At 39.0% G+C, this 57,671-nt stretch carries 58 protein-coding genes, 1 tRNA gene, 1 riboswitch and 4 other annotated features (2 of these 64 running past the window's edge); of the genes, 6 read left to right on the plus strand and 53 right to left on the minus strand.

Annotation, left to right across the window (positions count from 1 at the left end; all coding sequences use genetic code 11):
* From ilvC to ACRPLY_RS18435, 14 genes are all read right to left on the minus strand, one after another.
* Positions 1–571: the 5' portion of a ketol-acid reductoisomerase gene (ilvC, locus tag ACRPLY_RS18370; protein ID WP_028411737.1), read on the minus strand. The gene continues 455 nt to the left of window position 1, outside the view; 571 of the gene's 1,026 nt are visible here — the first part of the coding sequence; it begins with the start codon at positions 569–571; the stop codon falls past the left edge of the window.
* Positions 572–635: 64 nt separating this feature from the next.
* Complete coding sequence (ilvN, locus tag ACRPLY_RS18375) at positions 636–1,148, minus strand: acetolactate synthase small subunit (protein ID WP_013059375.1); 513 nt, start codon at positions 1,146–1,148, stop codon at positions 636–638.
* Positions 1,145–2,872, minus strand: a complete 1,728-nt coding sequence (gene ilvB, locus ACRPLY_RS18380) for an acetolactate synthase large subunit (RefSeq protein WP_205689536.1) — start codon at positions 2,870–2,872, stop codon at positions 1,145–1,147. Before ilvB ends, ilvN begins: the two co-directional genes overlap by 4 nt.
* Before the next feature lie 68 nt (positions 2,873–2,940).
* Positions 2,941–3,194, minus strand: a binding site (T-box leader).
* Between the two features lie 329 nt (positions 3,195–3,523).
* Positions 3,524–3,597, minus strand: a tRNA-Arg gene (locus tag ACRPLY_RS18385).
* Between the two features lie 124 nt (positions 3,598–3,721).
* Positions 3,722–4,234, minus strand: a complete 513-nt coding sequence (locus ACRPLY_RS18390) for a metallophosphoesterase (protein ID WP_028411739.1) — start codon at positions 4,232–4,234, stop codon at positions 3,722–3,724.
* A gap of 15 nt (positions 4,235–4,249) precedes the next feature.
* Positions 4,250–4,843: an XTP/dITP diphosphatase gene (locus tag ACRPLY_RS18395; RefSeq protein ID WP_028411740.1), complete on the minus strand. Its 594-nt coding sequence runs from the start codon at positions 4,841–4,843 to the stop codon at positions 4,250–4,252.
* A gap of 9 nt (positions 4,844–4,852) precedes the next feature.
* Entirely contained in the window at positions 4,853–5,599 is a 747-nt protein-coding gene (rph, locus tag ACRPLY_RS18400; protein WP_033579641.1) for a ribonuclease PH, read from the minus strand.
* 134 nt (positions 5,600–5,733) lie between these two features.
* Positions 5,734–6,819, minus strand: coding sequence for a GerMN domain-containing protein (locus ACRPLY_RS18405; RefSeq protein WP_033579640.1), 1,086 nt, complete (start codon positions 6,817–6,819; stop codon positions 5,734–5,736).
* Positions 6,820–6,932: 113 nt separating this feature from the next.
* Complete coding sequence (gene racE / locus ACRPLY_RS18410) at positions 6,933–7,727, minus strand: glutamate racemase (RefSeq protein WP_028411743.1); 795 nt, start codon at positions 7,725–7,727, stop codon at positions 6,933–6,935.
* Positions 7,728–7,737: 10 nt separating this feature from the next.
* Positions 7,738–8,181 (minus strand): MarR family winged helix-turn-helix transcriptional regulator, encoded by a 444-nt coding sequence (locus ACRPLY_RS18415; RefSeq protein WP_013059382.1) that lies wholly within the window; start codon positions 8,179–8,181, stop codon positions 7,738–7,740.
* 186 nt (positions 8,182–8,367) lie between these two features.
* Positions 8,368–8,982 carry a PH domain-containing protein gene (locus ACRPLY_RS18420; RefSeq protein WP_013085147.1) on the minus strand — a complete coding sequence of 205 codons (615 nt, stop codon included), beginning with the start codon at positions 8,980–8,982 and terminating at the stop codon, positions 8,368–8,370.
* 113 nt (positions 8,983–9,095) lie between these two features.
* Positions 9,096–10,094, minus strand: a complete 999-nt coding sequence (locus tag ACRPLY_RS18425; protein WP_013059384.1) for an inorganic phosphate transporter — start codon at positions 10,092–10,094, stop codon at positions 9,096–9,098.
* 15 nt (positions 10,095–10,109) lie between these two features.
* Complete coding sequence (locus ACRPLY_RS18430; protein ID WP_029711160.1) at positions 10,110–10,742, minus strand: DUF47 domain-containing protein; 633 nt, start codon at positions 10,740–10,742, stop codon at positions 10,110–10,112.
* Between the two features lie 442 nt (positions 10,743–11,184).
* On the minus strand, positions 11,185–13,203 hold the full coding sequence (locus ACRPLY_RS18435) for a penicillin-binding transpeptidase domain-containing protein (protein WP_367076842.1): 2,019 nt from the start codon (positions 13,201–13,203) through the stop codon (positions 11,185–11,187).
* A gap of 238 nt (positions 13,204–13,441) precedes the next feature.
* Here ACRPLY_RS18435 and ACRPLY_RS18440 point away from each other — a divergent pair, with 238 nt between their 5' ends.
* Positions 13,442–13,648, plus strand: a complete 207-nt coding sequence (locus ACRPLY_RS18440) for a hypothetical protein (RefSeq protein WP_013059387.1) — start codon at positions 13,442–13,444, stop codon at positions 13,646–13,648.
* 66 nt (positions 13,649–13,714) lie between these two features.
* On the opposite strand, the gene ssuD is transcribed toward ACRPLY_RS18440, so the two are convergent.
* From ssuD to ACRPLY_RS18505, 13 genes are all read right to left on the minus strand, one after another.
* Entirely contained in the window at positions 13,715–14,839 is a 1,125-nt protein-coding gene (gene ssuD, locus ACRPLY_RS18445; protein ID WP_033579638.1) for an FMNH2-dependent alkanesulfonate monooxygenase, read from the minus strand.
* Complete coding sequence (gene ssuE / locus ACRPLY_RS18450; RefSeq protein ID WP_028411747.1) at positions 14,836–15,390, minus strand: NADPH-dependent FMN reductase; 555 nt, start codon at positions 15,388–15,390, stop codon at positions 14,836–14,838. Before ssuE ends, ssuD begins: the two co-directional genes overlap by 4 nt.
* A gap of 69 nt (positions 15,391–15,459) precedes the next feature.
* Positions 15,460–16,320 (minus strand): ABC transporter permease, encoded by an 861-nt coding sequence (locus ACRPLY_RS18455; RefSeq protein ID WP_432232081.1) that lies wholly within the window; start codon positions 16,318–16,320, stop codon positions 15,460–15,462.
* Positions 16,321–16,330: 10 nt separating this feature from the next.
* On the minus strand, positions 16,331–17,317 hold the full coding sequence (locus ACRPLY_RS18460) for an aliphatic sulfonate ABC transporter substrate-binding protein (protein ID WP_432232082.1): 987 nt from the start codon (positions 17,315–17,317) through the stop codon (positions 16,331–16,333).
* 33 nt (positions 17,318–17,350) lie between these two features.
* Positions 17,351–18,148 (minus strand): ABC transporter ATP-binding protein, encoded by a 798-nt coding sequence (locus tag ACRPLY_RS18465; protein WP_080754460.1) that lies wholly within the window; start codon positions 18,146–18,148, stop codon positions 17,351–17,353.
* A 133-nt stretch (positions 18,149–18,281) separates the two neighbouring features.
* On the minus strand, positions 18,282–19,496 hold the full coding sequence (locus tag ACRPLY_RS18470) for a cation:proton antiporter (protein ID WP_028411751.1): 1,215 nt from the start codon (positions 19,494–19,496) through the stop codon (positions 18,282–18,284).
* Positions 19,497–19,997, minus strand: a complete 501-nt coding sequence (locus ACRPLY_RS18475; RefSeq protein WP_432232083.1) for a cation:proton antiporter regulatory subunit — start codon at positions 19,995–19,997, stop codon at positions 19,497–19,499.
* Between the two features lie 148 nt (positions 19,998–20,145).
* Positions 20,146–20,472 (minus strand): hypothetical protein, encoded by a 327-nt coding sequence (locus tag ACRPLY_RS18480; RefSeq protein ID WP_430046823.1) that lies wholly within the window; start codon positions 20,470–20,472, stop codon positions 20,146–20,148.
* Positions 20,473–20,675: 203 nt separating this feature from the next.
* The gene (gene gerE / locus ACRPLY_RS18485) at positions 20,676–20,900 is read right to left on the minus strand and encodes a spore germination transcription factor GerE (RefSeq protein ID WP_013059396.1); all 225 of its coding nucleotides are present in this window, start codon (positions 20,898–20,900) and stop codon (positions 20,676–20,678) included.
* Positions 20,901–21,074: 174 nt separating this feature from the next.
* Complete coding sequence (locus tag ACRPLY_RS18490) at positions 21,075–21,524, minus strand: acyl-CoA thioesterase (RefSeq protein ID WP_432232084.1); 450 nt, start codon at positions 21,522–21,524, stop codon at positions 21,075–21,077.
* A gap of 63 nt (positions 21,525–21,587) precedes the next feature.
* On the minus strand, positions 21,588–22,361 hold the full coding sequence (gene sdhB / locus ACRPLY_RS18495) for a succinate dehydrogenase iron-sulfur subunit (RefSeq protein WP_013059398.1): 774 nt from the start codon (positions 22,359–22,361) through the stop codon (positions 21,588–21,590).
* Positions 22,362–22,364: 3 nt separating this feature from the next.
* On the minus strand, positions 22,365–24,152 hold the full coding sequence (sdhA, locus tag ACRPLY_RS18500) for a succinate dehydrogenase flavoprotein subunit (protein WP_013059399.1): 1,788 nt from the start codon (positions 24,150–24,152) through the stop codon (positions 22,365–22,367).
* A 29-nt stretch (positions 24,153–24,181) separates the two neighbouring features.
* Entirely contained in the window at positions 24,182–24,790 is a 609-nt protein-coding gene (locus ACRPLY_RS18505) for a succinate dehydrogenase cytochrome b558 subunit (RefSeq protein ID WP_028411754.1), read from the minus strand.
* A 489-nt stretch (positions 24,791–25,279) separates the two neighbouring features.
* Between ACRPLY_RS18505 and ACRPLY_RS18510 the strand changes: the two genes are divergently transcribed.
* On the plus strand, positions 25,280–25,807 hold the full coding sequence (locus ACRPLY_RS18510; RefSeq protein WP_432232085.1) for a YslB family protein: 528 nt from the start codon (positions 25,280–25,282) through the stop codon (positions 25,805–25,807).
* A gap of 51 nt (positions 25,808–25,858) precedes the next feature.
* On the opposite strand, the gene ACRPLY_RS18515 is transcribed toward ACRPLY_RS18510, so the two are convergent.
* The 8 genes from ACRPLY_RS18515 to ACRPLY_RS18550 all read right to left on the minus strand — a co-directional run bounded on the left by ACRPLY_RS18515 (position 25,859) and on the right by ACRPLY_RS18550 (position 35,236).
* Positions 25,859–27,091 carry an aspartate kinase gene (locus ACRPLY_RS18515; protein ID WP_033579633.1) on the minus strand — a complete coding sequence of 411 codons (1,233 nt, stop codon included), beginning with the start codon at positions 27,089–27,091 and terminating at the stop codon, positions 25,859–25,861.
* Between the two features lie 141 nt (positions 27,092–27,232).
* Positions 27,233–27,410: riboswitch (Lysine riboswitch) on the minus strand.
* A gap of 65 nt (positions 27,411–27,475) precedes the next feature.
* On the minus strand, positions 27,476–29,242 hold the full coding sequence (uvrC, locus tag ACRPLY_RS18520; protein WP_014458075.1) for an excinuclease ABC subunit UvrC: 1,767 nt from the start codon (positions 29,240–29,242) through the stop codon (positions 27,476–27,478).
* 223 nt (positions 29,243–29,465) lie between these two features.
* Entirely contained in the window at positions 29,466–29,780 is a 315-nt protein-coding gene (trxA, locus tag ACRPLY_RS18525; RefSeq protein WP_013059404.1) for a thioredoxin, read from the minus strand.
* Positions 29,781–30,188: 408 nt separating this feature from the next.
* Positions 30,189–31,169 (minus strand): electron transfer flavoprotein subunit alpha/FixB family protein, encoded by a 981-nt coding sequence (locus tag ACRPLY_RS18530; RefSeq protein ID WP_033579632.1) that lies wholly within the window; start codon positions 31,167–31,169, stop codon positions 30,189–30,191.
* 33 nt (positions 31,170–31,202) lie between these two features.
* Positions 31,203–31,976, minus strand: coding sequence for an electron transfer flavoprotein subunit beta/FixA family protein (locus ACRPLY_RS18535; RefSeq protein ID WP_016765685.1), 774 nt, complete (start codon positions 31,974–31,976; stop codon positions 31,203–31,205).
* 18 nt (positions 31,977–31,994) lie between these two features.
* Positions 31,995–32,768 carry an enoyl-CoA hydratase gene (locus ACRPLY_RS18540; protein WP_028411759.1) on the minus strand — a complete coding sequence of 258 codons (774 nt, stop codon included), beginning with the start codon at positions 32,766–32,768 and terminating at the stop codon, positions 31,995–31,997.
* A gap of 79 nt (positions 32,769–32,847) precedes the next feature.
* Positions 32,848–33,432, minus strand: coding sequence for a TetR/AcrR family transcriptional regulator (locus ACRPLY_RS18545; RefSeq protein WP_013059408.1), 585 nt, complete (start codon positions 33,430–33,432; stop codon positions 32,848–32,850).
* 112 nt (positions 33,433–33,544) lie between these two features.
* On the minus strand, positions 33,545–35,236 hold the full coding sequence (locus tag ACRPLY_RS18550) for an AMP-binding protein (RefSeq protein WP_165635119.1): 1,692 nt from the start codon (positions 35,234–35,236) through the stop codon (positions 33,545–33,547).
* A 218-nt stretch (positions 35,237–35,454) separates the two neighbouring features.
* Between ACRPLY_RS18550 and ACRPLY_RS18555 the strand changes: the two genes are divergently transcribed.
* Complete coding sequence (locus ACRPLY_RS18555) at positions 35,455–36,561, plus strand: 5-methyltetrahydropteroyltriglutamate--homocysteine S-methyltransferase (protein WP_165635118.1); 1,107 nt, start codon at positions 35,455–35,457, stop codon at positions 36,559–36,561.
* 151 nt (positions 36,562–36,712) lie between these two features.
* Here the strand turns inward: ACRPLY_RS18555 and ACRPLY_RS18560 are convergent, their stop codons facing one another.
* The 5 genes from ACRPLY_RS18560 to zapA all read right to left on the minus strand — a co-directional run bounded on the left by ACRPLY_RS18560 (position 36,713) and on the right by zapA (position 42,409).
* Positions 36,713–37,120, minus strand: a complete 408-nt coding sequence (locus ACRPLY_RS18560) for a DUF350 domain-containing protein (RefSeq protein ID WP_013059411.1) — start codon at positions 37,118–37,120, stop codon at positions 36,713–36,715.
* Between the two features lie 181 nt (positions 37,121–37,301).
* Complete coding sequence (locus tag ACRPLY_RS18565; protein ID WP_028411762.1) at positions 37,302–39,665, minus strand: endonuclease MutS2; 2,364 nt, start codon at positions 39,663–39,665, stop codon at positions 37,302–37,304.
* A gap of 19 nt (positions 39,666–39,684) precedes the next feature.
* On the minus strand, positions 39,685–41,397 hold the full coding sequence (polX, locus tag ACRPLY_RS18570; RefSeq protein ID WP_367076840.1) for a DNA polymerase/3'-5' exonuclease PolX: 1,713 nt from the start codon (positions 41,395–41,397) through the stop codon (positions 39,685–39,687).
* Between the two features lie 197 nt (positions 41,398–41,594).
* Positions 41,595–42,152 carry a CvpA family protein gene (locus ACRPLY_RS18575; protein ID WP_014458067.1) on the minus strand — a complete coding sequence of 186 codons (558 nt, stop codon included), beginning with the start codon at positions 42,150–42,152 and terminating at the stop codon, positions 41,595–41,597.
* Positions 42,149–42,409: a cell division protein ZapA gene (zapA, locus tag ACRPLY_RS18580; protein WP_013059415.1), complete on the minus strand. Its 261-nt coding sequence runs from the start codon at positions 42,407–42,409 to the stop codon at positions 42,149–42,151. Before zapA ends, ACRPLY_RS18575 begins: the two co-directional genes overlap by 4 nt.
* Positions 42,410–42,552: 143 nt before the next feature.
* Here zapA and rnhC point away from each other — a divergent pair, with 143 nt between their 5' ends.
* Positions 42,553–43,467 carry a ribonuclease HIII gene (gene rnhC, locus ACRPLY_RS18585; protein WP_099331321.1) on the plus strand — a complete coding sequence of 305 codons (915 nt, stop codon included), beginning with the start codon at positions 42,553–42,555 and terminating at the stop codon, positions 43,465–43,467.
* 33 nt (positions 43,468–43,500) lie between these two features.
* Here rnhC and pheT read toward each other — a convergent pair whose 3' ends face one another.
* The 3 genes from pheT to ACRPLY_RS18600 all read right to left on the minus strand — a co-directional run bounded on the left by pheT (position 43,501) and on the right by ACRPLY_RS18600 (position 48,066).
* The gene (gene pheT / locus ACRPLY_RS18590; RefSeq protein ID WP_028411765.1) at positions 43,501–45,915 is read right to left on the minus strand and encodes a phenylalanine--tRNA ligase subunit beta; all 2,415 of its coding nucleotides are present in this window, start codon (positions 45,913–45,915) and stop codon (positions 43,501–43,503) included.
* 13 nt (positions 45,916–45,928) lie between these two features.
* The gene (gene pheS, locus ACRPLY_RS18595; protein WP_014458064.1) at positions 45,929–46,963 is read right to left on the minus strand and encodes a phenylalanine--tRNA ligase subunit alpha; all 1,035 of its coding nucleotides are present in this window, start codon (positions 46,961–46,963) and stop codon (positions 45,929–45,931) included.
* A gap of 54 nt (positions 46,964–47,017) precedes the next feature.
* Positions 47,018–47,253: a binding site (T-box leader), on the minus strand.
* Positions 47,254–47,301: 48 nt separating this feature from the next.
* The gene (locus tag ACRPLY_RS18600) at positions 47,302–48,066 is read right to left on the minus strand and encodes a TrmH family RNA methyltransferase (RefSeq protein ID WP_176343388.1); all 765 of its coding nucleotides are present in this window, start codon (positions 48,064–48,066) and stop codon (positions 47,302–47,304) included.
* Positions 48,067–48,206: 140 nt separating this feature from the next.
* Between ACRPLY_RS18600 and sspI the strand changes: the two genes are divergently transcribed.
* On the plus strand, positions 48,207–48,413 hold the full coding sequence (sspI, locus tag ACRPLY_RS18605; protein ID WP_013059420.1) for a small acid-soluble spore protein SspI: 207 nt from the start codon (positions 48,207–48,209) through the stop codon (positions 48,411–48,413).
* 56 nt (positions 48,414–48,469) lie between these two features.
* Here the strand turns inward: sspI and ACRPLY_RS18610 are convergent, their stop codons facing one another.
* Both ACRPLY_RS18610 and ACRPLY_RS18615 read right to left on the minus strand, forming a co-directional pair.
* A complete protein-coding gene (locus ACRPLY_RS18610; protein ID WP_028411767.1) occupies positions 48,470–49,555 on the minus strand; it encodes a M42 family metallopeptidase in 1,086 nt (361 codons plus the stop codon).
* A 77-nt stretch (positions 49,556–49,632) separates the two neighbouring features.
* Positions 49,633–50,121: a dUTP diphosphatase gene (locus tag ACRPLY_RS18615; protein WP_047749785.1), complete on the minus strand. Its 489-nt coding sequence runs from the start codon at positions 50,119–50,121 to the stop codon at positions 49,633–49,635.
* A gap of 132 nt (positions 50,122–50,253) precedes the next feature.
* Between ACRPLY_RS18615 and ACRPLY_RS18620 the strand changes: the two genes are divergently transcribed.
* Entirely contained in the window at positions 50,254–50,631 is a 378-nt protein-coding gene (locus ACRPLY_RS18620; RefSeq protein WP_028411769.1) for a hypothetical protein, read from the plus strand.
* An 18-nt stretch (positions 50,632–50,649) separates the two neighbouring features.
* Here ACRPLY_RS18620 and ACRPLY_RS18625 read toward each other — a convergent pair whose 3' ends face one another.
* From ACRPLY_RS18625 to ACRPLY_RS18660, 8 genes are all read right to left on the minus strand, one after another.
* Positions 50,650–50,910: a DUF1294 domain-containing protein gene (locus ACRPLY_RS18625; protein ID WP_432232086.1), complete on the minus strand. Its 261-nt coding sequence runs from the start codon at positions 50,908–50,910 to the stop codon at positions 50,650–50,652.
* 60 nt (positions 50,911–50,970) lie between these two features.
* Positions 50,971–51,330: a 50S ribosomal protein L20 gene (gene rplT, locus ACRPLY_RS18630; protein ID WP_013059425.1), complete on the minus strand. Its 360-nt coding sequence runs from the start codon at positions 51,328–51,330 to the stop codon at positions 50,971–50,973.
* Between the two features lie 39 nt (positions 51,331–51,369).
* Complete coding sequence (gene rpmI, locus ACRPLY_RS18635) at positions 51,370–51,570, minus strand: 50S ribosomal protein L35 (RefSeq protein ID WP_013059426.1); 201 nt, start codon at positions 51,568–51,570, stop codon at positions 51,370–51,372.
* A gap of 21 nt (positions 51,571–51,591) precedes the next feature.
* Positions 51,592–52,095 carry a translation initiation factor IF-3 gene (gene infC, locus ACRPLY_RS18640; protein ID WP_013059427.1) on the minus strand — a complete coding sequence of 168 codons (504 nt, stop codon included), beginning with the start codon at positions 52,093–52,095 and terminating at the stop codon, positions 51,592–51,594.
* Positions 52,096–52,164: 69 nt separating this feature from the next.
* Positions 52,165–52,287, minus strand: a sequence feature (ribosomal protein L20 leader region).
* A 171-nt stretch (positions 52,288–52,458) separates the two neighbouring features.
* Positions 52,459–54,417, minus strand: coding sequence for a threonine--tRNA ligase (thrS, locus tag ACRPLY_RS18645; RefSeq protein ID WP_217915987.1), 1,959 nt, complete (start codon positions 54,415–54,417; stop codon positions 52,459–52,461).
* Positions 54,418–54,460: 43 nt separating this feature from the next.
* Positions 54,461–54,709, minus strand: a binding site (T-box leader).
* Between the two features lie 60 nt (positions 54,710–54,769).
* Positions 54,770–55,630, minus strand: coding sequence for a sporulation protein YtxC (gene ytxC / locus ACRPLY_RS18650; RefSeq protein WP_048019697.1), 861 nt, complete (start codon positions 55,628–55,630; stop codon positions 54,770–54,772).
* 96 nt (positions 55,631–55,726) lie between these two features.
* On the minus strand, positions 55,727–56,659 hold the full coding sequence (gene dnaI / locus ACRPLY_RS18655; RefSeq protein ID WP_013059430.1) for a primosomal protein DnaI: 933 nt from the start codon (positions 56,657–56,659) through the stop codon (positions 55,727–55,729).
* 32 nt (positions 56,660–56,691) lie between these two features.
* A protein-coding gene (locus tag ACRPLY_RS18660; protein WP_048019696.1) for a replication initiation and membrane attachment family protein crosses the window boundary here: on the minus strand, positions 56,692–57,671 show its 3' portion. Its footprint extends 448 nt past the window's final position; the window shows 980 of its 1,428 coding nt (coding positions 449–1,428); its start codon lies off the right edge, out of view; the stop codon is at positions 56,692–56,694.

Raw genomic sequence — 57,671 nt, forward strand, 5'->3', positions numbered from 1 at the left:
GATCTGTTTCTGTTTCTTCTTTAAACGTTGTTTCTAATACACCCGCACGAGCTGAGCCAATTGCTTTAGCATAAGCTAATGCTACGTCTTTTGCTTCGCCAGTTACGTCTTGGAATACTGCGAATAACGCCGGTACGCCAGCTCCTTCTTCATACGTTCTTCTTACAAGGTGACCAGGACCTTTTGGAGCTACTAAGAATACGTCAACGAATTCAGGTGCTACGATTTGATTAAAGTGAATGTTAAAACCGTGAGCAAATACTAAAGATTTTCCTGGTTTTAATCCTGGAAGAATTTCTTCGTTATAAACTTTTGGCTGATGCTCATCTGGAAGTAATACCATTACTACTTCTGCTTGTTGAACTGCTTCTTTTACAGATAATACAGTGAAGCCGTCTTGTTCTGCTTGATCCCATGATTTACCTTTACGTAATCCTACTACCACGTTTACTCCGCTGTCGCGTAAGTTTTGTGCGTGAGCGTGACCTTGTGAACCATAACCTACGATTGCTACTGTTTTACCTTGTAATAATTGATCCTTTGCATCTCCGTTGTAATATACCTTTGTCATAATAAATCTCTCCTCTTAGTTTATATAGTTTTATATAGTTTACTTTTTTAGTAACTAGCTAGAATTAAATGATTGATGAAAGTTTGGCTGCTGCTTTTTGCGTACCGCGCGGAACAGCTACTGTCCCTGTGCGCGTTACTTCTTTTAATCCATAAGGCTGAAGTAAATCAATCATCGCTTCAATCTTGCTGGATTCACCTGTTACTTGAATAATTAAGCTGTCGCGGCTTACATCAATGATGGTTGCACGGAAAGGCTCAATTACTGCATAAAGTTCGTTACGGCTCGCAGGTGTAGATGCTACTTTCATTAAAGCAAGCTCTCTTGACACCACGGCTTGATCCGTAATATCTTGAACTTTCAACACGTCAATCTGCTTGTTTAACTGCTTAATCACTTGTTCAGCAGCATTGTCATGCTCTACGTTTACGACAAACGTCATGCGTGATACATCTTCAGATTCAGTGTGTCCTACCGAAATACTCTCAATATTGAAATTTCTTTTTGTAAATAACCCCGTTACGCGATTTAAAACGCCCGCACGGTTTAATACAGTTGCTGTAATGATTCGCTTCATGGTTTCACCCCTACCATTTCATGTAATCCTTTTCCAGGTGCAACCATTGGATATACGTTTTCTTTAGGTGCGACAAAGAAGTTTAGTAAAACAGGTCCATCTGTTTCCATTGCTTCTTTCAGAGCCGCATGCGCTTCTTCTTCAGTAGAAGCTTGTAAACCTTTGATATCATAGGCTTCTGCAAGCTTCATTAAATTAGGCTGATTCGGAATTAAAGAGTGCGAGTAGCGTTCTTCATAGAAGATTTCCTGCCACTGACGAACCATTCCAAGCGACTGATTGTTAAGCACAACCACTTTAACAGGTAAGTTTAATTCTCTAATAACCCCTAATTCTTGAAGCGTCATTTGAAATCCACCGTCACCAACGACTGCTACAACTGTTTTATCTTTATTTGCCAGCTGAGCGCCGATTGCAGAAGGTAATCCAAAGCCCATGGTGCCAAGGCCACCTGAAGTTACCCATCGATCTGGATTATTAAATGTGTAGTATTGAGCTACCCACATCTGATGTTGCCCAACGTCCGTTGTAACAACGGCATCTCCATTTGTATATTTGTGAAGCAACTCAACTACTTTTTGTGGTTTCAACACGTCCGCTGAGTTCTGATACCATAATGGATATTCTTGTTTCCACGCCGCTAATTTCTCATGCCATTTCGTATAATCTCCAACTTCTCCTTCTTGCAGAAGCAATTGCTTTAATACTTCTTTTGCATCTCCAACAATTGGAATCTTGGTTGGAACATTCTTTCCAATTTCCGCTGGGTCGATGTCAATGTGAGCAATTTTTGCATTTGGTGCAAAATGCTTTAAGTTACCTGTTACTCGGTCATCAAAGCGCGCCCCGATACTAATGAGAAGATCACTCTCATAAATTGCCATGTTTGCTGTGTACGTTCCGTGCATGCCAGCCATTCCTAAATGAAGCGGATGATCTGCAGGAAAACAACCTAACCCTAAAAGCGTATTAATAACCGGAATATTTTGACGCTCAGCATAATTTTTTAATTCTTCTGAACCTTTACTCAATAATACTCCCGCACCTGCTAGAATAACAGGTTTCTTTGCAGCTGCTACTGCGTCTGTTAACTTTTTAACCTGCAGCTGATTTGGAAAATAAGTTGGCTGATAGCCAGGTAAATCAATTTCTCCTTCGTAATTAAATGTTCCATCACCCTGTGCCATATCTTTTGGAATGTCGATTAAGACTGGACCAGGTCTTCCTGTTGTCGCAATATGAAATGCCTCTTTGATGATTCTCGGCATGTCGCTGATATTGCGTACTTGATAGCTATGTTTTGTAATTGGCATTGTGATTCCTAATACATCTGCTTCTTGGAACGCGTCAGAACCAATTACACTTGAAGCTACTTGACCAGTAAAAACAACTAAAGGAAGTGAGTCAATCATCGCATCTGCCAAACCTGTTACGATATTTGTTGCACCAGGACCACTTGTTGCGATAACTACACCGGGTTTACCTGAAATTCTTGCGTACCCTTCTGCTGCGTGAATTCCACCTTGTTCGTGACGAGCAAGTACGTGAAACATTCCTGAACCGTATAGCTTATCGTAAATCGGTAAAACGGCTCCCCCTGGGTAACCGAAGATGACGTCAACGTTTTCTCTTCTTAGAGATTCAATCAACATGTCAGCTCCATTCATTTGTGCCCCAGCGCTTACAGGTTCTTTCGTTTGCATATTGGCTCCCACTTTTCTCATCCTTTCGTTTTCTAGATAAAAGAAAAAAGACTTCTCACCCCTAAATAGACCCTATCAAATGATATAGGTCAAGGGGCGAAAAGTCTTTTGTACTTTACGCGGTACCACCCTCGTTTGTAATCGTAATGATTACCTTATGAATGTATACTGTACATTCTTTTTGATAACGAGTGCTTTGGAAGTACACTCGGTCGCCCTTACTGAATTTCAGGGTGACACTCTGAGGTGAGTTCATTTTGACTTGGTAACGCCGGCTTCCAGCAACCCGACTCTCTGTTGATACCTAAACATCAAAACTACTTATCCTCTTCAACGTTTTAAAACGCTATATGCTTTTTGAACAATGCTTTACACATCATATTTTAAATTAATTACAATTAATTAAAATTTTTAGAAAACTTATATTTGAGGACTATCTTACGCCCATTTCTATGCATAGTCAACCACTTTTCAAGATTTTTTTAGACAATTTAGACTAAACAGAATATTTGAATGCGTTTTCATTATTGATGCAATAAGGGTTTATAGCCACTCAAAAAGTTTTTCTGAAACGTTCATTTGTACACACTGAATGAACAAACATTCACTTTTAAGATAAATAAAAAAATCCCGTCTTTTACTAAAAAGTAAAAGCAGGGATTTTTTTCTAGACGTCCCAGGAGAGATTCGAACTCCCGACCGACGGCTTAGAAGGCCGTTGCTCTATCCTGCTGAGCTACTGGGACATAATGATAACTGTATCAAAGACAATACTTATTATATTCAAATATAATTTAAAAGTCAACGTTTTTTTGAAATTTTATGAGAAGAGAGGTAAAAAACCTTCTCTTCTCCCTATATTTGGCTATATTATGCTGAAAGTGTACAGGTTAACTGCATGCTAGGAATATGTTTACCGCTTATATCGTAAAACTGCACGGTAGCTTCTGTACCATCCATTACTAGTATAGCATACGTACGTTCTTTTCTCATACGAGGAAGTAACATACTTCCTGGATTGATAAATAAAACTCCGTCCATGAGCTCAGCTCCCGCTATGTGAGAATGCCCAAAACAAACAACGTTTGCCCCCACTTCTCTCGCTTTGTAATGCAGATTCATCATAGACATTTTAACATTATATAAGTGACCGTGTGTAACCAGACACGTGGCTTCTCCAAGTGACTCTACTCGATCATTGACGTAAGATGCATCATAATCACAATTTCCTCGAACGCCTAAAAACGAAGACATTTCTTTGCTGTCTTGTGGCAGCTCAGAGTCACCACAATGAATCATCTTATCTACATCAGCATGTCTTTCTCTGATAGTGAGCAGTTCTTCTTGTAACCCGTGGCTATCGCTTACAATTAATAGTTTCACACGTCATCACTCCTTCTAAAATTGCGCATCAATTAGCGGTGCTAGTTTTTCTAACGCATTTGCTCGGTGACTAATTTGATTTTTTTGTTCTTTAGACAATTCTGCCATGGAGCAGTTCCATTTTTCTACAAAGAAAATAGGATCGTATCCAAAGCCGTTCTCGCCTCTTTTTTCTTCCAAGATGCGCCCTTCACACGTGCCTTCTACAAGCTCTGTTCTCTTTCCAGGCACTGCAATAGCAAGCGTACAATGAAAACGTGCCGTGCGCTTTTCAAACGGCACGTCATGTAATTTTTGAAGTACCTTCTCTATATTAGCATTATCATCTTTATTTTCACCAGCATAACGCGCGGAATAAACGCCTGGCTCTCCGTTTAAGGCATCAATAGCAAGCCCAGAATCATCGGCAATAACCGGCTTATTTAATGCTGATGAAATGGTTTCTGCCTTTAGCGTGGCGTTCTCTGCAAATGTAACGCCCGTTTCTTCCACGTCCTCAATTTCAGGAAAATCAAGAAGCGATGTTACTTTAAATCCCTTCGGTGAGAATAGTGTTTCAAAATCCTTTACTTTGCCTGCATTTTTAGTTGCAATAATGATTTCACGCACGTTAATCCCTTACCTTTCTTTAACCGGAATGTAAGCAGCCAGATGATCAAGAACTTCCTTTTGCTGTTCAATCAATTGATAAACACCCTTTTCCCCTAAATCCAGAAGATGGTTTAACTGTTCTCTCGAAAACGTCGATTCCTCTCCCGTTCCCTGTAATTCTACAAACTGTCCGCTTCCTGTCATCACAATATTCATGTCAACTTCCGCTGTCGAATCTTCTTCATAATTTAAATCTAAAATCGAATTTTCTCCATGGATACCTACTGAAGTCGCAGCTAAATAGTCACGAATAGGAATTTCTGTCAGCTTGTTCTCTTCAACCAGCTTTCCAAACGCTAAAACCATAGCCACAAATGCACCTGTAATCGATGCTGTTCTTGTTCCGCCATCTGCTTGAATAACATCACAATCAATCCAAATGGTTTTTTCTCCGACCTTTTCCAGGTCGACTACAGAACGAAGAGCTCGTCCGATCAGACGCTGAATTTCCATTGTTCGTCCTGTGACTTTACCTTTTGTTGATTCGCGTATATTTCTTTGTGCCGTAGCTCGAGGCAGCATAGAATATTCAGCTGTAATCCATCCTTTTCCTTGTCCACGCATAAAAGGAGGCACTCTGTCGTCTATGCTTGCTGTACAAATAACCTTTGTGTCTCCCACCGAGATTAATACAGATCCTTCTGGATGCTTTAAGTATGAAGTATGAAGAGATACAGGTCTCAATTCATTAAATTCCCTACCGTCCAAACGCATTAAGCATGTCCTCCTATTAATTCATTTATATGTAATAGCTTCTTCCATTTTAACTATAAAACAGCGGAAAGAGGTCGCTATTTCAGCAGACCTCTTTCTACTTAGTCCTTTACTAGTATAACAAAAATTTGTTTTTAAAAACTACCTGTGTTCACATTTTTAGGTCTTGAAACTGGCTCCGTTAGCTTTTTCCCTTTTTCATCTTTTAGCGTTTTTTTGCCATTCACCTTAATGGCAACGCTGTCTACGGCTTTTTGTTCCGTCAGCGATAACACCAAGGAGTCGAGAACATACTGAGAAATTTCCGTTCCTTTTAAATTTCCAAAGATGTTTTTATTAAAGTTCAGCGTTAACTGACCGTCCGCATACTTTGGAGCTGCTACGAGCTTTGCATCAGGATTAAAATCTGTCACTAAACCTGATGCAGGCGCAGGTCCTTCTACAAGCTCGTTCACAATTGCAGTGTACATATCTTTGTCATCAGAAGCAATTCGTTTTGTAACAGGAACATAGTAAGTTTGTTTGCCCTCTTGAGCTAAGTAATAGATCGTAACTGGCTTCGTTTGGGTTACGTCAACTACTCCAGTATTATCAAAGTTAATACCATCTGCTCTGCTCAACCCTTTACTGATTGGTGTATGATTTACAGGCATCTCATCTTTATCATAGCCGTTAATGCGAATTTTAACTTTATTTACGCCTTCAAACTGCGTCAGCGTCCACGTTACGGCCTGCAGGATACGGAGTTCATCTTCTTTTTTATATTCAGCAAATTCAGGTGAAAAATCTGCTACCATCGTGCCGTCACTTTCCAGCTTTGTCCCTAAAACTCTTGTATCAGCAGGAAGAACCGCTCGGAAATTATTTGGCAATAAGTTTGTGACTGGTCCACCCTCTACTAAATATTCAAGAGACTGTTTAGCGACACCTTTTGATTTAGGAATTTCAAGCGTCTGGGGAACAACGTACCCGTTTTTATCAATTAAGTAAATTTCTCTTTTGGTAGGCGCAGATGTTTCTGCCGCTTTACTTTGTTTTTTATTAGCTTCCGTTACTTTCGCTTCAGTCGCTAATGATTTTTCATCTTTCACATAGGTGACATCCTTTGGCGGATCAATTTCCTTTGCTGCGTTATCCCCTCCGAAAAGTCCACAGCCGGATAACAACACAGATGTGGTCACCACGGCGGATATGAGAACAAATTTGGTCTTTTTGGACATTCCTTTCCCTCCTCAGACTGTTTGTACTACTATGTATACGAGCTTATTTGCATTTTAGACCAGCTCAAACAAGTTTTTGGCCACAAAAAAAACCGAGCTTAATATGCTCGGTTTTAAAGCTTGATATGCTCAACATTATATACAGGGTGTTCAAACCATTTAGATGCAATAGATTGAAACAGTTCTGTTGAGCCTGTTGTATAGAAGTAGTGTTCGGGCTCCATGCTTCTAGGAGCTAGTAAATTGCTATAAGAAAGAATGGCACTTACCTCTATTGCCGTTTCTTCACCAGAACTGATTAACTGAACTCGAGGCCCAATTGCTTCTTGAATAACTGGCTTTAATAACGGATAATGCGTACATCCTAAAATAAGGGTATCCATATCTGTATGATAAAAAGGTTTTAATGTTTCTTTTACAATTCGCTGCGCTTCCGGTCCTTCATAATTACCGCTCTCTACAAGAGGTACAAACAAAGGGCATGCTAAATTTTCCACTTCCACTCTCGTATGAAGAGCGCGGAGTGCATGTGTATAGGCTTGGCTTTTAACGGTTCCGTTTGTGCCGATTACGCCTATTTTATGATTTTTAGTTACTTTAAGCGCAGCTCGTGATCCTGGTTCAATGACGCCTATAACCGGAATATCGAGCTGTTCTTGAATTTCATCTAGTACAACTGCCGTAGCCGTGTTGCACGCAATAACAAGCATTTTAATATCTTTATCTACTAAATAATTAGTCATCTCCCATGTGAAAGCTCGTACTTCTTCACTGGGACGAGGACCGTATGGGCAGCGGGCTGTATCTCCAATGTACATAATTTGTTCTTTCGGAAGCTGTCTCATAATTTCCTTTGCTACCGTTAATCCGCCCACACCTGAATCTATAACACCAATTGGTCTACTCAAAACAATCGCCTCATTTTTCTTTCATTTCATCATGTAATTTTCGTAACGTTACTCGTAAAACTTCTGTTTCACTAGGAGAGAAGTTTGCCAGTACGCCATTTAAATACGTTTGTCGCTTTTCAATTACTTCTTCGATAACACGTGCTCCTTCAGGAAGCAAATGAATACGCACTACGCGGCGGTCTTTCGGATCTTTGACCCTAACCACCAACTTATTTTTTTCCATACGATCTACTAAATCTGTCGTTGTACTACAAGCGAGAAAAATCCGATTTGATAAATCGCCAATCGTCATATCTCCACGTTCAAACAGCCACTGCAAAGCAATAAACTGAGGTGGCGTAATCGTATAGTCTTCTAAAATTTCTCTTCCTTTTTGCTTCACAATAGCTGCAATATGTCGAAGTGACTTTTCTAATTCTGCCACTGTATCCTCATTATTTTTTGCTGTCATACCGTAATCCTTTCCACCTATAAGTCTTATTTTCTATTATTTCTTTCAGTTAAACCCGTCTCTATTGTTTCTCTTTTCTATTTTATATTGTGCTCTTTTTTCGGTGATTTTTCAAGGTTAACATGAGGATTCTACAACGTTCAGCATTAAAAAACAGCTGCTCCATAAAAGGAGCAGCTGTTTCTATTAATTATTGATATACAGCTCGAAAACTGAGCTAAAATCTTTTGTCGTGTAGGCTGTTTTTTTATCTAATAACCAAGAAAAAGCGGCTTCGTTAATTTCTTTAAATTCACTGGCAACACTTCCACTTGTGTTTCTTGTACTGCTTAGCGTAGAAGAAGCTAGCTGAATACTTTGTTTAGCAAAATCGAGCGCAATTTCATTTTCACGCGTTATTTCAGACATTTTAAACAGCGCTTTATATAAATCTTTTACCTCTTCTATATGCTTTTTGTGTACATCAATAGAAAAAGTCTCCGAGCCAATTTTAAATTTAATTTCCACATCTAAATCGACAGTTCCAGCCGTTTCTAGCATCACGTTTGAAATGTGATTTGTGCTGTAGTTATAGCGGCGAAGCATTCGCTTTTTACTTGTAGCACTTGTTCCATCAAGGTGAATGAGCGCTTTATTGGTAAAGCAATATTCATCTGACTTTGATTTGATTAGAAAATAAATTTTTTCTTGTTCTTCATGCATAACGTAATCGTCTGCATCTACCTTGTCATAATCAACTGGCTTAATAACAGAACCAATATCACTTAGCCCCAATACATCAGCAGCTACTTTTCCAAACATTTCCCCATCTCCCTTTTAAAAACGATTGTGTTATTTTCATGTTTTAAGTGTACTGTGCAAATGAGGGTATGTAAATAAAAAAAGGAGCTTCTTTAAAAGAAGCTCCCCATTTATTAAAACAACAAATTTAAAATCATATAGATAAGTGCAGCTAATGAAGCTGAAATTGGCAATGTGATAACCCATGTAATCACCATGCGCTGTGCAGTTCCCCATTTTACACCTTTCACTCGGTGAGCAGAACCTACACCTAAGATAGAAGATGAAATAACATGAGTAGTACTGACAGGTAGATGAATAAACGTTGCTCCAAAGATAATGGCAGCACCCGTTAAGTCCGCAGCTACTCCATTAACAGGACGAATTTTCATAATTTTACCGCCAACGGTTTTAATGATTTTCCATCCACCAATTGACGTTCCAAGCCCCATTGCGACCGCACAAGCCAGCTGTACCCACCACTGAATCTCAGTACCGCTTTGCATATTGTTAGCAATAAGCGCTAGCGTAATGATACCCATTGCTTTTTGCGCATCATTCGTACCGTGTGTGTAAGATTGTAGAGCTGCAGTCAGGATTTGAACGCGGCGAAAACGCTTATTCGTTTTCGTCAAGTTATGGTTTTTAAACGTTAGCTTGATAATCGTATAGACAATATAACCTACTACAAAGGCTAGAACTGGTGAAATTAGAAGGGCTTCGATGATTTTGATGAAACCTTTGTAATTTAAAGCACCAAATCCAGCAGCTGCAATAGCTGCTCCTGCAATCGATCCAATAATTGCATGAGAAGAACTACTCGGGATACCGAAATACCATGTGATTAGGTTCCACGCGATAGCAGAAATTAATGCTGCTAAAATAACGACAGAACCATTTTGAAGCGTATAAGGATCAACGATATCCTTTGTAATCGTTTTGGCTACGCCCGTAAACGTCATAGCCCCGACAAAGTTCATGGTTGCGGCTAAAAGAATTGCATGTCGCGGTTTTAAAGCTTTGGTTGAAACAGAAGTCGCAATGGCATTAGCTGTATCGTGAAATCCGTTGATAAAGTCAAAACCAAGTGCACCAACTACAATTAGAATGGTTAATATTAGCATTGAATCCATTATACTATAGCCCCGTTACGCATTCTTCATAATAACTGATTCTAAGTTGTTCGCAACCGTTTGACAATAATCCGCGATTTCTTCTAGCGTTTCATAAATTTCTTTATATTGAATAACTTTAATTGGATCTTTACATGTTGCAAATAATTGTTTTAGTGCACGACGATATAATGTATCACAATGTGACTCATACTCTTTAATTTTAATTGCATGCTCACTAATTTGAAGAAGCTTTTTCTCAGACAACAAATTAATAGTAATTAAAATTTCTTCAGCACAGCCTTGAATATTTTTAACAAATTCAGCTACATATTCATCAAATGTCGTAATTGAATGAATTTCCATTAAAGCAGCAAAGCTGTCGATGCCATCAAGTACATCATCCATGCTCATCGCTAGCTGTAAAATATCTTCACGCTCAATTGGAGTAATAAATGCTTTGTTCAACTCAGTAATCACTGTATGCACGTATTTATCACCTTTTGATTCATACGCTTTTAAAACGTTGGCAAATTCCTTTAGGTCAGATACATTTTGAAGTTCAAAGCTGCCTAAAAACTCCGCTGAGTCCTTAATATTTTGGGCAATGTCCATTAACATTTCAGAAAACTTGTCTTTTTTTCTTTTGATCACGTTGCAATCCTCCATCCAATTTATCGAAACTTTACCACTCGTTTTTTCTCTCTATCTTTTTATATGTGTTCTAGTTTCTTTTTTCATTTAAAGTAATGGATAAAACCTAGCTGTTCATTACTATAACGAGAGAAACCACCTCTCTTGTGTATCAAAAAATTCTAAAAAAACAAACGTTTACCAGAGCAAAAGTCCCAAAATGTGGTTCTTTCACCTATAGGTTATGCGATTCATTTTTTTACGCCAAGTCAAAAATTACTCCTATTATTGTTAATTGTCAATAACTTTTCAAACACATTTTTTTAGGCTTCTTTACAATACATTAACAATAATACGTTGATTCCTTTTAAAATAAGGGTTTTCAGAGTTTGTATAAAATTGGGATTTACAAAAACTTAACATTACTCCCCTTGTGTAAATAATAAAAGCCAGCTCTTTTAGAACTGGCTTTTATTATTTACTTATTATATTGCTGAAATACATTTTTTACTTTCGGCACGACGTAATGACTTCCGCCTTTATCCTCTACCCCTTCAACCATCATTGAAACGAGTAAGTTTTTCTGTTTTGTGTCCACAGCTACAAACCATCCGTTTTCCTGCCCTTTTTCACCTTGAGTTTTCTTTAGCTCTGCTGTTCCCGTTTTTCCAGCCAGGGTTAACCCATCTATCTTTGCTGCATGACCCGTACCGTTTTTATCTTCAATGACATCAACTAAATCATTTTGAATTAATTGCGCCGTTTCTTTAGATATTACTTGTTTTTTCCATATTCCACTCTCATCACCATTCATAAGAATAGGCTTTACTATGTTTCCATCGTTTACAATCGATGTATACATCAATGCCAAGTGGAGAGGATTCACTTGCAGTTTCCCCTGGCCATAGCCAGAGTTTGCTAATACTCCCTCATCTTTAATATCTTGATCACCTGCAATTTTAGACGTTTCAAAAGGATAATTAACAGGCATTTTTTGATTGAACCCAAACTGTTTTAAACCACTGTTAAATTTGTCTAAACCTAGCTTCAAAGCAGTCTGCGCAAAATAAATATTATCAGATGTAACATAAGCATCACGTAAATTAACATTCGGTTTGCTGCCCACTCGTGTTACGTAGAAATTTCCCCAGCTTTTATCTTTCTGCCATTTCTTCCCGCTGATTGATATACTTTCATTTGGATCTAGCACGTCTTCATCAACCGCTAAAGCTCCGGTGACTAACTTAAATGTAGATCCCGGAGAATACGTTTTGGTAAAACGATTCATTAACGGCTTATTGGGATTCGTTGAAAGGGATTGATACGTATTAGCATCGATTCCAAAAGAAAAAGAATTTGGATCAAAAGCTGGCGTGCTTACAAGACCTAATATTTCTCCCGTTTTAGGTTGAAGAGCAGTAGCTACTCCTTTTTCATCTTTTAACTGTTCATAAAGGGATTTTTGAACATTGGTGTCTACCGTAACCTGAATGCTTTCCCCGTCTTTTGGATTCACTTTTGCAATTTCACTCTTTTTATTCCCATCTTTATCTACCGTATAAATCGTCACACCGTCTTGAGCACGAAGCTTATCTTCATATAAAGATTCTAAGCCAACCATTCCAGCCTTGGACTGAGCATTATAGCCTTCACCTTTATGCTTTTTTAAATATTCCGCTGTAACAGGTGCAACGTATCCAACTAAATGAGCACACGCTTCTTCACAAGGATATACGCGCGCATTTACCTTTTTTTGTTGAATGCCTTCTACTTTTTTCAAAGAATTCTCTAAATTAGAGGCGTCTTTTTGACTAACTGTTTTAATAGGAACAAATTGATTCTCTTTCACCCAAGAAGCGCTCAGTGCTTGATTAATACTTTTTTCCGAAAGAGCAAGAGTCTTGCTTAATTGTCGTATCGCTTGCTCGCCGCCTTTAGAAAACTGCTGGGGAACAACTCCAACTTGAATCGCTTCTCCGTTTTGAGCTAAATATTTCCCTGAACGATCCATAATTTCTCCACGCACAGCTGACTGAGTAGCTACTCTTACTTGCTCTCCTTGCTTAAGTCCTTTAAAAATCATATTAGGCTTCCAATTAATATACCAATTCTCTGTATCCCCTTGTTTTTCTTGAACCACAGCAGCATTTTCTTTAAACGAGATTTCACCGGCTACAGAGTTCATGTTTACTTCAAAAGGTAAAACAGCTTTATGGTCTTTTATTTCTAAGTCTTCTATTTTACTTGCCTTCACTTTAAGCTTGTCCGCTTCAATTGCATCATAGATATTTTTATATCGATTTACAAAGTCTTTTTCTGAAATCGTCTTTTTAGCATCTTTAGACAAGTATCCATACATACCTTCAAAATCTTCTTTATTCCACATGGCTACATATTTATCAAATCGATCCTGTGCTTTCTGTTGATCATTTGAGCAACCGGCAGTTATGAGTAAGAGAATTGCCATAGTAAAAAATAGCCACCCAATTCGTCTCATGATGATTTTCCCCCTTTTTTCAATACCATTTCTATCATATAAAATTTTACATAAACTTTCCATCAGAAAGTTACACCCAGGAATTAATTGGTATTACAACCCACTTAATTTACATATCGACAAAAAAATCAATAGGTAAATAAGAAAAAAATTGAACATTTTGTGAATATTTTGTGTCTTTTTTGGAAAGTATTTGATATAATAAGTGTAAGAAGAAAAAGAATAGGAGGCGACTAAAATGAGAAGATTCTTACAGTTTTACTTTATGTTTAGTTCTCTGTTCTGTTTTGGAAGCGTTTTCGTCCTACTTATGTCTCAAGAATATTATTTTGCACCGTTATTCCTCACACTGGGCTGTTTAAATATTTTTCTCTTTAAAGTATATATTCAAGAAAGTCGAAAAGATAAACAAGCTGCACCTGAAAAACCAAAACCAACAATTTAACGGACTCGTCTCTCGGCTGAGATGAATGTAAAAGAAGAACCGGTGAAAAATTCACCGGTTCTTCTTTTACGAGGTTGAAGCTTTTGGAAACCTATCGTTTGCAATAATCTCACCGATGCTTTCACTCTTTCCTTCACCCTCATCAATATTTAAAAGCGGGAACAATAACTCTCCTACGTGATAAGCTTCTTCTAAATGCGGATAGCCTGATAAAATAAAAGATTCAATTCCTAAAGCTTCATATTCTTTTATTCGTTTCGCTATATTTTCAGCACTGCCTACCAGGGCAGTTCCTGCACCTCCCCGGACGAGCCCCACACCTGCCCATAAGTTAGGGCTAATCGTAAGTTCCTCTCGGGTTCCTCTATGAAGGCTCGCCATTCGCTGCTGCCCAACTGAGTCATACCTTGCAAAAGTACGCTGTGCAGCTTGAATTGTGTCGTCGTCCAAATGCTGAATTAATCGATCGGCTGCTTCCCAAGCTTCTTCTTCCGTTTCCCGTACAATAATATGCAAACGAATCCCAAACTTAACGGTTCTGCCTTCTGCTTCTGCTTGCTTTCTCACAGCCGTTATTTTTTCTCTTACTTGTTCAGGAGGCTCTCCCCACGTTAAATACACGTCAGAATGTTTTGCTGCAACTTTTTGTCCTGCGGGTGAAGATCCGCCAAAATAAATAGGTGGAGAAGGTTTTTGAACAGGTGGATACAACAGCTCACTGTTCTCTACATGAATATGTTTTCCTTCATAATTAACCGTATCTCCAGCCAATAACCCTTTCCACACATCTAAAAATTCATCCGCAGCTTCATAACGTTCATCATGTGATAAGAAAAGGCCGTCTCCGGCTAATTCTGCTGGATCTCCTCCTGCTACTACGTTAACTAGTAAACGACCGTTTGAAATTCGATCAAGAGTCGAAGTCATGCGCGCTGCCACGGAAGGAGCCATAATGCCCGGACGTACAGCTACTAAAAATTTCAAACGCTCTGTTTCAGGTATAAGTGAAGCAGCCAATAGCCACGGGTCTTCGCATGATTTCCCCGTTGGAATCAGAACTCCTTCAAATCCTAACCGGTCAGCTGCTTGAGCAACTTGCCGAAAATATGAATAGTCTGCTGAACGACCTCCTCGATTTGTCCCTAGATATCTTCCATCTCCATGGGAAGGAATAAACCATAACATTTTCATGATTCAACACTCCTTTTCGTTTGTTCTAGATGATATTCAAGCTCTTTTAATGAACGTTTAATTCTCGCTTCTGCTTCTTCCGCAATAAACTCAATTTCATTTTCTTTCGTATAGGCCACCTCAGAATCAACAATATAAACTCCATGAATAAGAGCAGTAGCTCCTAAAACGGATAATGTCGGCTTAAATACATAATCAAGAGCCAGTAGATGAGCAATGGTTCCCCCTGTAGCTATCGGCAGCACGGTTTTATTGTGCAAACCTTTTTCAGGTATTAAATCTAAAAATGTTTTTAAGATTCCTGTGTAGCTAGCTTTATAGATTGGGCTGACAATAATAACGGCATCAGCATCTGCCACTTTCTTTTGAGCTTCTTGAATCGCAGGGCTAGAAAAGTTAGCATATAGTAAGTCTTCAGCTGGTAGATCGCGGACATGCACGGTTTTTACTTCATGTTTTTCATTTTGCAGATATGCTGCAATATACTCACTTAAAGCAGCTGACCTTGATTGTTTTGAAGGGCTTCCCGTAATAATTGTAAACTGACTCATTATCATCTCTCCTTTTAACTTATAAAACTTATAGATTTACAAGGATTAATAAGTATATAAATCCTTCTTTTATTTTTCACCTGCGTAGCTGTCTCTCCATTTAAGAAGACGCTTTTCTAATACTCGGACAAATGAATCAGTTAATTTGCCTACAACAGCAAAAATGATAATTCCGACAAAAACTACATCTGTTTGAGAAAACTGCCTAGCATCCATAATCATATATCCTACACCTTCACTTGCTCCCATTAATTCAGCTACTACCAGTCCGAGCCATGCAATACCTAAAGACAATCGGACACCAAGTAAAATATTAGGAAGAGCGGCTGGTAAAATGAGTTTCGTGATTTGTTTCCATTTACTAAATTGCAGAACACGCGCAACATCAAATAATTTCGAATCAACGCCGCGAATGCCTAAATACGTATTAACATAGATTGGAAAAAACGCACCGTTTGCAATTAGCAATATCTTTGAAATTTCCCCAAAGCCAAACCATAAGATAAATAAAGGAGCCAAGGCAAGGTGAGGAACAGTTCTAAGCATTTGAATGGATGGATCCATATAGTGCTCCGTTTTCTTTGAGAAACCGACAATAACACCAAATAGTAAACCTAGACCAGCTCCAACGGCAAAACCTATGGCAGCACGTAAAATACTGATTTGAAGATTAGCTCCGAGTTCTCCCGATACGATGAGCTGTTTGAAAGAAAGTACAATATCAACAGGTGTAGGAAGAACGGTTTTAGATACATATACATAGCCCGCAGAACCAATGATTTGCCACACGACGATAAGCAAAATTGGCACGACGAGAGAACGAAGGAAAATTCCCTGCTTATTTTTCGCTTCTTCCTTTCTTTTTTTCACTTGTTGCAAGTGAGCTGCTGAAGACTGGACATGTCCTGAAACCACGGATGTTTTACTCATTTTCATCACCTCATTTTTCTTTTAATGCTTTTTCAATAAATGAATTATCAACGACATCTCCTGTATCAATTTTCTTTTTAATAACGCCTAAAGATTGTTGAAAATCAGCTGTTCGCTGTTGTTCTGCAATAATTTCTTTAGAGGTTGGGCGATTATAGGCAGGATTATTTTTTAACACTTGTCTTACTACATCTTTATCTAGATTTTTTTGTTTTGCTAGAATATCCACAGATTCTTCAAAATGTTCGTTTTGCCATTCAAGTGCTTTTTGATAAACTTGTAAAAACTTAACGACTAACTCTGGATGATCTTTTGCAAAGCCTTCTCTTACAATAGTAAAGCCTGGTGAAGCAACCTTTAACGAATCGCCGTCTGCTAAAATACGAGCTTCATTTTTTAAGTTTTGCAGGGAGATAAACGGTTCCCAAATTGACCATGCATCCACTGACCCATTTTCAAATGCTGGCTGAGCTTCGTCTGGCTGAAGCTGAATAATCTTTACGTCACTTGGCTTCAACCCATTTTGATCAAGAGCTCTGTACAATAAGTTAAAACCGCTGCTGCCTTTCGCAACCGCAATCTTTTTACCTTTTAAATCTTTTACGCTTTTAATCTTGCTGTTTTTTCCTACTAAAATAGCATTTCCTTTTAATCCGTCGCTCGAATTAGCAATTTCTAAAAATGGAATATCTGCCCCTTGACCAGAAATAACCGGTGAGTTTCCAACTTGGCCGAAATCCAAGTGTCCAGATGCTAACCCTTCAAATTGCGGAGGACCGCTTTGAAACTCTGTCCATTTAACGTTTACACCTATTTTTTCAAATTCTTTTTCAAACCATTTTTGGTTTTGTGCCAGCATTAAAGGTCCTAGGCTTTGTTGAATGCCAATATTGATCGTAACGTTTTTCGAATCTTCGCCGCTCGCTTTTTCTTTCGTCCCGCACCCAGCCAATGCGAGAACAAGTACAATAGCTGCAGTTAAAAGTAGCTTTTTCATCTGTTCTGTCTCCTTCTCTGTCTGATTGAATCTTTAATGTTCTCCTGCTTCTTCAAATTCTTTCAGCACTTGCTGCCTTAGCTGCTGAAAAGGTAGTTCTGTCTTTTTTCGCGGATGACTAATTTCTACTGGAACAACCCGACTAATTTCTCCTGGTCTGGCACTCATAATCACAATTTTAGTTCCTAAGTAAATGGATTCATCTAAATCGTGGGTAACAAAAATCATGGTTGTTTTTTCTTTTTTCCATATGTCTAACAGCACATCTTGCAGATGAGTGCGAGTAAAAGCATCCAACGCACCAAACGGTTCATCTAACAATAAAACCTCTGGATTTCTTAAAAGAGCACGCGCAATCGCAACTCGTTGAGACATCCCCCCAGATAGTTCTCGAGGATAAGCTTTTTCAAATCCTTTCAGCCTGACAATATCAATTAGCTCATCTACGCGGCGCCGAACGTTCGAATCTTTCAGCGATAAGTCAGCCGCTATATTTTGCTCCACATTAAGCCACGGGAACAAGCGGTGTTCTTGAAAGATCATTCCTTGTTTAATGCTAGGTCCGGCTATGTGCTTCCCGTTGATTTCAATGCGCCCTTCATAATCTATATCAAGTCCAGCGATCATTTTAAGCAGCGTACTTTTTCCGCATCCGCTCGGACCAATAATGGTAATAAATTCACCTTTATTAATCGTAAGATTTACATTTCGCAATGCTTGAGTTACTTGTTCTCCTTTTTGAAATGAGCGGTTAACCGATTGAATCACGACACTCACAGCAATTCCTCCTCCTTGAATTTTTAAATCAAAAGCTATTTCACCTAAAAACATAAAAGCTCCTACCTAAAAAAGGTAGGAGCTTTCGGTTGACCGATCAGCCCGTTGCTATAGTTAACTGATTTGTTATTGGATTATTTTGAATTTTATCATATTAATCCGATTTGTCAACTGTGTTTTATATATTTTATCCATTAGATTCTTGAGGATTTGGTTTTTTCCATTTAAATATTGAGTTTAAAAATCCGTATATATGCTTAGACTCCTTCGTTAACAAAGGACCAATAATAGCTAAAATCAATACATAAAGCGCAGCGAATGGCTGAAGGATGGCCGATAATCCTCCTTCAATTCCGATGTTAGCCATAATGATTGAAAACTCACCTCGTGACATGATTGTTAATCCAATATTGGTAGAAGCCTTGTGTGACAGCCCGCTTTTTCTTCCTGAAATCATACCGGCTGTAAAGTTACCAATAATCGTAAGCGCAACTGCTCCAAGGGCAAGCCAGCCTGCATCCCAGAGCGTGAGAGGATCAATACTTAATCCGAAGCTGAAGAAAAAGATGGCTCCAAAGAAATCACGAAACGGTACGACAAGATGTTCAATCCGATCGCGATGTTCTGTTTCAGAAAATACAAGTCCAAGTAATAAGGCTCCAATTGCTTCTGCCACGTGAATTGTTTCTGAGAAGCCTGCCACAAAAAACAATACCGCAAAAACGACGATTATAAAGATTTCATTCGATGAAATATTTAAAAGTTTATTTAGTAGAGGCGTAGCTTTTCGAGCAATGATAAAGAACAGCATCATATAGCCAAACGCAATTAAAATAGATGTTAAAGATCCAGCAAGCGATCCGTGGTCTCCAAGCACCAACCCTGAAACGACAGAAAGATAAACCGCTAAGAAAATATCTTCAAACATGATGATCCCTAATATCAATTCCGTTTCTGGATTTGCCGTTCGTTTTAAATCAACCAATACTTTTGCGACAATTGCGCTGGACGAAATCGTAATAATTCCAGCGATAATCAGCACTTCAAGAAGAGGATTTCCTGTCAGGTATCCATACAATAATCCTAAGGTAAAGTTAATTAAAATATAAATAGATCCTCCCACCGCGATGGACTTACCTGATTTAATTAACTTTCCAACTGAAAATTCTAACCCTAAATAAAAGAGTAAAAAGAGAACTCCAATTCTCCCCATAAATTCAATAATCTCTTGGCTTTCAATAAACTTTAAACTGAATGAGCCAAACTCAGGAGCATGGGGACCAACCGCCATGCCCAGCAGAATGAGGAATGGAATAATCGTAAATTTAAATTTATGTGCTAGTATAGCCGCTAAAGCGACTAGTAACAAAGCTGTCCCAACTTCAAATACTAAATGATCCAATTATGAACTACCTCCTTGTGAAAGCAATTCTTTAATGAGCGTTTTTAAATTTCCTCTTTCACCAGAGATGACAAGCGTATCTCCTTCTTCAATTAACGTATCTGGTCCTGGGGTGGATAATTTTTTTTGCGTGTTTTTAATGACAGCGATGATTGTGACATCATAGTTGCTGCGAACGTCAATTTCGCCAATTGTTTTACTGTGAGCTTTCGCCTGTTTTTCAACTTTGTACCATTCAATCACTAAGTCATTGAATGCCACTTCAATGGTTTCCATTGCTTTTGGCTTGTAAATCATGCCGCCTAAAATTGCAGCTAGCTGTCTTGATTCCGTATCTGTTAACGTAATGTCAAAAATGCTTTCTTCTAAATCTTTGTGATCGAAGTGGTAGATTTCACGTCGTCCATCATCATGAATAATAACGACCACACGGTTTCCTCCGCTTGTCTCAATTTCAAATTTACGGCCGATTCCTGGTAATTCCGTTTCTTTAATCATCATTGAATGATCACTCCTATAAAGTTTTTAAGAAGAATATTAAATTTTCATTGCATTATTTGTATAGAAAATCCCCATGACAAATAAGCCTAAGAATAGTAGGTAATTTTAGGTTTGAAGAAAAGGCTGCTGAAATTTCAACCTTTTTTATTTAATTGAGGTAACTTGATTGAAAGATTTTTGGATAAAAAAGTGTTTTCTTGAGGAAAAAATACGCAATTTGATGCGTCGGAATGATGAGCTTGGTACTCACCCATACTAAAGCAAAAGTTACTATCACACTTTGTATTAGAGATCCTATTTGTTTGACGCTGTGCTTAGCTCCTGGAGACATGTGCACGATATCCGTGTAATGCTGTACCGAACTTTTTGTGACCTTTACTTTTTCAAAGTCATTATCAATAAATTTATCTGGCAAACTCGCAAAAGGCAAGCACAATATCATGCATAATAATACCCCTAACCATACATTTTTCATCATCTCACCTCTCTTTCTTTTGAAGTAGTATCTCCTTACTTAAAAGTATACGTACTCTGAAATTCAATTTCAAGCAATAAGTTTCTTTTATAAAGATTTACCTTTTTTATAATATTTTCTTAATGATATTCTTTTTAGATACATATGCGATACTTAAAAAAATATACAAAAAGCTGGCTTTCTAAAAAGAAAGCCAGCTCATGTTATAGTTCAAGTTCTCCCATTCGAAGGAGTTCTACGACTGCTTGAGAACGCCCCTTGACTCCAAGCTTTTGCATCGCATTAGAAATATGATTTCGAACTGTTTTTTCGCTAATGAATAGTTCACTCGCGATTTCTTTTGTTGTTTTGTCCTGTACTAAAAGCTCGAATACTTCTCGTTCACGCTTTGTAAGTAGCGGTTTAGGTTGAAACTCTTTTTCTTTCAATGTAACCCTCCTTGCCTGATCCTGAGTTGAACTATCGGATGGGTGTAAATTTAGTCAACATATCTTATGTGCGGTATGCCTACGCGGTTACTAGTTTTAGAAAAAATATGCAAAAAACTCTTTTTTACCTTTGAAAAAGAAAAAAAGCCTGAAGAAAGAGCCTTCAAGCCATTTTTATATAGTCGATAAACACCTTTTCATCTCTTCATTCCAAGGCACGCTTTTTCCTGTTTCTTTAGAAATTTGCACCATTGTTCCTCTCCCCGTGAGTATAACCTCTCCTTGCTCATTTTGAATCATATAGTGTAAATCAACCGAAGAACGTCCGATTTTATGGGCCTTTACAAAAACAGCTAGCACGTTACCAAAATACACTTGTTTGACATAGTCGCACTGCAAATCAGCCACCACCGGTATCGTTCCCTCATACTCACTCGTCCACTTTTGCATAAAGCCAATATGGTGAAAGAATTCCGTACGTATTTGTTCAAAATAAACAAAAGGAACCGTATTATTTAAGTGCCCAAACATATCTGTTTCCGAAAATCTTACCTTGATTTTCTGCTTAAACGAAAATGACTCTTTCCAGTGATCCATGTCTTCAATATACGAAATATTATTCATCTGTGTTTCCTCCGTTCGTCATAGACAAAATAAAACCTCTCCACGTGGAGAGGTTTTGAGTGGTTATACTTGATCGCTACCAAAGAAACTTCTGAATGCTTGAATTGTTGTGTCGCGGTTCAAAGCTGCGATTGAAGTAGTCAATGGAATTCCTTTTGGACATGATTGAACGCAGTTTTGAGAGTTCCCGCAGTTCGCTAGCCCTCCATCACCCATAATCGTCTCTAAACGTTCTCCTTTATTTAACGCACCGGTTGGATGGGCATTAAACAAGCGAACTTGAGAAAGCGGTGCTGGACCGATGAAGTTTGACTTGTCGTTTACGTTTGGACAAGCTTCTAAGCAAACGCCGCATGTCATACACTTGGATAACTCATACGCCCACTGACGTTTCTTTTCAGGCATACGCGGTCCTGGTCCTAAATCGTATGTGCCATCGATCGGAACCCAGGCTTTTACTTTTTTCAGTGAATCAAACATACGGCTGCGGTCTACCTGCAAGTCACGAACAACAGGGAATGTTTTCATTGGCTGCAAGCGAATCGGCTGTTCTAGTTTATCAACAAGAGCTGTACATGACTGACGAGGTTTACCGTTGATAACCATTGAACAGGCTCCGCATACTTCCTCTAAACAGTTCATTTCCCAGTTTATCGGAGCAACCTCTTTACCTGAAGCATCAACAGGGTTACGTCTGATTTCCATCAGTGCTGAAATAACGTTCATATTCGGACGATACGGAATTTCAAACTCCTGATTGTAAGGAGCAGATTCAGCTGAATCTTGACGTGTAATAATGAAGCGCACTGTCTTTTGGACTGTTTGTTGTTCACTCATTGATTAACGAACCCCCTCTTGTTGTTTTTTTGGTTTTTCATCTTTTTTCTTTGTGTAGTCGCGCTTACGCGGTTTGATTAACGATACGTCTACCTCTTCATAATGGAAAGAAGGAGCCGTTTTCTTATCAACGAAAGATGCCATTGTTGTTTTTAAGAATTCTTCATCGTTACGATCTGGGAAATCCGGCTTATAATGAGCACCGCGACTTTCGTTACGGTTGTAAGCTCCAAGCGTTACAACACGTGAAAGTTGGAGCATGTTTTGAAGCTGACGAGTAAATGTTGCGGCTTGATTACTCCATTTAGCCGTGTCATTAATGTTAATACGATCATAGCGTTCAATTAATTCTTGAATCTTTTCATCTGTTTTTAACAGTTTGTCATTGTATCGTACGACTGTCACGTTGTCAGTCATCCATTCCCCTAGCTCTTTATGAAGAACGTATGCATTTTCTGTACCTTGAAGATTCATGATATTGTTCCATTTCTCTTCTTCTTCTTTCACATGACGATCATATACGCTTGAAGAAATAGCATCTGCGCTCTTTTCTAAACCATTGATGTATTCAACGGCTTTAGGACCAGCAACCATACCGCCATAAATAGCTGACAATAATGAGTTTGCTCCTAAACGGTTCGCTCCGTGCTGCGAATAATCACACTCACCAGCTGCGAACAAGCCAGGGATATTTGTCATTTGATCGTAATCCACCCATAAACCGCCCATTGAATAGTGTACGGCTGGGAAAATCTTCATTGGTACTTTGCGCGGATCATCGCCCATGAATTTTTCATAGATTTCGATGATACCTCCAAGTTTAATGTCTAGCTCTTTTGGATCTTTATGTGAAAGGTCCAGATAAACCATGTTCTCTCCGTTAATTCCTAACTTCTGCGCTACGCAGACGTCAAAAATTTCACGAGTTGCAATATCACGAGGTACTAAGTTACCGTATGCCGGATATTTTTCCTCTAAGAAATACCAAGGTTTACCGTCTTTATATGTCCAAACGCGTCCGCCTTCTCCACGAGCAGATTCACTCATAAGACGAAGCTTATCATCTCCCGGGATAGCAGTTGGATGAATTTGAATAAACTCTCCGTTTGAATAGTATGCACCTTGCTGATACACGATAGATGCCGCTGAACCTGTATTAATAACTGAGTTCGTCGATTTTCCAAAGACAATACCAGGTCCACCTGTAGCCATAATAACCGCATCAGCTGGGAACGTTTTAATTTCCATTGATTTTAAATTCTGTGCAGAAATTCCGCGACAGCTGCGCTCATCATCAAGAACAGCACCTAAGAATTCCCATCCTTCGTACTTTGTCACAAGTCCGGCAACTTCATAGCGACGAACCTGCTCATCTAATGCGTACAATAACTGTTGACCCGTTGTTGCTCCAGCAAAAGCCGTACGGTGATGCTGCGTTCCGCCAAATCGTCTGAAGTCTAACAAACCCTCAGGAGTACGGTTAAACATAACACCCATACGGTCAAGTAAGTGAATAATACCAGGAGCTGCTTCACACATTGCTTTTACAGGTGGCTGGTTGGCTAAAAAGTCTCCGCCATACACTGTGTCATCAAAGTGTTCCCATGGTGAATCTCCTTCACCTTTCGTATTTACGGCTCCGTTGATTCCACCTTGCGCGCAAACTGAGTGAGATCTTTTTACCGGAACTAGTGAAAATAAATCTACTTGCTTGCCAGACTCAGCAATTTTTATTGTTGCCATCAAGCCAGCTAAACCGCCACCGACTACGATGATTTTTCCGTTACTCATCGGAACCCCACTCCTTCAAAACCTTAATTTTATGCAAATGCGAATAATGTACGAACACCTACGAATGTAAGTGCTAAGAAGATTGCTAATGTCACATAAGTTGAAATTCTTTGAGAACGTGGTGTTACAGTTAACCCCCAGCTAACTCCAAATGACCATAGACCGTTTGCAAAGTGGAAGATCGTAGATACAACACCAACTATGTAGAATGCAAACATTGCTGGGTTGCTTAAAATTCGTTCCATCATTTGAAAATCTACTTCTTTTCCAAGCGCAGCTTGTATTCTGGTTTCCCATACGTGCCATGTGATGAAGATAAGTGTGATTACACCTGAAACACGCTGAAGGATAAACATCCAGTTACGGAAAAATCCATAGTTGTTAACGTTTGTTTTAGCAGTGAATGCGATGTAAAGACCGTATATTGCGTGAAAAACGATTGGTAAGAAAATAATGAAAATTTCTAGAGCATAGCGGAAAGGTAAGCTCTCCATGAAGTGAGCTGCTTGATTAAATGATTCTTCTCCCTTTGTCGCGAAATGATTCACAACTAAATGCTGTGTTAAGAAAATCCCGATTGGTATTACTCCAAGTAGTGAATGGATTCTCCGATATTGAAACTCTCTGTTTGCCGCCATCTGCGTAGACCCCCCTTAGTTAAATGAACATAGTTTGTGAAGAACTTTCTTACTCCCACTAGACAAATAGATTAATCGTGAATACAGGAAATGAAAACCTTTGCATTTCCTAATAAAGTATGTGACAGGTTAATTTTACTCCCATCGATTAAGAGCGTCAAGGCAAGATGTTTAAATCTTCTATAAAATATAAATTTATAAAATTTTATATTTGTTAACGCTTACTGCATTGATGTTAAAGATTTTTTCTTTCTATTATAATATCGCTTGCCACAGTTAAGTAAGCGTTTACTTTATACTTTTATTGTAAACAAGTTCACAAAACATTTACACAGGTAAAAGTACCCTTTTAAAAGTAATTTTATGGATTTTTTATCTTTACATCTAACTCTTTTTACCATAATAAAGATCCTCTTACATTTTATTAAAAAAATGCGTGAGAGGTTTTTTAGATTTGTATATAATAGTAGTAAAGAAAGAGGGGAAAGCATGAGCAATTTACAAACAGAATCACAGCAAGAACTTGAAGAGACGATGGAAACATTAGAACCTAATGCCGCAGCTGAAACAGAGAGAGCTCTTGATCACGTTCCATATTTCGGATACAGCCTTTTGCGTGACGTGTTAATTCCAGAGCTTCTTGGAGACGAAACGAATACCATCTCATACTGGGCAGGAAAACACCTTGCGCGTAAATATCCATTAAATACAATGGATGAAATCGTCGCATTTTTTAAAGCAGCTTCCTGGGGAACACTGACGCTTGCCAAAAAAGATAAATATTCACTAGAGCTTGAGTTATCAGGTGATATGGTCAGCAAAAGATTTCAGCAGGAAACTTGTTCATTTCATCTTGAGTCAGGGTTTGTGGCTGAACAGATTCAGCGTCAAAACAACTGCCTAACAGAAGCCTACTTAACACCTAAAGAAAAGAACGGAAAAGTGCTGATTTCCGTGCAGTGGGACCGAAAAGATATCTTACCTACCGAAACCCGTGCGGAGCGTTATAAAAAGTAAGAAATACGTATATATAAAAGACGTGGAGATACCACGTCTTTTTTCTTTTCTTTATACTTGCACTGCCTGCTGCTCTTCTAATTCAAATGCTACGTGAAGCGTCTCAACAGCTTTTACCATATCAGCATGCGGTACAACTGTAGATACTTTAATTTCAGACGTGCTGACCATCTTCACTTCAATTTTCTCTCCTGCCAGCACTTCAAACATTTCGGCTGCAACACCTGGATTAGATATCATGCCAGATCCCACAATCGATACTTTAGCCAGACTGCTTTCATGTTCAATACGCGTATACCCCAAGGTAGATTTATACTCTTTTAAGACGGCAAGAGCAGCTTCTACATCTACAGTTTTAATAGAAAATGAGATAGAGAGGCGATTATTAGCCGTTACGTTTTGAATAATAATATCCACATTTAACTGTTCTTTTGCTAATGCTGTAAAAATAGTAGAAAGAGTTTGTAACTCGTTGTTTAACCCTTCAATTGTCACCCGTGAAATATTATCTTCAAACGCAATTCCTCTTACGACTAAGTTTTGTTCCATTGAAACTTCCTCCTCAACAATCGTTCCATTCTCGTTTTCTAAGCTTGAACGCACTTCTAGCGGTACCTGATAATTTTTTGCAAACTCAACAGCGCGCGGATGCAGCACCCCTGCTCCTAAATTAGCTAATTCTAACATTTCGTCATATGAAATAGAATGAAGTTTACGAGCCTCTTCTACGTAGCGCGGATCCGTCGTAAACACTCCTGTTACGTCTGTATAAATATCACATTTTGCAGCTTTTAGTGCCGCGGCAAGAGCTACTGCCGTCGTGTCAGAGCCGCCTCGACCTAATGTTGTAATGCTTCCATCTTCTGAACAGCCTTGGAATCCAGCTACTACTACGATTCGACCTCTATCTAATTGGCTTTGAATACGAGTCGTGTCAATGTGCTGGATTCGTGCATTGCTGTGAACTGCTTCCGTCTGGATACCAGCTTGCCAACCTGTTAGCGAAGTGGCTTCATGACCTTTGCATTGAAGAGCCATTGTTAACAGGGAAATCGTTACTTGTTCTCCAGTTGTAAGAAGCATATCCATTTCGCGTTTACTTGGACTGTCCGTAATATCACTTGCTAATTTCACCAGTGCATCTGTGGTTTTGCCCATTGCCGATACAACAACTACTACTTGGTTACCGCGCTCTGCTTCTTGAATAACACGGTTTGCTACATGTTGAATACGTTCAACAGAACCAACAGATGTTCCACCAAATTTTTGAACGATTAATGCCATAATTTTGTTCATTCCTTTTCAATAAATTTGCATATGCAGGATGATGAGAAGCTAAATTTTTTTACTCAGACAATAAAAAAAGCAATGAGATGAGCTCTCATTGCTTAACGAACGAAAATTATAAAACATAACCGTCCACTGCCGTGAGATAGCTCTCCAAGAATCTACATCTTGACAATCCTACGTTTATTCAACGCAGAACCAGCAATCATTACTATGAGGTAATGTTCACTTCGGCAAATTTCCCTTTCCGCATCGTTCATAAGGGCTCATACCCTTCCTGATGCGTACTGATTAAATTTGCACCTCTATCTTCACTTCATTTGATGAAGTGTCGTATGAAATTAGTTAATAGCTTATCAAATATTTTCTATTATTTCAAGACTATTTTTGTAATGTTTCATAAATTTTTTCAGCAATGTTTTGAGGAACACCTGAATTTCGTATATCTTCAACCGTTGCTTCTTTCAATTTTTTCACCGAACCAAAATGCTTTAACAAAGCTTTCTTACGCTTTTCTCCCACTCCCGGAATGTCGTCTAGAACTGACTGAAAAGCGGACTTAGAGCGCACTTGACGGTGGAAGGTGATTGCAAAGCGGTGAACTTCATCTTGAATTCGCTGAAGCAAATAAAATTCTTGACTATTGCGTTCAAGCGGTATGATTTGAGGAGGCTCACCAATCATCAGGTTGGAGGTTCTGTGTTTATCATCTTTAACAAGACCTGCTGTAGGCACTAAAAGTCCCAATTCATTTTCGAGAACGTCCTGGACTGCAGCTAAATGCCCTTTGCCTCCATCTACAACAATTAAATCCGGAAGCGGAAGGCCTTCTTTTAACGCTCTGGAATACCGTCTGCGAACGACTTCCCTCATGGAACTGTAATCATCTGGTCCCTTTACGGTCTTAATTTTATATTTGCGATATTCTTTCTTTTCCGGTTTCCCATCAACAAAAACAATCATCGCAGAAACTGGGTCTGTTCCTTGAATATTTGAGTTATCAAATGCTTCAATCCGATAAGGAGCGGCAATTCCAAGCTCTTCTCCTAACCGTTCAACTGCGCCAACTGTACGCTCTTCATCTCGTTCAATTAAATAGAATTTTTCACCGAGCGCAATTTTTGCATTTTTACACGCAAGTTCTACTAATTCTTTCTTTTTGCCTCGCTTTGGATGCTGAACCTCTACTTCTACTAACTTCTCAGCTAACTCTGCATCAATCGTTGCTGGAACCATCACTTCTTTTGGCTTAATATTTTTGGCATAAAACTGACCGATAAAAGTTAAGAAATCTTCTTCTGGCTCTTTATAAAAAGGAAACATAGAAACTTCTCGCTCAATTAATTTCCCTTGGCGAATAAAGAAAACTTGAACACACATCCAGCCTTTATCGTAAGAATAGCCAAACACATCTCGATTAACAAAATCATTAAACGTTACTTTTTGCTTTTCCATTGTCGCTTCGATATGAGCAATTTGATCTCGGTATTCTTTAGCCCGTTCAAAGTCAAGTTCTTCTGAAGCTTTTAACATTTTTTCAGTTAACTCTGTTTTGACATGCTCATATCCACCATTTAAAAACCGCGTGATATTTTCAATAATTTGTTTGTTTTGCTCTTCTTTTACCTCTTTTACGCAAGGAGCTAGACATTGCCCGATATGGTAATACAAACAAGGCCTATCTGGCATAGTGGAGCACTTTCTTAACGGATAAATGCGATCAAGAAGCCGCTTTGTTTCATTTGCTGCTTGAACATTAGGATAAGGACCGAAGTATTTCCCTTTATCTTTTTTTATTTTTCTTGTAATAACAAGTCGGGGCTGTTTTTCAGCTGTAATCTTAATAAACGGATAGCCCTTATCATCTTTAAGCATAATATTGTATTTTGGGTCATGCTTTTTAATTAAATTCATTTCTAAAATAAGCGCTTCTAAATTAGAAGATGTGACGATATATTCAAAGTCGACAATGTCGTTTACAAGTCGAAGCGTCTTTCCGTCATGAGATCCGGTAAAGTAGGAACGTACTCGATTTTTTAATACTTTTGCTTTTCCTACGTAAATGACCGTTCCATATTTATCTTTCATCAAGTAACAGCCGGGCTGATCCGGTAAAATAGCCAGCTTTTCTTTTAAATAATCGTTCATACTTTTCTCCTTCCTCTTCTCTTACTCTGTCCATCTATACAATCGCTTATGAAGCGTAACCTACATTCTTTCCTGTCTTAATACATGTACATAAGCTGGATTTATGGCGGTGTTCCTTACATCTAGTATAAAACAAACGAACGCATATTCGCTAAATAAAAGTATTCCCAAAAGAGAAAAAGTGGAGAAAAAGAAAAAAACCTAGCCTGAGCTAGGTTTTGACTTACGCGTGTTTATTAATTAATTCTGTTAATGCTTCTTTTGGTTGGAAACCAACTACTTGATCAACTTTCTCTCCATCTTTGAATAATACTAAAGTTGGGATACTCATAACACCAAATTTTCCAGCTGTTTCTTGATTTTCATCAACGTCTACTTTTACGATTTTAACTTTATCGTTAAGTTCGCCATCAATTTCTTCAAGAACTGGAGCAATCATTTTACAAGGGCCACACCATGGTGCCCAAAAGTCAACAAGCACTAGGCCTGATTTAATTTCATCTGTAAAGTTTTTATCTGTAGCATGTGCAATAGCCATTTTAATTCCTCCTAAATATATGCAATATCCAAATTCTACTCACAGTATATCACCTTCAAATAAGGTTTGCTAACTTTTTGCTTACATTTATACTGTTTATTCTCCGCTCTAGTTTGTACAATTTGCCTAAAAATATGCGTAGAAAATTTCGTTTCCCATGAGGCTGAGACCTGACTAAATGAATCCAAAGACGAACAAATAGTATACATGGGTTGAACCGCTTGCGACACCGCAGTTGATTTCCATGCAAGACTTCGCTTTTCTAGCAGGAGTCTTCGCCTTGCCCTCCAATCACCTGCTAGAAAGACCTACCCTGCGTTTACCCTAACAAAAAAACGAACCACTAATCAAAAATCTTGATCAACGGTTCGTTCTTCACTTCGTCTCAAATACTTTTGTCCGAGAATCTTACGCAGACTGTACTTTCAGCTTTTTAAATTCTTCCGTTAGCAGAGGCACTACTTCAAATAAATCTCCAACGATTCCGTAGTCAGCTACTTTAAAAATATTCGCTTCAGGATCTTTATTGATTGCAACAATAATTTTTGAATTTGACATACCTGCCAAATGCTGAATAGCACCTGAAATTCCGCAGGCAATGTATAAATCTGGTGTGACTACTTTGCCCGTCTGACCGATTTGAAGAGAATAGTCGCAGTAATCTGCATCGCACGCTCCGCGAGACGCTCCAACAGCTCCATTTAACACGTCCGCTAGTTCTTGGAGAGGTCCAAAACCTTCCGTACTTTTTACACCTCGACCACCTGCAATCACGACTTTTGCTTCGGACAAATCAACCCCTTGCGTTGCTTTGCGTACGACTTCTTTTACAACAGTACGCAGGTTTTTGATTTCAACATTTAAATCCTCTACATCACCTGTACGCCCCTCATCTTTTGCAAGCGGTGAAATATTATTTGGACGAATCGTGACAAACGTAAAAGCATCGGTCATGATTTTCTTCTCAAATGCTTTACCAGAATAAATTGGGCGAGTGAAGACTACTTGATCCCCTCCCACTTCTACATCCGTCACATCCGAGATAAGTCCTTTATCTAAGCGAGCTGCCAGTTTTGGCGCTAGATCTTTGCCAAGAGCCGTATGCCCAAATACGATAGCTTCAGGCTGTTCACTTTCAATGATGGCTAATAATGCCTGAGCGTAACCATCCGATGTGTAAGCAGCTAAATCTTCATGCTCCGTCACAACAACTTTATCTGCTCCGTATGCAATAAGTTCTTCACTTAAAGATTTTACGTCCTTTCCTACTAACGCTGCAATAATTTCTCCCCCGTCAGCTACAGTAGACGCTGCGGAAATCGCTTCAAACGATACGTTTCGTAATCCCCCATCACGTGCTTCTCCAAGAACTAACACTTTGCGTCCCATTACAATACCCCCATTGTTTTGACTTTTGACTTATTAAATGACTTTTGCTTCCTTATGCAGTAAATTGACCAGCTCTGTTACTTGATCTTTTATATCTCCTTGTAATACGCGCCCCGCGTCTTTTTTCGGAGGTAAATAAATTTCAATTGTCTTTGTTTTTGCTTCTACATCATCTTCATCTAAATCTAAATCGTCTAATTCCACTTCAACCAACGGTTTCTTCTTCGCTTTCATAATCCCTGGAAGAGATGGATAGCGAGGCTCATTAAGTCCCTGCTGAGCTGTTACTAAAAGAGGAAGCGACGTTTCAATAACTTCCGAATCTCCTTCCACATCGCGTACAACCGTCACTTTTTCACCTTCAATATCCAGCTTTGTAATCGTTGTAATATAAGGGATTTCTAACTGTTCTGCTACGCGCGGTCCCACCTGGCCTGAACCTCCGTCAATCGCTACGTTTCCTGCTAAGATTAAATCAGGAGATTGCTCTTTTAAGTACTGTGCCAGCAGCCTAGAAGTCGTGTACTGATCGCCATCTTCTATGTCATCTTCCGTATTGATTAAAACCGCTTTATCTGCTCCCATAGCCAAAGCTGTTCGGAGTTCTTTTTCTGATTCTTCCCCTCCTACACTCACGACCGTAATCTCTCCGCCATGCTTTTCCTTTAGCTGAATAGCCTCTTCAACTGCATACTCATCGTAAGGATTAATAATAAATTCAGCTCCATCTTCAACAATTTGACCATTTTTTAGTGAAAGTTTCTCCTCTGTATCGAACGTTCTTTTTACTAACACATAAATATTCATTCAATTCCCCTCCTAAGCTTATTTTCCTAAAAATTTAGGCTGGCGCTTTTCAATAAAAGCGGCTACGCCTTCTTGAGCATCACGGCTTTTGAATACGCTTCCAAAAAACTGTGCTTCTTTTTTGATGCCGCTGTAATAAGCATCTGTTTTTACATGTTGAAGCAGCTGCAAGGTAGCTTTAACAGAGATTGGGCTTTTTTTGGCAATTTTTCTAGCAAGTAAAAATGTTTCATTGATAAGCTGACTTTCTTCAAAAGCTGCGTTTGCCAATCCTAACTCCACTGCCTCGCTGCCCGATATTGGATCACTTGTCAGCATCATCTCACAAGCCTTATGAACCCCTACATAACGAGGCAATCGCTGAGTTCCTCCAAACCCTGGTATAATTCCTAACTGAAGTTCAGGCAAGCCCAGCTTAGCATTTTCTGTTACCAAACGGATATGGCAGCTCATAGCAAGCTCTAATCCTCCGCCTAAAGCAGCTCCATGAATAGCTGCAATAACTGGTTTTGGGTAATTTTCAATATACTCAAAGAGCTCTTGGCCGTTAACAGCAAGTTTCTCGTAATCTTTTTCCTGCTGCAGTGATGTAAACTCTTTTATATCAGCTCCAGCACAAAAGAATTTCCCTTCGCCTTTAATGACGATAACCCTTGTCTCTTTGCTATCTTCTAAATGTTTTAAAACACTTGAAAGATCTTTTAATAAATCTTGAGACAAAGCGTTAGCAGGTTGTCTATTCAACGTAATGAAGCTTATTGCATCAACAGTTTCAACCTGGATAATCTCCATTTGTTTCCCCCACCCTTTCTTTCTATTTTCATTACCTTGCGCTTCTCCCCTCGCAAGGGAGCAGCAGGCTCACTTACGATTATGAGCCGCTGCAGCCGTTTAACAGCAGGGAATGGACTTTATCTACCGATTCTATTAGACCATATCGATGATCGTTCATTACCCATGTTGTGACAGTTTCATCAATCGTTCCAAAAATCATCTGTCGCGCAAGACGAATATCTATATTTTCAGAAAACTCACCCGTTTCGATTCCTGTCTGTAAAATAGAATCAATGAGAGTCAGATAATCTTTTAATACATCGTTAATTTTCAATCTTAAATCTTTGTTCGATTGACGCAGTTCAAGCTGTGTCACTGTAGCTAAATGATGATCCTCCGCTAGAAACGAAAAATGCTTGTCAATTAATACGTGAAGTTTTTCTGCCGCAGTTTCAATTCCCGCCAGTTCTTCATAAATTTTTTCTACAAACTGTCCCATCTTCTCTTGAAATAAGGAAATCAAGACATCTTCTTTGTTTTTAAAATATAAATATATCGTACCGTCTGCAACTCCAGCCTGCTTAGCAATTTTAGAAACCTGAGCATTGTGGTATCCGTTTTCTGCTATTACTACTACAGCTGCATCGATAATCTGCTTATACTTTGGCTTATTTCTTCTCAATCTTATACGCTCCTTTAAAATATGAATGATTATTCATTCATATCTTTATAATAAAGAAACCGCAAGTATCTGTCAATTATGTTTCAGCAAAAAAATCAAAGGCGACGATCGATTACGTCGCCTTTTTATGCTTTTCATTTTCTTCTTCAATCAGCGCTCGTCGCAGAATCTTCCCGACCGCTGTTTTTGGAAGCTCATTTCGAAATTCATAAAGGCGCGGAACTTTATAAGCAGCTAAATACTTTCTAGAAAACTCATTTAACTCTTCTTCAGTACATCTTACACCATTTTTTAATACAATGTAAGCCTTCACTGTTTCTCCTCTATATGGGTCAGGAACACCTACCACTACAGCTTCTTGAATTTTTTCATGCTCATATAATACTTCTTCAACTTCTCGAGGATAGATATTATATCCCCCGGCAATAATAATATCTTTCTTTCGATCTACTACATAAAAATAACCTTTATCATCCATATAGCCAACATCACCTGTTAGCAACCACCCGTCTCGCATAACAGCCTCCGTTTCTTCAGGCTGCTTCCAATATCCTTTCATGACCTGAGGACCTTTAACCGCAATTTCTCCTACTTCGCTTACAGCAGCTTCTTTACCTGTTTCAAACGAGAGAATTTTGGCATCTGTGTCTGGCCAAGGCACTCCAATGCTTCCTGGTATTCTCTCTTTCCAAAGAAAATTAGCATGAGTAACAGGAGAGGTTTCCGTCAATCCATATCCTTCCACTAGTTTACCTCCAGTGAGCTTTTCAAACTGCTCCTGCACTTCCACAGGAAGAGGAGCCGAACCGCTCATACATGAATCAATAGAAGATAGGTCGTATTTTGCTAAATCAGGATGGTTTAATAATGCGATGTAAATTGTCGGAGCACCTGGAAATAAAGTAGGCTGCTGCTTATGAATGGTTTTGAGCGTCGTTTTTGCATCAAATTTAGGCAGAAGCACCATCTCGTAGTTTTGCAAAACCGATAGAACCAGAACCGTTGTTAAACCATACACATGAAAAAACGGGATAATTCCAAGCACTTTTTCTTCTCCATGCTTGCAGCGGTATAACCAATGTGAACACATCGTTGCATTGGCTACCAAGTTTTTATGAGTAAGCATGACTCCTTTTGGAAAACCTGTTGTTCCCCCGGTGTATTGCAAAATCGCGATATCTTCGTCTGAAATTCCCTCAGCATTACATACTGCTGGAGAGGATTCACTTATAATGCGTTTAAATAAATGAGTAGTCTCCGTATGACTCACATCCACGCTTATCTTCTGCTGTTTGCGCTGAATAAATGGATAGATTATGTTTTTGGGAAATGGGAGATAGTCTTGAATAGAGGTGATGACTACGTGTTTTACACTTGTTAACGCTTTCATTTTTACTACACGCGGATATAGCAAATCGAGTGCAATAATCATGGTCGCTTCTGAATCATTCAGCTGATACTCTAACTCCCTTTCCGTATACAAAGGGTTTGTTTGAACGACTACTCCTCCGGCAAGAAGAACAGCATAAAAGGAAATGACAGCTTGAGGGCAATTTGGAAGCATAATGGCTACTCTATCCCCTTTTTTTAATCCCAGTTCAATAAGGTAAGATGACAGTTTCAAAGAATCTTGATGCAGTTGGGAAAACGTCATTTTTTTCCCTAGAAAATAGATTGCGTTTTTTTTAGGGGCTTTTTGAACTGCTTCTTCAAAAAGCTGTGCTAAATTTTTTTGCTCATAATGAAGCGTAGCAGATATTTCCTCTGGGTATTGAGAAAGCCATATCTTTTCGGTGGATTCCACACGTATCCTCTCCCTCAAAAAAATAAAAAATTAGAATTTTCTAATTAAAATTATAGTTCATTCTTTTTTTAGATGCAATCGTTATTGAATGTTCTCTTTCCTGTCTAATCACTCTTTCATCCTGCAGCGTAATAAATAAAAATTGGATTTATCCCTGTACATTATCCGAATTTTTTGTATATAATAAAAATTAGATTTTTTTTAAGGAGCTGTATGAATTGATAACAACATTGACTAAAGGACCGTTCAAAGCAGATCACGTTGGAAGCTTTTTGCGTCCTGAGCGTATCAAGCAAGCACGATTACAGGTAGAAAACGGGGAAATGACAAAGAAACAGCTTCGAGCAATTGAAGATGAAGAAATTAGTAAGCTCGTAGAAAAGCAAAAACAAATTGGATTAAAAGCCATAACAGACGGTGAGTTTCGCCGTGCGTGGTGGCACTTTGATTTTCTATCAGAACTTGTGGGCGTAGAACTTTACGAAGCAGAGTCGGGAATTCAGTTTCACGGGGTCCAAACAAAAGCTCACGGTATAAAAGTTACTGGAAAACTAGATTTTAATCACCACCCTATGATTGAAGATTATAAATTTCTTCATCAAGCGGCTGGAAAAGAACACGTGGCTAAGTTCACCATTCCAAGTCCCAATATGCTGTTTTTCAGAGGTCATATTGAAGAGTCTGCTTACTCGGATACGGATGTATTTTTTGCTGATTTAGTTAAAACATACCAAAAAGCCATTCAAGCATTTTATGATGCTGGATGCCGCTATTTACAGTTAGATGATACTGCGTGGGCGGTCTTTTTCTCAGAAAAAGGACAAGAACAAATCGCGTCAAAAGGATTTACGCCCCAAGAATTACTGAAACGTTTTACGGATGCGATCAATGAATCCATTGCGCATAAGCCAGATGATATGGTTATTACAATGCATATTTGCAGAGGGAATTTCCAGTCTACTTATACAGCAAGCGGCGGATATGAAAATGCGTCAAAAGCTATTTTCAGTCAGTTAAACGTAGATGGACTATTTTTAGAATTTGATGATGAACGCTCAGGAGGATTCCAACCTCTTCGACATGTAAAGCGAAATGACCTTCAGATTGTCCTTGGTCTTATCACATCAAAATTTGGAGATTTAGAAGATCCTGAAGCAGTGAAAAAACGAATTGCTGAAGCGGCAGAATTTGTTTCTCTTGATCAAATTTGTTTGAGTCCCCAGTGCGGATTTGCTTCTACAGAAGAAGGAAATTTACTAACTGAAGAACAGCAGTGGGATAAAGTAAAGCACGTGATTTCAATTGCTGAAGAAGTATGGAAGTAATCATTAAAAAAGCTGACCTGCTTTAAGGCCAGCTTTTTTGCTGTCATCACAATGTTAGGAAAAGCTATATAGATAAATAGATAAGACCAATAAGCATAAACACTCCGCATAAAATGAGTAAAATTTTCGCTAACTTCTCCATGACTCTCTCCTATCCTATCCCTGCTCCTATTACATAGGACATACCGATTGAAATAACAAGTGAAATAAACCCAACGGCTCTGTTATCTTGTTCAATTTCATCATCGATTCGAAATTTCGGCGTCAAAAATTCGAAAATAAAATAGCTGACTAGTAAAAGAACAAACCCATATATTCCCCATCCAAGCATTCTTAACAAATTGTCGTTATGCTCAATTGAATAGCGAAAAATATTAGCTAATCCAAATATTTTCCCACCTGTTGCCATCGCAACAGCCATATTTCCTTTTTGAATCTCTTCCCAATTCTTATATTTAGTAACGAGCTCAAACACAACAAGAAAGACGACAATGCTCAAGACAACCACGCTGTAATAAGCGGCGGATTCAATATACGGGTCTTTCCAAAAATCCCTCATTTTTGCATCACTCCTAATTTATATTACACTCCACGTAATGAACTGACAGGTCTCTTTCCTTTACTTGCATCGTTCTTAAAAGAGATAGAAAACCCAACATAGTTCATGAGCCATGTCGGATTTTCCATCTTCATATATGCTTGTTCAGCGCATCCACTGACACCTTTATCTCAGCATTCTTTTACTTAAATTCCACAACCGTAACGCCAGAACCTCCTTCAGAAGCTTCTCCGAAACGAATATTTTTAACAGAACGATGATTTTTCAAATATTCCTGTACACCTTTACGAAGAGCTCCGGTTCCTTTACCGTGGATAATCGAAACGCGCGGATAGTTGGCTAACAAAGCATCATCAATATATTTTTCAACTCGAATCAGCGCATTTTCATAGCGCTCTCCTCTTAAATCCAGTTCTAGATTTACATGATAATCTTTTCCTTTTACCGTAGCAAGCGGCTTTGTTTCTACAGGTTTTGGGGAACTAATATATTCGAGATCTTTTTCTTTCACCTTCATTTTCATGATTCCCATTTGCACTTGCCATTCATTATTACTTACTCGTTCCACAAGCGTTCCTTTTTGTCCCCAGCTTAAGACTTTCACTTCATCTCCAGCTTGAAGAGTGCGCTCTTGTTTTTTCGGCACAGCCGGTTTCTTTTTACTTTTTTCAAGAGTTGGAACTGCATCTTCTAGACGCTTACGTGCTTCAATCAATTCATGCTCTTTTACAAGCGCATGATTTTTTTGACTCATTTTACGCAAATCGCTAATGATTTTCTCTGCTTCTTCAGATGCTGCTTGAACTGTGGCTTGAGCTTTTTCTTCAGCTTTTTCGTACAGCTTATCTCGTTTTTCATTAAACTCAATAATCTGACTCTGTAATTCTTTATGAAGCTTCTGAGCCTCTTTTCTTAGCTGTTCAGCTTCTTCTAGCTCATGTTCAGATTGACGGCGGCTATCTTCAAGAGAAGCGATCATATTTTCTACTTTATTTGTTTCTGAGCCAATATAGCCTTTGGCACGTTCAATTACTTCTGCACTTAAACCTAAACGTTTTGAAATTTCAAAAGCATTGCTTCGACCCGGTACACCAATCAGCAGCTTGTAAGTAGGGCTCAATGTTTCAATATCGAACTCTACGCTAGCATTGACCACTCCTTCACGGTTATAGCCGTACGCTTTTAATTCAGGATAGTGAGTAGTCGCAACTACGCGAGCGCCTCTTTCATATACTTGATCTAAAATCGAAATCGCAAGCGCTGCACCTTCTTGGGGATCTGTTCCGGCTCCCAATTCATCGAACAAGACCAGACTTTCATGATCTACTTTTTGTAAAATATCTACAATGTTGACCATATGAGATGAAAAGGTACTCAGACTTTGTTCAATGGACTGCTCATCTCCAATATCAGCAAATACGTGTTTAAACACAGCCATTTCCGATCCATCCAGCGCAGGAATCTGCAAACCTGCTTGAGCCATTAATGTGAATAACCCAAGTGTTTTTAACGTTACGGTTTTACCGCCGGTATTTGGTCCTGTAATAACGATAGACGTATATTGATCACCTAGCTCAATATCATTTGCAACGACATCTTCCTGTGCAATAAGAGGATGTTTTGCCTTCACTAACTTAATATAGCCTCGATCGTTCATTTTAGGTTTTGAAGCTTTTAGCTCATGGCTATAGCGCCCTTTAGCAAACATGAAGTCCAGCTCACCTAACAAATAAACGTTTTGACGGAGTTCATTTGCCACTTCCGCTACCTGAACGGTTAGAGCAATAAGAATACGCTCAATTTCTTGTTTTTCTTTTACTTTTGCTTCTTGAAGCTCATTATTTAACGTCACAATCGCCTGTGGCTCAATAAATAACGTTGCTCCAGATGAAGACTGATCGTGCACAATGCCTCCATACGCACTGCGATATTCTTGCTTAACAGGAATAACGAAACGTTCGTTTCGAATGGTAACAATCGCATCTGACAACATTTTCTGAGCAGACGAGGAGCGAATAAGACTTTCTAGCTTTTCGCGAATACGAGACTCCGTCGAGCGAAGTTTTTGACGAATGCCTCTTAGCTGGTCGCTTGCACCGTCTAGTACTGTGCCATTCTCATCAATGCTCATTTTAATTGTTTGTTCTACCTCAGGAAGGGGCATTAGTTTTTCGATATGTTCAGTTATAATTGGAAGCTGTAAATCTTCGTCTTCTACTACTTGCTCGATAAATTGCTTGACTTGTCTTGCAGCATAAATAGTACTTGCTACATCAAGAAGTTCATTAGAGCTTAGCGTTCCTCCAATTTCAGCGCGCTTTACGCTAGGTCGAACGTCAAAGATGCCTCCTAGCGGTACGTTGCCACGCAATCGCAGCACGGTTGTAGCTTCATCTGTTGCTTCCTGCCATTTGACTACTTCTTCATACTGAGTCGAGGGAATCAAATTCGCTACTTTTTCTCGGCCTAAAGAAGAAGCTACTTTTTTCTGAAGCTGTTCCTTAACTTTATTAAACTCTAGTACATGGAAAATACGTGATTGCAAAACTGATTCCTCCTGTTGCTTATTTATGTCGATTTAAAAAGGCGGTTAATTCTTTGAGGCTATACGTATTTAATACCGTTTCTGGTTTAAGCCAGCCTTTAATTCCCGTAGATATTCCAATTTCCATATGCTCTAGCATGTCTAGATTGTGAGCATCTGTATTAATTGCAATTTTAACTCCTGCCTCTTGTGCTTTTTTTATGTGCTCAGCGGCTAAATCTAAACGGTTTGGATTCGCGTTTAGTTCAAGAGCCGTTTTTGTTTCCTTAGCTAATTCAATTAGCATATCAATATCTACATCATATCCGTTGCGGCGACCAATCAAACGACCGGTCGGATGAGCGATTAAATCTACATGAACATTATTTAACGCTTGCTTTAAACGATTCATAATTTCTTCGCGTGATTGTGAAAAACTAGAGTGAATGGACGCAATAACAAAATCTAGCTCAGCTAGCATTTCATCATCATAATCAAGTGTTGCATCGGGCAAAATATCCATTTCAATTCCTGCTAGTATTGTAAAATCATCGAACTGTGCGTTTAAACGATTAATTTCTTCACGCTGTTTGCGAATGCGTTCAGGCGTTAGACCGTTAGCTACTTTTAAATACTGAGAGTGGTCTGTAATCGCCATGTATTCATAGCCTCGCGCGCGACATGCTTCCGCCATTTCTTCAATTGAATACGCTCCGTCGCTCCACGTGGAGTGCATATGCAAATCACCTTTTACCGCACCGTAGGTCACAAGCGTTTGAGGTTTTATAAATGCATCTACTTCCGTTCCATCTTCACGAAGTTCCGGCGGAATAAAAGACAGCCCAAAATGTTCATAGAATGCTTGTTCAGACTCAAATGTCATAACTTCGCCTGTCTCCGCATTTTCAACGCCATACTCGCTAATTTTTTCACCGCGTTCTTTTGCTAATTGACGCATGCGCACATTATGATCTTTTGATCCTGTAAAATGATGAAGCGTCGTGGCAAACGCTTTATCTTCTACAAGACGAAAATCCACGGACACATCGTACTCATAGGCTAACGTTACCGATACTTTTGTATCTCCATTTGCAATGACATCCTTCACATTTGGCAACGATACTAGCTGTTCACGGACAGCATGAGGCTCAGCTGTTGAAATAATAAAATCAAGATCTTTTACAGTTTCTCTCATGCGGCGAATGCTCCCTGCTTGAGAAAAACGCTCAATGCTATGCATATGTTTAAGGGCTTCTAAAATTTCTTCCGCTATTGGAAGCACAAAAGCAAGAGGCAAACGATCAGGACGTTTCCCAAACTCTTCAATAGCAGCGATAATTTTCTCTTCCGTCTTTTTACCAAAACCGCTTAGTCCCTGCACTCGATTTTCCATACAGGCCTGATGCAGTGATTCCATGTCTTTAATATCTAGCTCTTTATATAATTTAGCGATTTTTTTACCTCCAAGCCCCGGCAGCTTAAGCAGAGGAATAAGTCCTTCAGGAACTTCTTGCTTTAGTTCTTCTAGTACGCTTGACTCATTTGTTTCCATATACTCTGTAATAACTGCAGCCGTTCCTTTACCAATCCCTTGGAGCTTGGTAAAATCCTCAATCTCTGTCAGCGTTCTCTCGTCCGTTTCTAGCGCTGCAGCTGCTTTTCGAAAAGCAGAAATTTTAAAAGGGTTATCTCCTTTTAATTCCATATATGTAGCAATTGTTTCTAACAATTTAATAATATCCTTTTTATTCATCTCTTTTCACCAGCCTATTATCATAATAACGAAACTTTCAAAACATGATGAGTGACATATGTACTCTCTCAAATTTTTATCTAGACATACTTTTATCTCCGTGAAAACCGCAGAACAGACTGCGATAAAAAAAGAGGGTATCTCAAAAGTATTATGACACTTTCGACACACCCTCTCAACAAGCTATTGTAATTTCATTACATTACACCATACTGAGTCCACAAATCTTGAATGGCAGACGATAAGTATGGAGTATTTTGTACGATATTGATTGCAATTGAAGACTGTTGAATTGGCGTTTGAATTTCACTTACAGGAATCACGGCTCCAATGTATAACAAAATAAAAACGATGATATACACTTCAACGAATCCAAGTGCACCTCCGCCCCATTTATTTAACTGGCGCAGAATTGGCAGTTCCGTTAAAGCCGTTAAAACAGAGCCTGCAAGGCGAAGTACAATGTGAGTAGCAAAAAATAAAATCGCAAATGCAATCATTCGATAAAAAGCGTCTTCTATCGTTCCAGAATCAAATACAAACGATGCGACACTTTGCTGCTGAATATTGTCTGGAAACGGAATCAACAAGCGAAGTCGGCTTGCCAAATCTCCACTAAACATATAAGCGACGATAAACGAAACCGCAAAACTGACAATATGAATGAGTTGCAAAATAAATCCTCTTTTAAGACCTGTTACAAAGCCTAAAAGAAGCAATATAATTAAAATGATATTAAGCATTGACTCAGTCATTCCTCTTTTCCATAAAGTTTTTGTTCAAGTCTCTCATAGTCTTCTTTCAGTTTTATATATTCGTGTACAGCATTCACAGCTGTTAATACTGCTAATTTATTGATATCTAAAGAAGGGTTTTTAGTACTGATTTCACGCATTTTTTCATCCACTATAGAGGCGACAAGTCGAATATGGCTTGTACTTTCGCTACCGACGATGCTGTACTGCTGACCAAAGATGTCAACTGTCGCACGTGTTTTATCTTGTCTTGACACGAGAAAATCCTCCGTTCCACGAAAAATCCTAATCCCTATCATACCACGAAGAAGACTTCAATGGAAACATATCTATATTTAAGCTATCATAAGGGATAGTGCTTATAAAGTAAACTAAAATACCCCGAAAGGAGTGAAGCATTATGTCACATGCTGTTATTAAGGTATCAGCTGATCAGATAGCTAAAATGAAGCTTCATTACACATCCTATTTGCAGCCTAAATTGCCGCAGGGAAGTATTTTTTCGGCTAAAACTCCCGGCTGTTCTATCACTGCATACCGCTCTGGAAAAGTACTTTTTCAAGGAAAAGAAGCTGAAACAGAAGCAGCTAAGTGGGGAGGTCCTTTAGATGCTTCTAAAAAGGCTCCCGTCTCACATCTCCCATCAAACTTCAGTTCACTATCGGTCATTGGTTCTGATGAAGTAGGAACGGGAGATTATTTTGGTCCCATGACCGTAGTTGCTGCCTATGTTCAAAAAGAGCAGCTTCCTTTGTTAAAAGAATTAGGAGTACGAGATTCAAAAGAGTTAACGGATGCTAAAATCATTGAAATTGCCAAGCAGCTTGTTTCGTTTATTCCTTACAGTTTGCTTGTCTTACATAACGAAAAGTATAATGCATTTCAAGAAAAAGGCATGTCACAAGGTAAAATGAAAGCTCTGTTGCACAACAAAGCTTTATCCAACGTGTTAAAAAAATTGGATTCTGAAAAACCTGATGCGATTTTAATTGACCAGTTTGTTGAAAAAAACACCTATTATAAACACATCGTAAAGGAAAAAGAGATTATCAAAGAAAATGTCTTTTTCAGTACAAAAGGAGAAAGCGTTCATTTATCTGTAGCCGCTGCTTCCATTATTGCCAGATACGCATTTTTAAAACAAATGGATTTACTAACGGAAAAGACGGGGATGGTCATTCCTCGCGGAGCTGGAGCACAAGTTGATATCGCCGCTGCTAAAATTATTAAAAAACATGGCGTCAATGCGCTGAACTCTTTAGCTAAAATCCATTTTGCTAATACAGAAAAAGCTTTAAAATTAGCTAAAAAATAAGAGATGTGGAAATCCACATCTCTTTTTTTATTCTTATGAACGAAGCGTTGCACCAAATTCTTTTTCAACAGCTTCTAAAACTGCACCATGTGCTTTTGCTACTTCTTCATCTGTTAATGTACGTTCAGGATCTAAGTAACGTAAAGAGAAAGCTACAGATTTCTTGCCTTCTTCCATACGCTCGCCTTCATATAGATCAAATACTGTCACGTCTTTTAAAAGTTCTCCGCCCGTCGTATAGATGACGCGCTGAACTTCTCCTGCAAGAACGTTTTTATCTACAACAAGTGCAATATCACGTGTAATAGATGGGAATCTTGGAATAGCTGAATAACGAACTTCTTCGACATCTGCAGCTAATAGCTCTTGAAGGTGTAATTCAAACACGTATGTTTCACGAAGGCCATACTGTTTCTGAGCAACAGGATGAACTTGACCCACGTATCCAATTTCTTTTTCATCTAACCATACAGCCGCTGTACGTCCAGGGTGCATACCGTCTTTTTTAACGGGAGCATATGAGATTCGTTTCTCTAAACCAAGCTGTGCAAATAACCCTTCTAGTACACCTTTAATCACATAGAAATCAACGACTTTCTTTTCACCTTGCCAGCCGTGAGCATGCCATAGACCCGTGATTGCACCAGCTACGCGCTCCTGCTCATCCGGTAATTCCCCTTCACCTTTAGATAAGAACACTGAGCCTGTTTCGTATAGCGCAATAGAATCCGATTGACGAGCATTATTGTGCTTCACTGCTTCAAGTAAATGAGGTACTAAGCTTTGACGAAGGATGCTGCGATCTTCACTCATCGGCATTGCTAAACCAATCGTACTTGTTGCATTGAGTGCAAACTGAGTAGCTTTTTCAGCGCTCGTTAACGAATAGGTTGTTGTTTGCGCTAGCCCTGCTCCCTCTAAGAAACGGCGAACTTTACGGCGTCCAAGCTGATACTCTGTTAATTTTCCTGGAGTTGCCACTGTTACAGGAAGCGTTGTAGGAAGGTTGTCATAGCCATACATGCGCGCTACTTCCTCCACGATATCTTCTTCAATTGTAATATCGCCTCGACGAGTCGGTACCGTTACAACGATTGTTTCATCTTCGACTTTGCTTTCAAATTGAAGACGGTTCATAATATCTTGTACTTCTTCCATCGACAGTTCTGTACCAAGCACATTGTTAATACGTCCAAGTGACACAGCTACAACAGCAGGTTCCACAGTTAGTGTATCTACTTCTACAGTACCGCTTACCACTTCACCTGAAGCGTATTCAGCCATTAATTCTGCTGCGCGGTCAGCAGCTACACGCGTACGGTTAGGATCAATTCCTTTTTCAAAACGAGCACTTGCCTCACTGCGAAGACCGTGGTCTTTGGAAGCTTGACGAACTGTTAAACCTTTGAAGTAAGCTGATTCAATAAGAACATTTACCGTATCGTCTTTTACTTCAGAGTTTGCTCCCCCCATTACACCTGCAAGGGCTACCGGTTCACTGCCGTTTGTAATAACAAGCTGATTGCCTTTTAATACGCGCTCTTGATCGTCAAGCGTTACAAACTTCTCGCCTTCTGACGCGTGACGTACAACAATTTCTTTTGAACCAAGACGATCATAGTCAAAAGCATGCAGCGGCTGGCCGTATTCAAGCAAAATATAGTTGGTAATATCAACAACGTTGTTATGAGGTCGAATACCAGCTGCCATTAAACGCGTTTGCATCCATAATGGTGACGGAGCAATTTTTACGTTTTTCACAACGCGCGCTACGTAAAGGGGATTGTCTTCTTTTGCCTCTACTTTAACGGAAATATAATCAGCTGCTTGCTCATCAGACGTTTGCACGTTTACTGACGGATACTTCACTTCACGACGTAAAATAGCAGCCACCTCATGTGCTACACCTAACATACTTAAGCAGTCTGAACGATTTGGTGTTAGCCCTAGTTCTAATACTTCATCGTTTAAGTTTAATGCATCTAGCGCATCCGCTCCTACTTCAGCATCACTTGGGAAGACGAAGATGCCTTCTTGATAATCTTTTGCCACAAGCTTGCTTTCAATGCCAAGCTCTTGAAGAGAACAAATCATACCGTTCGATTCTTCACCGCGAAGCTTAGCACGCTTGATTTTAAAGTTACCTGGAAGTACAGCTCCCACTTTTGCAACCGCTACTTTTTGACCTTGTGCCACGTTAGGTGCTCCGCACACGATTTGAACGATTTCTCCTCCGCCAAGATCTACTTGACAGCGGCTTAATTTATCCGCATTTGGATGCTGTTCACGTTCTACAACGTGACCAATTACCACTCCGCTGATGCCTTTATTTAAGTTTTCTACACCTTCAACTTCAATTCCACTTTTTGTGATTTTATCAGCTAACTCTTCTGCCGTTACGCCTGATAAGTCAACATACTCTTGTAACCAACGATAAGATACAAACATCGTAGTCCCTCCTTTATACTTGTTTAAATTGATCTAAGAAACGAACATCATTTGTATAGAAATGACGAATATCATCCACGCCGTGTTTTAACATAGCAATACGCTCTACACCGATTCCAAAAGCAAAACCACGATATTTAGTTGAATCGTATCCAGCCATTTCAAGAACATTTGGATGAACCATACCGGCTCCTAAAATTTCAATCCAGCCTGTTTGTTTACATACATTACAGCCTTTACCTCCACATTTTGCACACGATACGTCTACTTCTACAGACGGCTCAGTGAATGGGAAGAAACTTGGACGAAGACGAATTTCACGGTCTGCACCGAACATCTTTTTCACAAATACTTCAAGCGTGCCTTTTAAATCGCTCATACGAATGTTTTCGTCTACTACAAGACCTTCAATTTGCATAAATTGATGTGAATGCGTAGCATCATCGTCATCGCGGCGGTACACTTTACCTGGGCAAATAATTTTAACAGGTCCTTTGCCTTCATTCTTGTTCATAACACGAGCTTGAACAGTTGATGTATGCGTACGAAGAAGCGTTTCTTCCGTAATATAGAACGTATCTTGCATATCACGTGCTGGGTGACCTTTTGGCAAGTTCAGCGCTTCGAAATTATAGTAGTCCTGCTCTACTTCTGGTCCTTCTGCTACTTCATAGCCCATTCCTAAGAATAAATCTTCTACTTCTTCAACCACGCTTGTGAGCGGGTGATGCGTACCTGCTTTAACCGGGCGTCCCGGCAGCGTTACGTCAATTGTTTCTGAAGCAAGTTTACGCTCTACCTCGGCTGCTTCTAACGCCGTTTGTTTTTCTTCAATTTTAGATGCAATCGCTTCACGTACTTCATTTGCAAGTGCTCCCATTACAGGACGCTCTTCAGCTGAAAGTTTTCCCATACCGCGAAGTACTTCTGTGATAGGGCCTTTCTTTCCTAAATAAGCTACGCGTACGTCGTTTAATTCTTTTAAAGCACTTGCTGCTTCGACTTTTGCAATTGCTTCTTGTTGAAGTTCTTGTAAACGTTCTTTCATCACTTATTCCTCCTTTTAACGTAAAAAATGACAAATAAAAAAACCTCCTCCCAAAAAAGGGACGAGGATTAGTCGCGTTACCACCCTTGTTAACTATATACACAGACGTATACAGTTCACTTCATTCAAGTTAACGGAATCTCCGGAACACCTTTACATCTATGTAAGATGGTCTAAGTGTCAACTCAAGAGGTGAATTCACTTATTACATTTATAAAAATGCTTTCAGTCATGGCATTTTCTCCCTGCATAAACGGACATAAGCTACTGCTCTCTTTCATCGTTTTTTACATATGTAACTATTGTATTATTATAGTGAAAACACGTTCTCGATGCAACTACATTCCGCGTAAATAATAAAGTAAGATTCCAGAAGCGATGGCAACATTTAACGACTCGCTCTTTCCATAGATGGGAATGTACAGATTCTGATCCGTTTGTTCCAACACTTTCTCGCTTACGCCATTTCCTTCATTTCCCACAATCAGCGCAAATTCGTTTGAAGGTTTTACGTGTGTGTAGACCTTTCCATTTTGTAACGACGTGCCGTAAACTGCTATTCCTCTTTCTTTTAACAATGAAATTATTTCGAGTAAATCGCCTTTTACAATTGGAAGGTGAAAAATAGCTCCTTGCGTTGAACGAACGACTTTTGGGTTGTACACATCCACGCTGCCCTCTCCAATGATAATAGCCTCCACTCCCGCAGCATCAGCGGTTCGGATAATGGTGCCTAGGTTACCTGGATCTTGCACGGCATCTAAAAGCAATACTTTCTGTGCTGTATGAATAATTTCCGCATGCTTTGTTTGAAAACACACGGCAATAATTCCTTGAGGTGTTTCTGTGTCAGATAATAACTTACTAATTGCTTCGTTTACAACGATTATTTCGATACCGTCTATATCCCACTGTGCGGGCACTTCGGTCGATTCGCGTATAATTAGTTCCTTTACACAATCCTTATTTTTGATAGCCTCTTCGACTAAATGAAAGCCTTCTACCATAAAAAGGCCCTGCTTATCACGGTCTTTTTTATTATGCAGTTTTTTCCACGCTTTTACCTGCGGATTTTTAACTGAATCAATTTGTTTCACAAACATAACTCCTTTATCTATACAAAAATAAATAGTTCGATTACATTTTGTTCAATAATCATTAGATAAGTTTCACTTTATTGTACATAGAAATCGCAAAGAAAACAAAAACTATTGGTAACTTTACGATAGCTGAGGTGAAAATGATGGATCTTAATTTACGAAATGCTGTTATTGCAAACGTTTCAGGAAACTCAAAAGAAGAGCTTGAGGCTACAATTTCTGACGCTATTCAAAGCGGTGAAGAAAAAATGCTCCCTGGACTTGGTGTTTTATTTGAAGTGCTTTGGGAAAAGTCTCCGGAATCAGAAAAAGAAGAAATTCTGACAACGCTTGAAAACGGTTTAAAATAAATAACCTTTTCCTATGTACAACAAAAAGCTCATTCTCCTAGGAGAATGAGCTTTTTTCAATTATACGTAATGGCGTTAACCGTATCTCGGTCTAAGCGCTTAATGACTTCCGCAATTAATTTAACTGCGTTTTCATAATCATCACGATGAAGCATTGCTGCATGAGAATGGATATAACGAGTTGCAATTGTAATCGAAAGTGCTGGCACCCCGTTAGCTGAAATATGGATAGAACCCGAGTCCGTACCGCCTCCAGCAATTGCATCAAATTGATACGGAATATTTAATTCATCTGCCACATCTACCACTGTATCTCGAAGTCCTTTATGAGAGACCATGGAAGCATCATATAAAATGATTTGCGGACCCTGCCCCATTTTAGAAGAGGCTTCTTTATCAGAAACACCAGGTGTATCTCCAGCGATACCGACATCAACAGCAAATGCAATATCCGGTTCAATAAAGTTAGCAGATGTTTTTGCACCTCGAAGTCCAACTTCTTCTTGCACCGTTCCTACACCATACACAACATTTTCATGTTTTTCATTTTTTAAAGCTTTTAATACATCGATAGCGATTGCACAACCAATACGGTTATCCCAGGCTTTCGCTAGGAGCATCTTTTCATTGTTCATAACCGTAAATTCGAAATAAGGTACAACCTGATCACCAGGTTTTACTCCCCACTCCGCTACTTCTTCTCTGCTAGAAGCACCAATATCGATGAACATATCTTTAATGTCAACTGGCTTTTTGCGAACTTCTGGAGGCAAGATATGAGGTGGCTTTGAGCCAATAATCCCCGTTACCTCTCCTTTAGATGTCACGATGGTTACGCGTTGAGCAAGCATAACTTGAGACCACCATCCGCCTACCGTTTGAAAACGAATAAAGCCGCGTTCATCAATTTGAGTCACCATAAAACCAACTTCATCCAAGTGACCGGCTACCATAATTTTAGGCCCTTGTTCGTTGCCTACTTTTTTTGCAATCAAACTGCCTAGCCCATCCGTCGTTACTTCATCTGCATAAGGTGCAATATATTTCTTCATAACCTCACGCGGTTCACGCTCATTTCCAGGAATTCCTTTTGCATCTGTTAGTGCTTTAAGCATCGTCAATGTTTCGTCTAACTTTGTCATATGGATTACCCCTTTCATATGTATACCTCTATTATAGCTAAAAAGAGGTTGAAGTAAAATTTCCCATCCCTTTATTTCTAGTATCCTTGTTCTTGCCGTTTAAAATTCACTTCATTTTTTGACATGTACGCCTCTTCAATATGTTCAGCAGAAAAACCAAACATATCGCCAAGCGTCATGTAAGATGCAAACATGTTCACATAGTTTTCTTTTGACAGGTCCTGCTCGAAAGCAGAAACTTGTGCAAATACCTGTAAAAATTGTGCTGTTTTTGAATCAGCTGCTTTTACTTTTGGCAGCTCAGTTAAATCATCGTATCCTTTTTCAATACCTAAAGAAAGAATGAAATGTACGCCGTCCACAAATTCTTCTAAAATAACAGCATCTTCAGCCGGAGGTTTAACGCTCCAAAATTTGAAGCAGCGCGTTTCGTTTGCCAGCTCTCCCATTTCAACAAGCAGAGCTAAAAGTTTTCTTGGAACCAAGTCTTCCTTATGAAGCTGATGCTTGTCCTCTATATGCTGATCCAGCTGGCGCTGCATGGTAAATAGCTGTTGTAAATTCAATGTAATCACTCCTGTAATTATGTATATCTTCTTCTTTTTAAACCAATAAAGAAATTATATCAAAAATCGTGAAACTTTTTAGAGACTGAAACGTAAAGTAAGAAAACTGTGCCTTGTAAAGGAGGGAGCGTTATGTTTGTTATTGTTATCGTTCGCGTGTTCATTTTCGCGCTTGTTGCTTACACACTATTAAAGCTGGTTCAGCATTTTCGCAGTCCAAAGCGGAAGCTTGTAGCAGCTCAGGAACATCAGCAATTTTTTGTCGTTGACGAAAAAACGAATATCCGCAAAAATTTTCTACTAACGTATAAAGGTATTTTATTTGAAGGAGAAAAATACAGCAATCCCAATGAACCAGAGTCTTTGTCGATTACAATGGTGTTAACAGATCCATCTCGATTGCATGAACTGCAAAAACAAGATTTCAAGCTGCTGGAAAATCACGTACACAACATGTATCCAAATGCTCCTATTCGCTGGAAAAGCCCCGTTCGAGAATTTTTACACTGAGCACAAAATCATTTGTGCTCAGCTGATAACAAAAAAGAAAAGTAAATCAAGAGCGGCAAGAATAGGAAAACCTACTGTAAACGATGTGTGCTTCGTTTTATGACGATAGCAATACATACCAATCAGTCCTCCAATGGCTCCTCCGATAGCAGCTACCGTCCACAGTGTGCTTTCGGCAATTCTCCACTTATGTCTTTTCGCTTTTTGTTTATCTCTATACATCATTCCTATCCCTATTATATTAATAACAATAAAATAGGTAAGCAGCAGTTCATTCATGATATGTCCTCCGATAGCAAAAAAGCCTCATCATCTAAAGATGACGAGACTTTATATTCATTACTTATCTAAGCCTTTTTTAGCAGCAGTTGCTAATTCAGCAAATGCTTTTTCATCAGCTACAGCTAAGTCAGCAAGCATTTTGCGGTTAACTTCAATACCTGCTAATTTTAAACCGTGCATTAAACGGCTGTAAGAAAGACCGTTCATACGAGCAGCTGCATTAATACGTGTGATCCATAATTTACGGAAGTCACGTTTTTTCTGACGACGGTCACGATAAGCATACATGTGAGATTTCATAACTTGCTGATTAGCAACTTTATATAATCTATGCTTCGAACCGAAGAAACCTTTAGCTAATTTTAAAACTTTTTTACGACGTTTGCGTGTTACTGTACCGCCTTTTACGCGTGGCATAATTGTTTACCTCCTGTATTGTTTCTATCTCAACCCAAATTACTTAATGTTATCTAATAAGTGACGGATACGTTTGAAGTCACCTTTGCTTACTAAAGAACCTTTACGTAATTTACGCTTTTGTTTTGTAGATTTGTTAGCGAATAAATGGCTTGTGTAAGCACGAGCACGTTTTAATTTACCGCTTCCAGTCTTTTTGAAACGCTTTGCAGCGCCACGATGTGTTTTCATTTTTGGCATGGGGTGTTCCTCCTCGTTCTATTACTTTTCGTTTTTAGGTGCCAAGACTAAGAACATGCTGCGGCCTTCCATTTTAGGAGCCGATTCAACTGAACTTACATCTTCGCAAGCTTGTGAAAAACGTTCAAGTACTTTTTGGCCAATCCCTTTATGAGTAATGGCACGACCTTTAAAGCGAATAGACGCTTTCACTTTGTCACCTTTTTCAAGGAACTTGCGTGCGTTACGAAGTTTAGTGTTAAAATCATGTTCATCAATTGTTGGACTTAAACGAACTTCTTTTAAGTTTACAACTTTTTGGTTTTTACGAGCTTCTCTTTCTTTACGTTGTTGCTCATAGCGGAATTTACCGTAGTCCATAATACGACATACCGGCGGTTTCGCATTTGCAGCAACCATTACTAAGTCAAGATTTACTCGTGAAGCAATTTCTAATGCTTCATTTTTTGATTTAATTCCTAATTGTTCACCATTTTGATCAATTAGACGAACTTCGCGAGCTCGAATGCCCTCGTTTACCATCATGTCCTTGCTAATAAGTAGCCACCTCCAAGGTTTAATGAGCGAATACGCTTGCTTAGACCGATTATTAACTCACACAAAAAAGTGTGAGTACATACTGCACCCACACTTCTATCGTTTTAATTAAGATACGATGTACCTGCTAACTGCTTTATGCGTCACTCAGGTGAGAAGCGGGTGCTTCTTCTTCTGTATAAACAAGTATTCAATTACTTAAGCTATTATAGTATCAACAAAGACAAAAGTCAATGATTTCGTTCTTTTTTCACAACAAAAATTATTGTATCAAAGGAAAACCATTTATGCAACAGTTTTTTATAAATGTTAGATAAAAAAGCAGAGAATTTCAATTCTCTGCTTTTTTCATTAACGAGATGCTTCTGCTTTTACATTTTGTAAAAAGGCTTGGAAATCCACTGTTTCTGAATTCTGCTCACCATATTTACGTACGTTTACTGCTTTATCTTCTACTTCTTTATCCCCTACAACAAGCATGTAAGGAATTTTTTGCATTTGAGCCTCACGAATTTTATAGCCAATTTTCTCATCGCGAGAATCAAGTTCCACACGAATACCCGCAAGCTGAAGCTGTTCTTGCACTTCTTTTGCATACTCAAGGTGAACCGTAGGTGATACTGGAATCACTTGAACTTGTACAGGTGCTAACCACGTTGGGAAAGCTCCTTTGTATTCTTCGATTAAGAAAGCGACAAAACGTTCCATTGTTGACACCACGCCGCGGTGAATAACAACAGGTCGATGCTGTTTTCCGTCTTCCCCTACATACGTTAAATCAAAGCGTTCAGGAAGTAAGAAATCCAATTGAACCGTAGATAGCGTCTCTTCTTTACCAAGAGCTGTTTTAACTTGAACATCTAGTTTTGGACCGTAGAATGCCGCTTCGCCTTCAGCTTCATAATAATCAAGGTCAAGCTCATCCATTGCATCTTTTAACATGCTTTGTGCTTTTTCCCACATTGCATCATCATCGAAGTATTTTTCTGTATCTTCAGGATCACGATAAGATAGACGGAATGAATAATTTTCAAATCCAAAATCTTTATAAACCGCTTCAACTAAGCGAACCACACGAATAAATTCTTCTTTGATTTGATCCGGACGTACAAAGATATGTGCATCATTTAACGTCATGCCTCGAACGCGCTGAAGTCCTGATAATGCTCCTGACATTTCGTAGCGGTGCATTGTTCCAAGTTCAGCAATACGGATTGGAAGCTCACGATAGCTGTGAATACCTTGTTTGTACACCATCATGTGATGAGGACAGTTCATTGGACGAAGAACCAGGTCTTCGTTATCCATTTCCATTGCAGGGAACATGTCATCTTGATAGTGCTCCCAGTGACCAGACGTTTTGTAAAGTTCTACACTTCCAAGCACCGGCGTGTAAACGTGCTGATAACCAAGGCTTACTTCTTTATCTACGATATAACGCTCGATAATACGGCGGATCGTCGCACCTTTTGGAAGCCATAAAGGAAGACCTTGTCCTACTTTTTGAGAATTTGTAAATAAGTTTAACTCTTTACCAAGTTTACGGTGGTCACGTTCTTTTGCTTCTTCAAGAAGACGAAGATGCTCGTCTAAATCTGCTTTTGTAAAGAATGCTGTACCGTAAATACGCTGCAGCATTTGATTGTCGCTGTCTCCGCGCCAATAAGCACCTGCTACGCTTAATAGTTTAAACTCTTTAATTTTGCCTGTTGACGGCACGTGCACACCTCGGCAAAGATCAAAGAATTCGCCTTGTTGGTAAATCGTCACCTTTTCACCTGCTGGAATCGCATCAATCAATTCAAGCTTTAGTTCATCGCCAACTTCTTTAAAAAGTTGAATGGCTTCTTCACGAGAAACTTCTTTTCGTTCAATTTCAATATTTGAATTAACGATTTTTTTCATTTCTTTTTCAATTCTACCTAAATCTTCAGGAGTAATTGATTCTTCCATATCGATGTCATAGTAAAACCCATTTTCGATAACCGGGCCTACACCTAGCTGTACTTTTACATCTTTGTATAAACGTTTGATTGCTTGAGCCATTAAATGCGCTGTACTATGGCGCATAATTTCAAGCGCTTCAGGAGCATCTTGCGTAATGATTTCAAGACTGCCATCTTGTTCGATTGGCGTACGTAAATCCAGCAGCTCGCCGTTTACTTTACCTGCTAATGCTTTTTTCTTTAATCCCGGGCTAATAGAAGCCGCAATATCTTCTGTTGATGATCCTTTTGGATACTCTTTAACAGCTCCATCAGGAAATGTCATTTTGATTACTTCTGACACAACTTTCCACTCCTTTAACATAACTAATAAACTTTTTGTAAAAACAAAAAACTCGTCCCTTATAAAAAGGGACGAGTTGTGTATACACGCGGTACCACCCTTGTTTCCTCTTCGTATCTTGGATAACCCAAATAACCCGAAGCGGCTCGAGGTTTTATAACGGAAATTCCGTCAGTAATTACTAGAGACGCTGCTCGTTTACTACTGAAGTTTAGAGGTGGTAAGAATATATTCCGTGTTAGGAGATTTTCAGCCTAGATCTCCCTCTCTATAAACCGTAAATATACACTCATGTCCTCATCATAACTTGTGACATATAGCTGTTTTTCAATATGCATTTATTATATTCATTTTCAAAATAGAAATCAACCTTTCACGTTATATTTTGCTTTTGATCAAACGGAAATTCATTTTTTTCGTATAACATCACTTTTTCTTGAAAAATATTTTGAATGGTATAAACAAAATCATGATCATGCTGGTCGCTATACAGATGAATAGCAGCTGGAGATAAACTCAGCAAAGGCGCGATGATAGTTGAGTCTATGTATACTGATTCTTGTTCAGATAGAAAGGCCTCTGCTAGGGCTGCACATTCACGCTCCGGAACATATCTACTGCTTTGGTCGTACAATACAAACTTGTTTTTATTCAAATGCATTACATACACATCGCCTGTAGATGACTGTCTTTCATTAGCTGCTTGACGCAGCTGATGAATAAGAATTTGATAGTCTTGTTCAAGCTTATATTCATCAATCGCCAGCTCAGCATAATAGCGCAGCCGCTCTTGATATTCTTTTAAACGGAATTGGAGAAAAGACTCAAAGGTGAATGTTACATTATGAATGAAGAAGTCTTGAAGAGCCTGGCGGATAAGTAATTCTCTTGGAAGGGAAAATGTTTTTTGCGGAATTTCGCCTCTCTCTCCTTCCATAATCCCCCTCATAATTTGAAGCAGCAAATCTTGTTCTTCCTCTTCTGAATAGAAAAATTGTTCTTTTAATATGTTTACCATCATCTTTTTTTCTTTCTTTTTTAAAATCACGTGCGTTAATACCGGTATCACCATGTCTTGTAAAATGGCCTCTCGATTGTATGTCTCATCAATAACTAAAAGCTGATTATTCACCAACTTCAAGCACTGTGAACCATATGATAAAGCGCTTCGCTTCGCGCATAAAGACTCATATACAATGACTGCGTCTTCTACATATTTAAAGAATATTTTCATTCCTCATAGCCCCCCTTTGGACACGCTTTATTAATGTATATGGGGCAACATGCAAAAAAATGAGCAAGTCGTTACAAGAAATGTAAAACGACCTGCTCATCTATTTCGTTTATTCTCTCCATTCATTTCAACGGGAATGGCTAGAGACTTAATTCGTTCCATGACACGAGCGGCTTTGAGCTCTTCCTGCTCGCCTCGTTGGGTATAAGTCAAATGATGTTGAAGCTCTTTAAAATTTAAATTCGAGCTGAAAAATGTCGGCAAATTTTCGAGCATGCGGAATTGTAAAATGGTTCCGAGCACATCGTCTCGCATCCAGCTCGTTACAGATTCTGCTCCGAGATCATCAAGCATAAGAACCGGTACTTTTTTGACATACTCTATTTTCTCATTGAAGCTTTGATCTTGAAACGAACCTTTTAACTCACGCAAAAACTCCGGGACATACAGAATCGTAGATTTCACTTTCTTTTCGGCTAACGCATTGGCAATTGCTCCAAGAAAATACGTCTTCCCCACACCAAACGAACCGTGTAAATATAAAGCTTTCATTTTCTTATTTGGCTCATATTCTCGCACAAAATCTCTTACTAATTTAATGGCTTCAAATCTTCCCTGCTCAATTTCAATATCAGACATCGTTGCCTGTAAAATTTCTTTGGGCACGTACATACACTGAATAAAAGATTCTTGTTCTTTTCGCTCATCTTCTTGTACTTTTCTAGGACAGCGTTCATACTGTAAATCAATATTACGGCCTTTTACAACCAGCTGAGGGTGATACCCCTTCACCATATTGACACAGCTTTGCAGAGAAGGGCATTTGTCACAGCATTTGCTCTGGTCGATGAATTCATGCATCTTCATCAAGCCTCGGTCGACCATTTGCTCATCTAACTCATGGCGATGCTCTTGCAGAAACGTTTTAACTTCGGGATTAGACAGAATACTGTTTCTTAATGCTTCTAAACGTGCTTTAAAATCCTTTTTGTTCACTAACTGATTTAGTGAATCATTGATAGGCTTCATCTTTTTCACCTCATCTCTATCATACCTGCTTTTTATTCTTTATGCTTTTGTTTTAGCTCTTGATCTAACTGCTTGAGCTCTTCTTGTAGCTTTCGTTTTTCTTCTTCAAATTCATCCGCTTCTTTTGAAGGCTGCTTTTTCTCTTCTTTTTCTTCATCGCTCAACCACTCTGGCACCATTTCTTTACGCACAATTTTTCGTCCGGCCGTTTTTTTATTTTGCTTTGCCTCGGTCCAGTTCTGATATTCTTTCTGTTCATTTTTAGCTAAATTCATGGCATCTTGAACAGTTTGTACCTTTTTGCGCGCCCAGTGTCCAGCAATTTTCTCTACATAGCTCTTAGATAATTTCATATCGGATCTTAGCATAACATAGTAAATCAGAACATTTACTACCCCTGGTGAAAGCTTTTGATTAAACATCACTTCTTCAATCATTTGCAAATCTGCTTTTGATGGCTCTGCCCCCCCTGAAAACTCGATCAATAGCTGTCGAGGAGAGGTGACTTCTAGCTGTTGAATGAGCTGCTCTTCCTTAGTCTGAGGCTGCTTTTCCTGCATGGTACGAAGCATAGGAGGCTGAATTTGTTCGCTTAGATTGGGAAGTGCTTCTCCATTTTCAAATTGGTAAAAGGACTGTGCTGCTTTTCTAAGCAATTCAATATCAACTTGATCATTCTCATTTAGCGAATCGAGCACTACATTTTTCATTTGAAGAGGATCAATGCCGTATAAAAAAGCTAACTTTTCAATCGCTTGTTTTACTTTAGATGTAATTGACCTTTTCGAAATCATTGAATCTGTTAGGCCTGCTAAAAATAAATCAAAATCAAAGGAATCCGGGCTCATCTCAATAGAAGCACGGTTTGAAGAATCTATAAAGTCCGTTTGAGCATCAGGAGAAAATACATCCTTGCTTTCAGACTGAAAACTTGGAGCCAGCTCCGTTGCTTTAACTGATTTAAATACATCGTTAAATGAATGCGTCACATCTTTGAACGATTGATCATCCA

This window comes from Priestia sp. TGN 0903, assembly GCF_050846855.1.
Taxonomy (GTDB): Bacteria; Bacillota; Bacilli; order Bacillales; family Bacillaceae_H; genus Priestia; species Priestia zanthoxyli.

Bases quoted from the DNA above. Each gene is read 5' to 3' on its own strand.
- sdhA (WP_013059399.1), bottom strand. From the start codon at position 24,152: ATGAGTAACGGAAAAATCATCGTAGTCGGTGGCGGTTTAGCTGGCTTG.
- ACRPLY_RS18405 (WP_033579640.1), bottom strand. From the start codon at position 6,819: ATGTCCAAAAAGACCAAATTTGTTCTCATATCCGCCGTGGTGACCACA.
- ACRPLY_RS18490 (WP_432232084.1), bottom strand. From the start codon at position 21,524: ATGAATAATATTTCGTATATTGAAGACATGGATCACTGGAAAGAGTCA.
- ACRPLY_RS18465 (WP_080754460.1), bottom strand. From the start codon at position 18,148: ATGTTTTTAGGTGAAATAGCTTTTGATTTAAAAATTCAAGGAGGAGGA.
- ACRPLY_RS18435 (WP_367076842.1), bottom strand. From the start codon at position 13,203: ATGAGACGAATTGGGTGGCTATTTTTTACTATGGCAATTCTCTTACTC.
- ACRPLY_RS18425 (WP_013059384.1), bottom strand. From the start codon at position 10,094: ATGGATTCAATGCTAATATTAACCATTCTAATTGTAGTTGGTGCACTT.
- ilvB (WP_205689536.1), bottom strand. From the start codon at position 2,872: ATGAGAAAAGTGGGAGCCAATATGCAAACGAAAGAACCTGTAAGCGCT.
- rpmI (WP_013059426.1), bottom strand. From the start codon at position 51,570: ATGCCAAAAATGAAAACACATCGTGGCGCTGCAAAGCGTTTCAAAAAG.
- sdhB (WP_013059398.1), bottom strand. From the start codon at position 22,361: ATGAGTGAACAACAAACAGTCCAAAAGACAGTGCGCTTCATTATTACA.
- rnhC (WP_099331321.1), top strand. From the start codon at position 42,553: ATGTCACATGCTGTTATTAAGGTATCAGCTGATCAGATAGCTAAAATG.
- ACRPLY_RS18415 (WP_013059382.1), bottom strand. From the start codon at position 8,181: ATGACAGCAAAAAATAATGAGGATACAGTGGCAGAATTAGAAAAGTCA.
- ilvN (WP_013059375.1), bottom strand. From the start codon at position 1,148: ATGAAGCGAATCATTACAGCAACTGTATTAAACCGTGCGGGCGTTTTA.
- ACRPLY_RS18480 (WP_430046823.1), bottom strand. From the start codon at position 20,472: ATGAAAAATGTATGGTTAGGGGTATTATTATGCATGATATTGTGCTTG.
- uvrC (WP_014458075.1), bottom strand. From the start codon at position 29,242: ATGAACGATTATTTAAAAGAAAAGCTGGCTATTTTACCGGATCAGCCC.
- pheT (WP_028411765.1), bottom strand. From the start codon at position 45,915: ATGTTTGTATCTTATCGTTGGTTACAAGAGTATGTTGACTTATCAGGC.
- ACRPLY_RS18430 (WP_029711160.1), bottom strand. From the start codon at position 10,742: ATGGAGGATTGCAACGTGATCAAAAGAAAAAAAGACAAGTTTTCTGAA.
- ACRPLY_RS18440 (WP_013059387.1), top strand. From the start codon at position 13,442: ATGAGAAGATTCTTACAGTTTTACTTTATGTTTAGTTCTCTGTTCTGT.
- ssuD (WP_033579638.1), bottom strand. From the start codon at position 14,839: ATGAAAATGTTATGGTTTATTCCTTCCCATGGAGATGGAAGATATCTA.
- dnaI (WP_013059430.1), bottom strand. From the start codon at position 56,659: ATGAAGCCTATCAATGATTCACTAAATCAGTTAGTGAACAAAAAGGAT.
- ACRPLY_RS18475 (WP_432232083.1), bottom strand. From the start codon at position 19,997: ATGATGATTAAAGAAACGGAATTACCAGGAATCGGCCGTAAATTTGAA.
- sspI (WP_013059420.1), top strand. From the start codon at position 48,207: ATGGATCTTAATTTACGAAATGCTGTTATTGCAAACGTTTCAGGAAAC.
- polX (WP_367076840.1), bottom strand. From the start codon at position 41,397: ATGAATAAAAAGGATATTATTAAATTGTTAGAAACAATTGCTACATAT.
- ACRPLY_RS18535 (WP_016765685.1), bottom strand. From the start codon at position 31,976: ATGAATATTTATGTGTTAGTAAAAAGAACGTTCGATACAGAGGAGAAA.
- ACRPLY_RS18540 (WP_028411759.1), bottom strand. From the start codon at position 32,768: ATGGAGATTATCCAGGTTGAAACTGTTGATGCAATAAGCTTCATTACG.
- ACRPLY_RS18560 (WP_013059411.1), bottom strand. From the start codon at position 37,120: ATGAGGGATTTTTGGAAAGACCCGTATATTGAATCCGCCGCTTATTAC.
- ACRPLY_RS18455 (WP_432232081.1), bottom strand. From the start codon at position 16,320: ATGAGTAAAACATCCGTGGTTTCAGGACATGTCCAGTCTTCAGCAGCT.
- ACRPLY_RS18575 (WP_014458067.1), bottom strand. From the start codon at position 42,152: ATGACTGAGTCAATGCTTAATATCATTTTAATTATATTGCTTCTTTTA.
- pheS (WP_014458064.1), bottom strand. From the start codon at position 46,963: ATGAAAGAACGTTTACAAGAACTTCAACAAGAAGCAATTGCAAAAGTC.
- thrS (WP_217915987.1), bottom strand. From the start codon at position 54,417: ATGTTAAAGGAGTGGAAAGTTGTGTCAGAAGTAATCAAAATGACATTT.
- rph (WP_033579641.1), bottom strand. From the start codon at position 5,599: ATGCGTTTGGACGGTAGGGAATTTAATGAATTGAGACCTGTATCTCTT.
- ssuE (WP_028411747.1), bottom strand. From the start codon at position 15,390: ATGAGTCAGTTTACAATTATTACGGGAAGCCCTTCAAAACAATCAAGG.
- ACRPLY_RS18420 (WP_013085147.1), bottom strand. From the start codon at position 8,982: ATGTTTGGAAAAGTAGCTGCTGATGTATTGGGGCTAAGTGATATTGGT.
- ACRPLY_RS18515 (WP_033579633.1), bottom strand. From the start codon at position 27,091: ATGGCATTAATCGTTCAAAAATTTGGTGGAACATCTGTTGGTTCTGTT.
- ACRPLY_RS18625 (WP_432232086.1), bottom strand. From the start codon at position 50,910: ATGAATGAACTGCTGCTTACCTATTTTATTGTTATTAATATAATAGGG.
- ACRPLY_RS18510 (WP_432232085.1), top strand. From the start codon at position 25,280: ATGAGCAATTTACAAACAGAATCACAGCAAGAACTTGAAGAGACGATG.
- ACRPLY_RS18530 (WP_033579632.1), bottom strand. From the start codon at position 31,169: ATGGGACGCAAAGTGTTAGTTCTTGGAGAAGCACGTGATGGGGGATTA.
- ytxC (WP_048019697.1), bottom strand. From the start codon at position 55,630: ATGAAAATATTCTTTAAATATGTAGAAGACGCAGTCATTGTATATGAG.
- infC (WP_013059427.1), bottom strand. From the start codon at position 52,095: ATGATGGTAAACGAGGGCATTCGAGCTCGCGAAGTTCGTCTAATTGAT.
- ACRPLY_RS18610 (WP_028411767.1), bottom strand. From the start codon at position 49,555: ATGACAAAGTTAGACGAAACATTGACGATGCTTAAAGCACTAACAGAT.
- rplT (WP_013059425.1), bottom strand. From the start codon at position 51,330: ATGCCACGCGTAAAAGGCGGTACAGTAACACGCAAACGTCGTAAAAAA.
- ACRPLY_RS18505 (WP_028411754.1), bottom strand. From the start codon at position 24,790: ATGGCGGCAAACAGAGAGTTTCAATATCGGAGAATCCATTCACTACTT.
- ACRPLY_RS18600 (WP_176343388.1), bottom strand. From the start codon at position 48,066: ATGTTTGTGAAACAAATTGATTCAGTTAAAAATCCGCAGGTAAAAGCG.
- ACRPLY_RS18460 (WP_432232082.1), bottom strand. From the start codon at position 17,317: ATGAAAAAGCTACTTTTAACTGCAGCTATTGTACTTGTTCTCGCATTG.
- trxA (WP_013059404.1), bottom strand. From the start codon at position 29,780: ATGGCTATTGCACATGCTACAGATAAAAACTTTACAGATGAAATTAAA.
- ACRPLY_RS18620 (WP_028411769.1), top strand. From the start codon at position 50,254: ATGTTTGTTATTGTTATCGTTCGCGTGTTCATTTTCGCGCTTGTTGCT.